Origin of the sequence: Streptomyces durocortorensis (assembly GCF_016901035.1) — a bacterium.
GTDB lineage: Bacteria > Actinomycetota > Actinomycetes > Streptomycetales > Streptomycetaceae > Streptomyces > Streptomyces durocortorensis.
Window position 1 is genome coordinate 1 of record NZ_JAFEUF010000001.1, and the last position, 44,345, is coordinate 44,345.

Genomic DNA, 44,345 nt, shown 5'->3' on the forward strand with positions numbered 1-44,345 from the left:
CCTCACGCGCCCCCAGGCCCCCCGCAGACGTGGCCACCGGCCCCACGACCGGCGAGGCTCGGGCGGGGCGTCCACGAACAGCACCCGCGCCCGCCGCACGCCCGGGTCACGCACCATCGCGAGCCACACCGCCGACCCGGCGCAGAGAGCCACCGCGTGGGCCCCGTACGCCGTCGTCACCCCCGTCACAACGCACCGCCGATCAGCGACCGCAGCCGCTCCCATCCCCGCTCCGGAACAAAGCCGCCGACGCCCCAGCTCAGGGCCGGTACCGTGAAGACGAGGCCCGCCGCGTCCCGCTCCAGGACGTGCACCTCGGCGACCCGTCGTTGCCCCGTGCGGTCCCGTACGAGATGGACGACCACCGAAAGCGCCGCCGCCAACTGACTGTGCAGAGCGACCCGGTCGAGGCCCGCAGCGGTGCCCAGCGCCTCCAGCCGGGCGGGGACATGCTCGGCGGCGTTCGCGTGGACTGTGCCGCACCCTCCTTCGTGACCGGTGTTCAAGGCGGCCAACAACTGGGTGACTTCAGCGCCCCGCACCTCGCCGACCACCAGTCGGTCGGGGCGCATGCGCAGCGCCTGCCGCACCAGATCGCGCAGCGTCACGCGGCGGCTGTTAGGAATAGTTTGGATGTCTCAGACGCATCCATGTATCAGTCGTTCCGAGACCACCCGGGAAAATCCACCTCAGTTCTTTGAGCACCAGCTGTCTCAGTCGCGAGGTTCAAACGTTACGCTTTCGTAACCCAAGCTAGGCCTCGCCCTCCGTGGCGAGTCGCTTGCACCGGCAGAGGGCGACGGCGAATCCGAGAGTGAGGCACTCGCGCGGCCGACTTCACCTCGTGAGCGCAGGTGTCCGGCAGGTGGCACCACAGGGTCGTTCTGTTTTCCCTCACGGAGCGTCATTTGCCCTTCCATAGACGCATATCGGCAGCACGCACTCAGAAACTCGACTACCTGGCCAGCTGATACGTGGTGTGCTGTTCCGTGTGGCATTCATTATGAAAAACACCCCCTCGGCGGGCGCGCAGTCGCCAATGGCCCTGTTCGAGCTCCTAGAGCGTGGTCCCGGGGCACCGAGCGAACTCCATCCGCGCCAACGAGGCGTCCTGAGCGCTTACATGGAGAAGCTCAAGAGCAAGGATCTGGCGTTCGAGATGCCCACCGGGTCGGGCAAGACGCTGGTGGGCTGCCTGATCGCGGAGTGGCGACGCCGCAACAAGAGCGAGCGTGTGGCCTACCTGGCACCGACTCGGCAGCTCGCCCAGCAAGCCGCACGTCTTGCAGACCTTTACGGTGTCCCCGCAGTGGACCTCACCGGCAAGCACAAAGACTGGGACCGGTCCGCAGCGCAGCGCTTCCTGCGTGGCCACGCCGTTGCCTTCGCGACCGTCAATGCGGTCTTCAACTCCAGTCCGAAGATGGCACCTCAGGCCCTCATCCTGGACGACGCGCACGCGGCAGAGAGCCCGGTCGCCTCCACCTGGAGTGTGCGTATCGAACGGGACCGGGAGGACACGACGTATGACCAAGTTGTCGAGGTGCTCACGGCCTGCGGAGCCTTTAGCACCGCCGTCGCCAGGCGTCTGCATCACCGCACAGCGGGCCGCGTCTACCTCGCTGGCGTCGCCGAGACCGCGAAGGCCGCCCCGAAGCTGGAACGCGTCCTAGAGCACGCGCTGACCTTCGAGCCGGAGTGGCGGTTCGCCTACGGGAAACTGAGGCACGGCGGCTTAGCTGCGTGCCTGGTCTATGTAAACAGCGACGAGGTCTTCATCCGACCGGTGATCGCCCCCACTCTGTCGCATAAGCAGTTCGAGGACGCTTCCCAGCGCATCTATATGTCGGCCACGCTGGGCAACGGCGGAGAACTGGAACGCACGTTCGGGCGCCGCCAGATCGAGCGGATCGAAGTGGATCCCTCCGCTTTCGCCCGCAACGACGCGGAGTCGGTCAGTGAAGGCGAGGCGGGCAGCGGCCGACGCTTCTTCTGCTTCCCTGGCCTCAGTTCCGGGCTCGGCGACGAAGGGCTTTCCGGTTTCGTGCGCGAGCAAATCGACGCCTTCGGTAAGGCCCTGGTGATCGCCCGCAGCGACGGAGAGCGCAAGAAGCTGGTTGACGCGGTGGCTCCAGCAGGCATGCCGCAGTGGACCACTGGTGAGGCGGACGACGCTCCCGATGCCTTCCGCGTGGCTGAACGCGGGCTGCTGGCCGCCGCTAACCGGTACGACGGCATCGACCTTCCCGGCGACGCCTGTCGGCTCGTGGTCATGCACGGCTGCCCCACCGGCGCTCACCTGCAAGAGCGGTTCTTTTACGAGAGCCTGGGTGCCGACGTGGTGCTCAACGAGCGAATCCGCACCCGGCTCATCCAGGGAACAGGAAGGGCGACGCGCGGCAGTGGTGACCGCGCGGCGATCATCATGCTCGGCCGCGACCTAGAGAACTTCTGCACGACCCAGCTGGACACCATGCCCCACGAGATCCGCGCGGAGATCAACTTCGGACTGGAGCAGGATGAACTTTCGGTGGTTGAGCTGCGAGAGGCCCTCGCCACTGTCTCCGCGGGCGGGGACGAGTGGGCCGCAGTTGACCGGTTCATCCGCAACCGTGAAGAGTCCGACGACCGGGCGAACCGCGTACTGGGGGGCGCGCCCCAGTTGCAGGCAGCAGCTCGATTCGAGGTCGAGGCCGCCAGCGCGGCGTGGCACCGTGATTGGGCGCGGGCCGTGGAGCGGGCGCGCAAAGCGATCGAGGCGCTCGCCGGCGGCGACAGCCACTACCGCGCCCTGTGGCAATACCTCGCCGGGGCTTGGGCAGTCCTGGCGGCAGAAGGTGCGGACGAGACGCACTGGACAGGGGTAGCGGAACGGCACTTCGCCGATGCGCGCGTTTCCGCGGAGGGGACGCAGTGGCTGAGCGAGCTGAATCTCGACGCCGCCGGCTTCCTCGCTCCGGGCAGCGAGACCGAGGATGTTGCGCCTGATGTCCTGGACGAGTGGGTGGTCGACCAGATCACCGGCCATCCGCTGCGGGCCAGCATGAAGCGGCTGCCGCAGGAGCAGCCGGTCAGGGAAGGGCTGTGGCAGACCGACAGCGCCAGGTTCGAACACGGCCTGGCCTCTCTGGGTGAGCTGCTGGGGGCCGCAGTCCTTCAACGCTCCTCCGCCCACTCCGAGCCCGACGCCGTGTGGATGTTCGGCGAGCACTTCTGGCTCGCGATCGAGGCCAAGTCCGAAGCCACAGGCCCCAAGGTCGCCGCTAAACGGGTACGCGAGGCACTGACACATCTGAACTACGCGGCCGGGGCAACCCATCGCGAGGTCCCGGAAGGGTCGGTGACCCTGCTCGTCACTCCACAGGAGGAGGTAACTTCGGACGCCGCGCTGGTCGCCACAGGCCGCCCGCTGTTCCTGGTGGGACCCGAGCCGCTCCAGCAGATGGCGGAGCGGCTACTGGCTGCGTGGGATGCGATCCGGGCCGAGACCAGCAGGCTGGCGCCCACGGAGGCCCGACCCGTCGTCGCGGACATCCTCAGTAAGCGGCAGGCGCTCCCCAGCCAGTGGCTTGGCCTGGTGACCACCCGCCCAGTCGCCGCGGCCTAGGCACTGTCCGGGCAATCAAGCCCACGCTCCCGGAACCGAGGGGCCAGCGAGCCAACCGCCGGCGCAAAGCAGTGCGGGCGGCGGGCCCGCCAGCTTCGCAAAGAATGAAGGCTACAGGTCTGGATACGTGATTTCCTTGGGATGATCTCTCAGGCTCTTCAGTGTCAACACACCCTGCTCCACCTTATCGACCAAAAAGAGTTCACGAGTATTGCAATCGGAACACACGTCCACCGACGCGAGCGGCCAAAGATCGAGGGGAGCTCTCGCGGGACCATTTCCCACGTAGATGCGTTTGGGTCTCAACGGGTACTGACTGGACTCCTCAAGAGGTTCCCAGGCTGGGTGACTCCCTCGGAGACGCTGCTTTACAAGATTATAGGAGGCCATGTCGAGATACTCACACCGCTCGACCCAGTCCCAATGCGTAGCAGCAAGCCAGGATACCGATCTCAAGGTCAGCAGAACGAGCTGTTCGAGCTCGTCTGCGGCATCGCCAATCTCATGCATTTCACGCACCCCGTGAGCATGAGCTGACCCACTATTTCGGAAATCCTTGATCCGCTTAAGTCGCGAGTATGCATCCGTGCGGACGTCAGGATCCAGAATCACCCATCCGGGTGCTGCCCGCCAGCCAAGAATTGTCGTCCACGTGCCGAAGGTGGCACCGAATTTAAATTGCTTCCTCAAAGTTTTGAGGAACTCTTCTCTGTTAGCCTGCGCCAGCTCTGCCAGGGCGATGATACCAAGAGTTCGCGCGATGCCTTCCCCAAGTTTCAGCAGCGAATCCATTCGTTCCGCAGGATGGGTGCTCGGCGTAATACTACTGATTCGGTACCGGCGGGCTAGCGCTGCCGCATGAAACGGATAGCTCCATTCTGCCCGTGATACAGGATCTTCGAGGGCCTGCGTCAGTCCGCCAATCAGTAGCGCCTCGGCATCAGTCGCCTGTATGGTCCTGCGCAGCTCTTGAATATTGGAGTCTGCTCCTGAGAACACGTTCGGCAGTAGGCCAGACGTCGCAACTCGGAGCCTGTGACGGGCGGACTGAACATTTTCAAGGAGATCGTCAAATTCCTCGACTCGGACGACGTCAGCAGGAACCGGCAGCATCATTAGGTCGTTCCTTGACGGCAACTGCTTCGTAGACGTGGCAGAATTTAGCCACTCACAGAGGGCTCTTCCCGTTCTTTGCTCATGAGGGTGTAGGACCACCAGGGATGTGACTGCTTGACCGAAGGCCTGAGGCAGAAGACGCCAGCTTCCCGGCCTCCCGACGATGTCACCGCCGGCACACGGTGTCAGCGCAACCCTGCCCTCTGATGGAGAGAGCAGCTCCAAAGCAGAATCAACTACGTGCAGATCCTGCGCTCGCAGATGCCGCAGCTTCTCCTTCAAGTACGAATTGCCGTCCTCGGGCGCTTCTTCCTCAGTTTCGCTGCTCTGGGGATCAATCCGCTCAGTCACAAGGCGACAAAACTCTTCGAGCGGTTCAAACGCGGCCTTGAGTCGGGCAACGAAAAACAGCTCCGGCCTGATTTGATATCCGGTCTTGACCTTGGCTGGATCAACCCATGCGTCCGGGGCCTTCGGCGTGATATCGCGTGCGAGATAGTCGTCAACCTCCTCTCCCAGAGGAATCCTCTTATACTCGCGCAACTTAGCGTCTGCCTCTGTCACTCCCCTAGCCCGCTGAACTTCACCCCTTGGATCCCGTACGCCAATTGTGTCACGCAGTGCCCTGTTAAACGGTCCTCCTGTGGGCCATATCAGGCCCGCCGCCGCCGTAGCCTTCTTCATTGCTGTCAGCGCCTGGGACTGTGTCCTCCAAGAGGAGCCCTGGAGTGTCCGCACAGCTGCCACAAACTGCCCATGCTTCTCGAGCCTCTGCACCGGCTTCGCTGCTGCCAGCGCAGCCAACGTTTCGTCATTGGCCTCAAAACGGAGCTTCAATGGCTGTTCCACTGTGACCTGCTGATATCCGAAGTACTCGTTGGGGAGCACCTTCACCTTGGCGTGCAACGGGTGATTGGGGTCTTGGCTGACCTCCAGCGCCTTCCCATAGAGCTCGGTGATCACGCGGATGTGCTCGTTGCCTACCTCCCGACGCTTATCCCCCAGGGACTTGCGCATTTTCTGCCACTCATCACGCGCATCCAGCAGGACCACTCTGCCCTTGCGGTGAGAGGCCTTACAGTTCGTAACGATCCAGACGTACGTGAAGATTCCAGTGTTGTAGAATAACTGCTCCGGGAGGGCGACGACTCCTTCCAGCCAGTCGTTTTCCAGGATCCAGCGCCTGATTTCTGATTCGCCCGATCCTGCTGCACCGGTTGACAGGGGAGAGCCATTGAAGACAATCGCGACACGTGAACCTCCCTCACCGCTCGCTTCGACCGGCTTCATCTTTGAGATCATGTGCTGAAGGAATAGAAGCGAGCCGTCGTTGATACGCGGCATTCCGGCTCCGAAGCGACCAGACTCTGCGAGCTCCCGATGCTCGCGCTCGACCTCTTCTTGCACTCTTTTCCATTCCACCCCGAACGGGGGGCTGGCAAGCAAGTAGTCGAACTTTCGCTCCGCATGCCCATCATCTGAAAGGGAATTACCGAACGCAATGTTCTCCGGATTCTTACCTTTGATCAAAAAATTCGATCGGCAGATCGCCCACGACTCGGGGTTAAGCTCCTGTCCATACACATCAACGGTCACGTCCGGATTCAATGCCTTAATGCGGTCCTCGACCGCACTGAGCATTCCGCCCGTGCCGCACGTCGGGTCCATGACGGTACGAATGGCACCTGGCACGGAGACGATATCCATATCCGGGGATACCAGCAGGTTGACGATCAGCCTGATGACATCGCGCGGTGTAAAGTGCTCGCCGGCCGTCTCATTTGAGTGCTCCACGAACCGACGAATGAGCTCTTCAAATACGAAGCTCATCCTGTTGTCGGGTACGAGATCGGGACGCAAATCTACGTCAGCAAATTTGTCCGTCACCTGTTGAAGCAGGCCAGCGCTGCCCAACCTTCGAATCTGCATGTCAAAATCGAAGCGATCCAGAATCCCGCGAATGTCGCCCGAGAACGCCCGCACATAAAACTGAAGGTTCTTCGTCGCGTTCTGTGGGTCCTCCGCGATCCCTCTCAGCGTCAGGTCACTCGTGTTGTAAAAGACATGACCCGAGGCACGTTGCAGGAGATCCCTCGGGACAATCTCACCGTTCTCATACTGGTTAGCCAGGGCCGCAACCTCATTGCGCGTCGGCTCGAGCACGCACTCCAGTCGACGCAGCACAGTGAACGGCAGGATCACCTTCCCGTAATCGGATTGCTTATAGTCTCCGCGCAGAAGGTCGGCCACAGACCACACCAAGCTGGTTAGGTGTTGCACGCCATCGTTCACTGGAATCCCCCAAAGAGATAGCCGACACTCAAGAGGATCGTCCCATGGGCGAGCGATGCGATGAGTGGTAACTGCCACTTTTGACCGGCAGTTGGTTCCGCCCCCAGGGTCACAAGACCGTCGCCCGGTTACACAGACGTTCGTCAGGCACTCTGGCAGCCCCGGCAGTCAGCAGGTCGCAAGGCCCCAGGGGGGGCTTCACATCCGTCGAGAAACCGTCAGGGTCAGCAGCTCTGCCGGAGCCGCACGCGCCCGGTCCTGCTCCCCATACCCCTGACGCCGCGGGCCCACATGCTGCATCGATCCCCAGCTCCGCAGACAAGGCTATTCCTCAGACCAGGCCGCGCGGCCATCAGGGCACTTCGACCCACTCACCGTGTTCATTTGAAACATCCGCAGAAGTTCTGCTACTCGAAGTCTTTGCGCGAAGGCCGGTGGTGATGCGTGCTGGGGGCTCTGGGACGGCAGCGGCGTGAGGAATCGCGGCGGCGCAGGCTTCGCAGGCGTCGGCAAGGTGCCAAGTTCGCCCCTGGTCCGCCCGGATGAGCAGGAGTCGAAGCGGTCCAGAGCACGGTCCTTGCCGGCGATGCCAAGCGCAGGACCGCTCGCGGCACTGACAGATTCGCAGGTGCGCGGGCAGTTGAGACTCAGTCAAGTGACGCGCAAAGTGCCGTCTAATCTCTGGCACCCCAGTAGCCCCCGTCACCACGGTGGGCACTGGGCAGGCGCTACATGTCGCCACAGGCCGCCCAGCCAGGCTACTGATCCGGACGCTCCACGCGCGTGAGGGCAGAGCTGTGGTCATCGATTCCCTCCGAGCCCGCGATTGGGTACTTTCCGGTCCGCCTGATGAGCGGCTCCGAGCGCGGCCACCGTAGTGCAGACCTGTGCCCTGATGTAGATACCTCTGTACCCGCACAAATAGGGCAGAGGTCTGCACTGTCAGGGCAGGGGTCTGCACCTTCGGATGGTCAGGTGACGATCATCCCGCCGCCAGACCCCGACCCGATGGCGCTGCGGCAGTCCCTGGCGCGACTGCGCGCGGATCGAGGCTGGAGTTATGACCAGCTCGCCGCCCATAGCGGCTTGTCCCGCCGAACCCTCATTGAGATCGAACAGGGTCGTACCGTCGGGACGCTCGGGACTTGGCACGCGCTCGCCCACGCGTTCAGCATCCCCTTGGGCCAGCTTCTCGACCCGCTATGCACCGGCCATGACTCCCCCGGACCGGAGCTCTGAGCTAGCCGTTCTCCGATCACCCTAACGGGATGCCGCGGGCGTACGTGTGCCCGATGACCGTACCCGTGTGGGTATCTCGACACCCAATCGAGGGGACCGGGCGGTGCGCTTACCGACAGTAGGCGTGTCGGCTGGCACCTTTCACTCCGGCATCTGCCGCAAGAGATAAGGCCTCGTTCCTCGCTCGCCCTGAGCGTGGTGGGGTCGCCACGGCTTCCGGAGAACTCCATTCATGCGCTTCAGCCCCACTGACGAACAGGCCGCTGCCCTGGAGGCATTCTGCGAGAGAGACCATCTCGTCATCCAGGCCGGTGCCGGTACCGGCAAGACCTCTACGCTCGCCTTCCTCGCCGAGCAAATGACCGCCCGCCGGGGCCGCTACCTCGCCTTCAACCGAGCCATCGCTCTGGACGCTGCCGCCCGCTTTCCCGTAACCGTCCAGTGCAAGACTGCTCACTCCCTGGCCTACGCCGCCCTCGGATACCGATTCCGCGATCGCCTCAACAGCCCCCGCAGGCCTGGCTGGAAAGTCGGCCAGGACCTGGGCCTGAACAGCCCCACCCGTATTCACGGGCGCGACCTCATGCCTGCCACCCTCTCGAATGCCGTGCTACGGACGGTGTCCCACTACTGCCAGTCTGCCGACACTGAACTCGCCCACCACCACGTCCCGCACCTGCGCGGCATAGACAGCGACGAGGGCCACGCGGAACTCGCCAACTTCTTGCTTCCATATGCCACAAAGGCCTGGGGCGATCTGCAGAGTCCCAACGCAGGCGCGGTGCGCTTCGAACACGACCATTACCTCAAGATGTGGGCCCTGACCGAGCCTGTTCTGCACAGCGACTTCCTGCTGCTGGACGAGGCTCAGGACACTAACCCGGTCCTCGAACAGGTCGTCCTGGCCCAAAAGGCCCGCACCCAGATCGTCATGGTCGGAGACTCTGCCCAGGCCATCTACGGCTGGAGAGGCGCCCGTGACGTGATGACTGGATTCACTGGACGCCACCTCACCCTGACCCAGTCTTTCCGCTTCGGCCCTGAACTCGCTACCGAAGCAAACCGCTGGCTCGCCCTCAGCGGAGCTCCCATCCAGCTCACCGGAACCCCGGCCATCTCCACCACCATCGGGGCACGCGCGGACAGCCCCGATGCGGTGCTGTGTCGCACCAACATCGGGGCCATCTCCGAAATTCTCACGCTCCTCAATGCCGGCACGGCGACGGCACTGGTGGGCGGGGGACACGCCCTGCGTACCCTGGCTCGGGCCGCCCGGGACCTTATCGGTGGGCGGCACACCCACCACCCCGAACTCCTGCTGTTCACCACTTGGGCCGAACTGCGCGACTACGCCGAACACGACCCCGCCGGAGCTGACCTGCAGCCCTTCGCCAATCTCGTAGATGAACACGGCCCAGACGCCATCCTCCACGCCGTCGACCGCCTCGTCCCCGAGGACCAGGCGGAGGTCACCGTTTCCACAGCCCACAAAGCCAAGGGCCGGGAATGGGCCCACGTACGCATCGCCACCGACTTCACCCCACCCCCCGACACCGACGAAGTCGACTCCTCAGGCCGCTCCGTTCCAGGCCCCGTCAAGGAATCGGAAGCCCGCTTGGCCTACGTTGCCGTCACTCGCGCCCGCCGCCACCTCGATCCTGAAGGCCTGGCGTGGATCGATCAGCACCCTGACAACCCCATGAGGCATCGCCCATGAGGACGCCGAACCCATGGCATGGCCCCGTCTCGGGCCGCGTAGGGAGTGCTCCCTTAGGGGACGACGGACAGGCTGCGCGCCGCGGTAGTCGTGGCGGGCTGACCCTTGCCTTCGAATGTCGTAAGGGTGAGCCCGAACATGAGTCGGTTCATCTCTTCACTGGTGAGCCCGAGCTCGGCCGCGACGGACCAGGGGCGAACATGCTTCGAACGCAGCGCGGTGAAGACCTTCGTCAACACCTGCGACGTTTCGCGCTGGCTCATGCCCTGCGGCTCGCCGGACCGGTACCCCAACCGGCTCAGCTCGGCACAGGTGGACCGGTACTGCCAGTCAGAGAGTAGATTCAGGTCGTGCATGCGGTAGGTCAGGGCCATAGCAGAGACGTTCCAGATCTGCTTGCCACGAAGGATCTGATCGACGTGTGCGCCTGTCGGCATGTGCCCCAGAACGCTCGCTCGAGGCATCAAGAACGCTGAAGCGAAGTCGTTCGCTTGCCGTTCGGCCTCGGGGCCCGAGCATGCGTGCTCGCTACCGTGCATGACGAGGTGACCCAGTTCGTGGGCGGCGTCGAAGCGCCCTCGCTCGGCCGACTTGAGCGTGTTGAGGAATACAAACGGAACGCCGTCGCGCCACACCGCGAAGGCGTCGACCTCGGCGTGGTCAGGATCGAGTGAGAAAACCCGAACTCCGTGCGCCTCCAGAAGGTGCACCATGTTGGGCGCTGGCGCTTCCCCCAGACCCCAGCGGGTGCGCACCATGCCAGCGGCTGTTTCCGGGTCAGGTTTGCCCAGTGAAGGCACATTCGCTGCTGGCAGGCGGAACCTCTCGTCGATCCACTCGTACAGCATCGCACCCAGCGTGCCAGCGGCTCGCGCGGCTTCGAGCACTCTGGCCGATGTCTTGCTGCGTGCCCGCCATGAGATGCCCCCGGCAGGAAGCTCGTCTAGCGCAGGGCCTTCGAAGAAGACGGTAGGAAAGTCGAGTGCTGAGGCGATCTTGGCGACAGTGTCGGGACGGGGTGCAGTGCGCCCTGTCTCGTAGTTCGACAGGCTCTGCAGTGACACCCCGGCTCGGTCCGACAGCTCAGCAAGGGTGAGGCCCCTGCGCTTGCGGGCCAGTGTGATGCGGGACGGGGTCACCATGTGGGGCTGCCTCAGTTATTGGTGGTGCACGGTGGGGCGAAAGGGTTCGCCGCCCCACCAACGGGCATCAGCGGAAATCGACAGGGATGTCGATCTCTTCGGGCCCATCATCGTTCGTAGGTTCGATTCCGTCCATCACCAGGGCGGGAAGCGGAATCCGCTTACCCCATTCGATCACGAAGCCATCCCGGAAGCTCTTCGGCTGCGATAGCTCGCAGTCGATCCGCACCGTGTCGCCGATCTTGGTGCGGCAGGACAGCAGGAACCATGTCTTCAGGGCGAAGGCCTCTTCTTCACTCAGCGCAACCCCGTCAGGACCGGCGCCGGCTACAAACAGAGCCGTCTGTAAAGACGAGGCGGCGTCGCCGGCGTTGGCGCGAGTGACCATTTCGGTGGCGGCTCCGCGTCGGCGTGCGTTCTTCGGGAATAGGCTTGCCTGCCCCGTGGCGGCGTCGCCGACCATCACGCCCATCGCGACCGATCGGTCTGGGCTGCAGACAAGTTCGAGCCGGCCGTGCACGAGCCGGGCCCACTTCTCCTTCTCGATGTGCAACTCTCGGATGGTCCGCACGTGCGCCTCATAGGCCCGTCGACCCGCCGTTCCCGTTGGATCGTTGCGGACAGCGGTGCGCCTTGCGGCTTCGCCCGCGCGCAGTACGTCATGCAGGAACTCCAGCCTGGTCCCCACGCCACCCAACTGGACCCGAACCTCATCGAGTTCAGGGGAGGACTTCACAAGGGACAGGGTCAAGGGAGCCTCCAGGAGTCGACGGCGAACTTATAAAGACTGTACCTCAAACGAGGGGCAAGTTTTATAAGGATTGCACCCGCACCGAACTCGGCGTCGCCGCCTGAGCACGTATCCCCCTACTTCCTCACCTCCTCGAGGGGGAAGTACGGGGAAACGTCCGTCGTCGCGTACGACTTCGTCGTGCACCACCGCGTACGGATCTGTGTGCTCAGCCGTCCGTTCGAACGGGCCCGGGCTCTGCGGAAGGAGCCGGGAGGGAGGCCAGGCGCCGGCTACTGCCGAGCTTCCTCTTCAGCGCGAAGTTCTCGTGGTAGAGGTTCGCGGTCACCGCTGCGAGGGCATCGAACTTGCCCTGAAGTTCTGTGACTTCGGCCTTGGACTCGCGAAGCTGTCGGCGGAGCTTTGCGATCGTCTCATCCCGTTCGACTTCGCCCGGGCTTCGCAGGACCGGGCGGGCGACCTTGGCGTCCCACTCGGCAAGGATGTCCTCGGCCCGGTGGATGGTGGCGTGGCTGACCTGGGCCTCGCGGGCGAGGTTCTCCTTCGTCAAGGCGCCGTTGGTATGCAGGGGCTCACCTGCCAGCAGCCGGGCCATGGCCTCGCGGATCTTGGTGGCGGTTGCTGCGGATACCGGCATCAGAGGTCACCTTCCAGGGTGGCGAATTGTGCGGTGACCGTCTGCACCTCGGCGAGACGGATCTCGATGGACTCGCGTCGCGGTGGGGAGAGCCGTTCGCGTCGCAGGGTGTCCCGCAGATCGCTCTCTTCAGCGATCCAGTACGGAGCATTTTTCAAGGTCAGCACGGAGTTGCGGCACTTGCCCGGCTGGCAGGCGCCCAGCAGGGGCTGCTTGCCCCGTTGCTCAGCCGGCAGCTGGTTCTGGCACTCGGCGGTCGATGCCTGCCACAGACAGTGGTTGACCGTGCCGAAGTGCAGCTGGGCGAACTCATCCCGCAGCAGGCTGACCTGCATCCGCTCGTCCGCGATCTGGACTTGGAGGTGCGGGTCGCTGTCCATCGTCGTGATGACCTTGTCCAGGCCAGCATGCAGCCGGGCGGCGCCGGGGCCGATGGCGACCGGCTCGCCCTGCCGGCGGGCTTTGAGGAGCTCGACAAGCTTGCGGGCCGCGGCCAGCTCGAGCTGGTTGTCGAACTCCTTTCGCCAGTTCTCGTCGATCCGGCCGTAGCCGGCGGTGACCTGGTTGGCCAGGGCCCGGCGGGCGGCGTGCTTGAGTTGGATTCCGAGCGCGATCTCCCCGTCGGGCTGCTGGGCGGTGATGATCGCCATGGTCTTGCGGAACATGTGCGGCCTCACCAGTCCCTCGGGGATGGCTTTCAGCCCGGTCCGGTCCAGCGTCCTGTTGATGTTCTCGATGAAGAAGTCGATGTCGCGGAACGCGTCGAACCCGGCCCGTCCGCGGGTGCCTTCCGGCAAGAACCCGCTGGGCGGGGCGAGGGTGGCGAAGATGTGGCTGTCATGCCAGGACAGGTGTTCGGCGACGGCCACGGCCTGTGCGACCGGCTCGATGATCCACCACTTGAGGCGGGGTCGGGATTCGTCGTGCTTGATCTTCCGCGAGGCCAGCGCCGGAGAGCCGAAGTGCTGGACCACGGAGTTGCGTTCGATCTCCTGCAGTTCGCTGTCACGCATGAGAGTCAGTGCGGCGATGAAGATGTAGCAGGCCGCCCGGACCATCCGTAGGGCGTGCTCGAGATCGCCGTCCTCGATGTAGTCGGTGCGGTCCTCGGTGATCGCCTCACGGACCCACTGCTGTCGCTGGCGGGTGCGGGCGGTGCCGCTCGTGAATACGTTCGCCCTGGTAACCGTGCCGAACACCCGGCCTTCCAGGGTAAGCCAGACCGGTTCGCCGACCGGCCCGTGGGGGCTGTTCTCCCTGCGGACCGGGATGCGGTTCGCAGGATCGGCCAGCCACTGCCGGACCTGGGCGTCGAGCTCGTCGGGCCGCCGGTTGCGGCTGCGTGCGGGGCGGGCGATGTCGCCGAGGGCCGCCCGGCCGTCCTTGGCCGTGACGGGTCGGACCCGACCAGCGTCGACCAGTCGTTGGACCATCTTGCGTCTCATCTGGTGGCGTTCGGAGTCCCGACTGGCCTTGAAAACGCCCTGACTGATGCCGTCTGTCAGCCACAGGCTCAGTGTCGACCACATCACGGTGCCCGCCGGGTATCCGCGGAAGTCCCTGGCGTGGACCGGCACCAAGGAGTCGGGGTCCTGCACCCAGGCGGCGAGCTTGGCGTCGGTGCCCCGGGCGTCATGGGTCTGGCGCCGCGTCCCGGTCGATGCGGCCACGGCCGCGACCTGCTGATCGCGGCGTTCAAGGATCTGCGGGGCCATCTCCTCGATGTAGAACCAGGCGGCCCGCAGCAGCGGCCACCAGATGGCCGGGGGGATGGAAGGAGTGGTCAGCTCTCCCAGGAATGTCCGGTCAGCCACCTCGGCAGCGGATTTGCCAGGCCAGGGATCCTCCAGCAGCCCCCCGCCGGTCAGGAGCGGAGCGAAGTCCAGGAGGCGGCGAATGGTGAGGACATCGTTGGCCAGAGTCGACGTTCCTGACGTCAGGGCGTGATGGTCGAGGTAGTTCTGCCAGTCGTCCGCCGCCCAGGCCGCCAGATCGTGCGGCATCTTCTGCTCGAGTGCCCATCTGGCGATGAGCCGCATCTTGTCGCACATCTGCCTGACCGAAGGCAGGCTCCAGTTCTCGGCCCGGAAGAACAGACCGGCATCCCGGAGGATCTTGTGGCTGGAGTTGAGCATCCCGAAGGCAACCTCGCGGGTCCGCAGGTTCCAGAGGGGGTCCTTGGGAAACGAGGCCCGCCAGGCGCTCTTCACCCGGTTCGCCGGCCGTCGCAGGCAGTCGCCGGGCCAGTACCCGGCCTGCCCGAAGAGCGGGACCTCCGCGCCGGGGATGAGGTTGCGGTGGCCGCCGAAGACGGGTGTGCCGTTGGGGATGGTCTGCGAGGGCAGCGACTGGAAGGCTGCGGCGGTCGTCATCGGTCGTACTCCGTTCGCATTCCGAGCGGCAGATCGAGACGGAATTTGCCCTCCTCGATCTGCTGGCGGGCATCAGGAAGCTGTTCCGCGCACTCGGTGAACACTTCCTTCAGCGCCGCTGCCTGAACGCCCCAGGTAGCCTGCCAGACCGGTGGGGCCAGCACCTGGCGCATGTGGGCGATGTGGTCGTCGAGCATCAGCAGCCGGGGCAGCTGCGAGGTGAAGACCACCGCGTTCGGGCAGATCATGCACATCGCCGGCGCGACATGACAGAGCCTGCCCTTGGGCGTGTGCGGGGAATCGTGGGGATCTCGGCAGTTGACGACACCCATGTCGAGCTCTCCATGCTGCAGGGCTTTGCCCTGCTCGGCCGAGATGCCCAGTTCAGCGGCCGTTTCCGGCTCGGCCAGCATGGCTTCGGCACCCTCGGTGACCAGCACGGGCTTGCCTGGTTTGATCTTGTTGAAGACTCCGCGCTGGGCCCGGTTGACGGCCCGGCCGGCCAGGACGTGTGCGGTCGTGCCGTGGGCGTAGTGGCCTCGGAAGACCTCGATGTGGTGATCGTCTCCGGCCAGGTCGCTCAGGGTGCCGCCCAGAGCGGCGACCCGCGTGGTCTTCGACGTCTTGCGCAGGCGCCGCACGTCGTGCGGCAGGGAGATCTTCGCCGGTTCACCCTCCATGTCCGGATGGCTGGTGATCCAGTCGGAGAAGCGGCGTCCGGGGGCTCGAAACAGTGCTCGCCCCGCGATCATGTGACGCCGGTAGTCGGTGGATTCGACGGCCGTGAACAGCCACGGCTCGGTCTCGAATGCCTCCCGTGTCATGGTGTTCACCGCGATCAGGCGCCGCAGCAAACCCGGGACGTCCCAGTTTCCGGTCCCCGGGTAGGCCGACTCACCAGGTGCCTCGTCCTCCTCGAGCGGGCGCTCGTTCACCCGCGGCCCGTCGTTGCCGTGCAGATGCGGCCGGATCCGCTGGGCTCGCAGTTTGGTCTGCACCACCCGCACTCCCTCGTCGCTGAACTCCAGGTCATCCAGGGTGAGATCGTGCACCTCCTCGGAGGTGGCGTCGCCCATGGCCAGCAGGAGCAGGACGCGGAAGGGCTGCAGGTCGAGTTCGCTGGGGAACAGCAGCCCGGTGACCGCGGTCATCACGCCGTACTTCCCGCCGAAGCGGGCCATGTAGAGCGGGTCGGCCACCACGTGCCGCAAGGGCTCTGGCCACCACTTGAAGTGCGACGGGAGATGAGACTGTAGGGCGGGCATGTCCAGAGCGCCGTGCCGGGCCGCCCAGAGAAGATTCGGCAGCGACCGCCAGCCCTCGCGTCGCGGGTCCTGCCCCTCGGCGAGCAGTGCCCGGCCAACGGCAAGCCGCTTCTCAAGGGCCCGGATATCGGCTTGGGCACTGTCCCGCAGGAGCAGACGCTCGTGATTGGCGAACTCGTCCAACGGCTCGCTCGAGCCGCCCCGGAACGTCGGGGGACCCTCTGCCCGCCGCCTCAGACGCTCGGGAACCTTCGCGTCTCGGACCGCCCGGTGGCCCACCAGGATGAGCAATGCCCCAGCCAGCACATTCGGCCGCTTCGAGCCCGGCTTGTATCGGTGCAGGAGGTTTTCCTCCCACTGGTAGATGACCTCGGTCAAGTCGATGGGTCCGCCGTCAAGGCGGGCTTCGCCCGGGGCGAGGCCCGCGGTCGCCAGATGCGTGTCGACGAACGGCAGAAAGCTACGGATCACCGAGACGTACTGCTGGCTGGAGGTCAGGCCCGCCTTGTAGTGATAGTCCAGCCAGGCGTCGGCCAGCTGGCCAGCCAGGACCGAGCACCGAAAATCCGCCGGATCGATCCTGTGGACCATCCGCTGGTGCCGGTAGACGTAGATCAGTTCCCGGACCGCGATCCGCCCCTGCGGAGCCGGCGGCTTCGCGGCAACCGTGGGACGCGGCCGGCTCTTGCGTTCACCCCGGCGCGGCATCAGGCAGCCCTTTCCGGCGCCAGACGGGCCGCGTAGTCGGCGTAGGTAGTGTCCTGGGCATTCCAGTCCGCGATGGCTCGAGCGACCAGCAGGTTCGTCTTGCGGATGTAACGCAGGTAGCGCATGGTCGACGTCGCCTGGCGATGGCCGAGCAAACGCTGAACCGTCAGCTGCGGCGACGTGCTGATGTGATCGGCCAGGTAGACGGTGTGCCCGCCCATCCGCCGCAGTTCTGCTTCCTGGCCCGCCACCAGCTCGGTCAGCAACTGGAGCATGAAGATCGCGAACGTGTGGCGCAGATCGTGGATCTTGAATGCCCTGGGCACCACCGTCTCGAGCTTGTGCTCCTTGCTGATCCGCAGGGCCCGCACGTGTGCGTCCTCGAAGACCTGGTGCCAGCGCTGGGGGGACAGCATGCGCCCGCCGCGACCGACGAACAGTGCCATCGGCTCCAGACCCCGGTCGCCCTCGATGACCGCGATCCGGCGTGTGGCCAGGTCCATGTCCTTGACCGAGAAGGTCCGCTGGCGCCCGTACAGGACTCCGCTGACCTTGCCCTGCCGGGAGTTGATGTCGTCGACGACGAACAGCTCCGCCCGGTGACGGTGCAGCGTTCGGGCCGCAGCGTGCACGATCTTCGCCCGCTCGGTGCGCCGGTAGAAGTCGATCTCCCTCAGCGTGGCGTGCTGGATCTCCACCGTGCGAGGCAGCTTGTACTTGGCCATCTGCCGCAGATCCACGAGGGCCGCCGAGCCGTCCCGGCGTGGCGGCCCGACCTCGATGTCGAGGAGAGTGCTGAACTCCCGCAAACGCATACCGGTCGTCACCGCCAACTCCGCCGCCGCGCTGTTGCGCAACGGCGCCGCCCCACGGAACGACCGGTCCACCCGCTCGTCGGGCAGCAGGCCGCGAAAGCCCACGTGCTTCAGGAACCGCCACTGCGAATAGGTCAGATGCCGGACGTCGAGATCGTTGACCACCGACACCGACAGAACGTCCTTGCCGTTCTTGCGCCGGTGATACGGGCGCCGGTCCAGCAGCTTCACCTCCTCGACGGCCCAGTCGTAGAAGTTGTGGATCGCCGCCCGCCGACGCATCCACGTCGCCGCCGACACCGGCTCGTCCCGGTACTCCATCAACTCGTCCCTGTACGCGACGAGGTCGTCCTCCGTGGCCGACAGTAGATCCGTCGGCGGATCCAGAGCCTCGAGGAAGCCCACCAGGTCCATCAGGTCGTAGGCGTAGTCCTCGAGCGAACCCGCATCCAGACGCTTGGCCAACTCGAAGAAGCACGAGGTCAACGGCTCCAGCGGGCGCATGTCCGGCCCCAGGAAGAACGGCGTGCCCTCCTTGAGCGCCCCCGCACGGGTCACGTACTCGACCCAGTCCAGATCCACACCCTCCACGGCACCCGCGTGCCGCCGCACCTTGCGGTGCGACACGAAGACGTACTCCATGAATCCCCAACTCTGAGACAGAAACGCACTCTTGAACCTAACAGCGACCCCTGGCGTACCGCTGAGACGCTGAGACATCCATGAGCTCTTGATCTAACCCGCGCCCTCCTGGTTGGCCGGCCGGGATTCCAGGCGGACCACATGAGGGTGATCCGGCCGCAGTTCGGCGGAGTCCTCGGCGAGCACGATCCGCTCGTTCGCGCCGACCGCGCCCAGCAGACTGGCGAGGAGTGTCGTCTTGCCTGCCCCCGTACCGCCGCTGATCACGTAGGAGATCCGCGCTTCCACGAGGGCCCGCAGGATCCGGTCTCCTCCCGGCGGAACCGTGCCCGCGTCCACCAGCTCCGCGAGCGAGAAGGCCCGGGGCCGCACCACGCGCAGGGAGAGGCAGGTCGAACCGACGGCCACCGGGGGTAGCACGGCGTGCATCCGTGTGCCGTCGGGCAGTCGCGCGTCGACCCAGGGCCGTGCGTCGTCGAGCCTCCTGCCGGCCACCGCGGCGAGCCGCTGGGCGAGCCTCCGGACCGCTGCCGCGTCCGGGAAGGTGACGCCCGTCAGTTGGAGCCCGCCGCCCCGGTCCACCCACACCCGGTCCGGTGCGGACACCAGTACGTCGGTCACGTCCGGATCGGCGAGCAACGGCTCCAGCACGCCCGTGCCGACGAGTTCGCCGCGCAGCTCCGCTGCTGCTCCGAGGACCTCGGCATCTCCCAACAGCCGCCCCTGGGCCCGCAGAGCGGCGGCCACTCCGGCCGGGGTGGGAGCGGCGCCGCTGCGTGCCAGCCGCTGGCGTACGGCGTCGAGCAGTTCGTCCGTCATGCCGTCCCTCCCCCGGGCGGGCCGGTCAGGGGGCTGGTGTCACCGGCCGCCGCCACCTGTTCCCAGAAGGCCGAACAGAACCGGGCCAGCGGGCCCCGGGCGCTTCCTCCGGGCGGCGTGCCATCGTCCTGGGAGTCCAGAAGGCCTGACTCCATAGGGAGTTCACCGACGAGCGGAAGACCGATGGCGCGGGCGACCCAGTGCCCGTCCAGTCCTGACGCATACGGCCCCCGGGGCACCACCCGCAGGTCGTCCAGCACCATTCCGGCCGTGGACGCGACGCGCTTGGCCGCCGCCACCGCGCGCAGTTCGCCCGGCACCACGAGCAGGCCGAGATCCAGTTGGGCCAGAGCTTCGGCGACTCCCTCGTCGACCCGGCGCGGAAGGTCCACGACCACCACGCCACCGAGTCGGCGCGCGGCGGCGAGCACCGCCCGCATGGCCTGCGGTGGGATCACCACCTCGTCGTCGCGGCCCCAGCTCAGCACCCGCAGCCCGTGGAGCGCGGGCAGCGAGTCCTCCAGGGCACCGCCGCCGAGGCGACCCTTCGATTGCGCGAAATCCGGCCACCGCATGCCTTCGGCACGTTCGCCGCCGAGGAGGACGTCGATGCCGCCTCCCAGCGGATCGGCGTCGATCAGCATCGTCCGCCGACCGGACCTCGCCGCACTCACGGCGAGGGCGCAGGCCAGCGTCGACGCGCCGGAGCCGCCCCGGCCGCCCATCACGCCGACGGTGAGCGCGGGCCGTCCCACGCCTTCGGCGGCGTTGGCGATCTGATCGACGAGCCAGCCCTCGGAATCGGGCAGTCGCAGCACGTATTCGGCCCCGATCTCCACCGCCCGCCGCCATACGTCCGGGTCGTCCTGGTCCCGGCCGACCAGCATCACCCCCTTCCTGCGAGCGGCGCCCCGGCACCGCGCGGCGGCGTCGTCGCCCACCAGCACCATCGGAGCCCGCTCCCAGCCGCCGCGACGTCCGGGCGGCCCGTGATGAACCTCCGGCTCGGCTCCGGCCGCAGCGCACAGCCGCAGCAGGTCGTCGAGCAGCTCCATGTCCTCCGTCACGATCAGCGGGCCTCCGCGCCGCCCGTCGGCGACCGCCGCCTCTTCTCCTGCGAGGGATCCAGCCACGATCTCGCCCCCTTCTCACTGCCCCTTCAGTGCGGTTCGCGGCGTTCTCGGAGCGTTTCCGAGATGCGCGATTCCGGCACCCGCGGACTTCGCGGGTGGAATCAACGTGCAGCACCGCGGAAAAACATGTGGATCTTGATGGAAAACTGTGGACAACCCCGGGCTTGTGAATAACTTCGTAACCCAAACCAGCGACTTCCGGAGTGCAGCCCCTTGGCTACACACTGTGACGAGACGAGTCGCACGAGGCCCGGCTCACACGACCAGGCCGATGCCGGCCAGATGGGAGGCTCAGGTGGTTTCCGCCCCTGAAATGCGTCCGGACATGCGACGACCCCCGCCGGGGGGGAGAGCGGGGGTCGTCCCCACGGCCGACTCGGGGGGGGAGGAGTCGGACCGGGTTAGCACGGTCGCGAACGATCCGTGACTTCCATGGTGTACCCGAGGGCCTTCTCAGGCAAACCCACGCGCCGGAGTTTACGCCGAATGGTGGGCCCCTATGCTCAGCGTTGTGGAAAACTGCTTCTCGCCGCGCACAGCAGCCTTCTTTGACCTGGACAAGACGGTCATTGCGAAGTCTTCGACGCTGACCTTCAGCAAGTCCTTCTACCAAGGCGGGCTGATCAACCGCCGCGCCGTACTGCGCACCGCGTACACCCAGTTCGTGTTCATGGCAGGGGGCGCCGATCACGAGCAGATGGAGAAGATGCGTGCCTACCTCTCCGCCCTCTGCAAGGGCTGGAACGTCCAGCAGGTCAAGGAGATCGTCGCCGAGACCCTCCATGACCTGATCGACCCGATCATCTACGACGAGGCCGCCACCCTCATCGAGGAACACCACACGGCGGGCCGCGACGTGGTCATCGTCTCGACCTCGGGCGCCGAAGTCGTCGAACCCATCGGCGAACTGCTCGGCGCCGACCGCGTCGTCGCCACACGCATGGTCGTCGGCGACGACGGCTGCTTCACAGGAGAGATCGAGTACTACGCCTACGGCCCCACCAAGGCCGAGGCCGTGAGGGCGCTCGCGGTCTCCGAGGGGTACGACCTCTCGCGCTGCTACGCCTACAGCGACTCGGCGACCGACGTACCGATGCTGGAGTCGGTCGGCCACCCGCACGCGGTCAACCCCGACCGCGCGCTGCGCCGCGAAGCGACCCTTCGCGAGTGGCCGATTCTCGTCTTCAACCGCCCGGTCCGACTCAAGCAGCGACTGCCCGCCTTCTCGATGCCGCCCCGCCCCGCTCTCGTAGCGGCGGCCGCGGTCGGCGCGGCGGCCGTCACCGCGGGGCTGGTCTGGTACGCCAGCCGTCGACGTACCGCCGGTGCCGTCCTGCCCGGGTGAGGTGGAGCGTGGCGCCGCACGGCCGGGGCAACCCTCGCCCGATTCGCCCTTGATTGAACCTAAAAGTAAAGAAGCGGGGCCAGGGGTTTCCGTTCCTCTGGTCCTGGAGTACAAAGGACATAACGGCCCGCGAGACCAAGGACATCCGCGAGGATGACCTGTTACGCAGGACGGCCCCACGGACCGCGCACGAAAGTCGAGCACCCACGCGACGTCGACCCGTCGAATACGGGCCAGCCGCACCAGGTGACGGGCAAAGTACCCGACCTGATGGGCAATTCACGAGGACGCTTGGTAACTGGGCGGACGTGCCAGCGGCGGTACCGCACATCGGTACCGCCGCACCCCTTGCCCGCAACCATCGCCCTTCGCCCTACCCGGGCCCCTCGCCCCTCGACCGCCCGGAAGCCCCGCCCCCGGCCGACCCCTTCCGAGGCTCCGACGCCTCCCGCTTCGGGCCCTCAGGTAGCGCCGCGCTGGAGCACCTCGGATCCTCGGACCCTCAGGCCGCGCCGCGCTGCAGCGCCTCGCACACCGCGGTCGACTCGCGCACACCCAGCTCGATCGAGCGCCCACAGTGGGTGATCCAGGCGGCCATGCCCTCCGGGGTTCCGGCCGTGTAGCCCTCGAACGCCGCGACATAGGCCGCCCGGCCCTGTTCCGCGTGCCCCACCTCGGCCGGGCAGATCGACTTCGGGTCCAGCCCGCTGCCGATCAGCACGATGCGCTCGGCCGTCCGCGCCACCAGACCGTTGTGCGAGCCGAACGGGCGCAGCGCCAGCAACTCGCCGTGCACCACGGCGGCAGTGACCAGGGCGGGGGCGCTGCCGCCCGCGATGATCAGCCGTGAGAGTCCTTCGAGCCGCCCGGCGACCTCCTCGGCCCCGGGAAGCGGTGCCTCGATCAGCGGCTCGTCGACGGTTTCGCCGGCCAGCCGAGGACGCCCCACGGCGTCGTCGGGAGTCGCCCCGCCGGCCGCCACCAGATGCAATCGGGCCAGCACCCGCAGCGGCGACTGCCGCCAGATGGAAAGGAGTTGCCCCGCTTCCGCGGTGAGTCGCAGCGCCGCACCGACCATGCGCGCCTCGTCCTCCCCGCTGAAGTCGGTACGCCGACGTACCTCTTCGAGGTTCCAGTCGGCGCCGGCCAGCGCGGCCGAGCCGCGAGAGCCTCGCAGTGCGGCTTCGGCCGTGACCTCGTTGCTGCGGCGCCGCATGACGCGGTGACCGTAGACCCGGTCGACGGCCTTGCGCACGGAGTCCACGGCATCGGGCACGCCGGGCAGGGATCCGAGCGCGGCAAGCGGGTCTGAGGCAGTCGTACTCATAAGTAGCGAGGCTACGCGCCCACCCCACCCGAGCCACCCTCAAGTGGCCATCTTCACGAACGATGACAACGCAGCGCAAGGGAAGCACTACCCTAGGTGAACATGAAGATCGCTTTCGTCGGGAAGGGCGGCAGCGGTAAGACCACGCTGTCCTCGCTCTTCATCCGCCACCTCGCCGCCAACGAAGCCCACGTCATCGCCGTGGACGCCGATATCAACCAGCACCTGGGGGCAGCCCTCGGGCTGGACGACGCGGAGGCCGCCGCGCTGCCCGCCATGGGCGCCCACCTCCCCCTCATCAAGGACTACCTGCGGGGCGCCAACCCCCGTATCTCCTCCGCCGAGACGATGATCAAGACGACTCCGCCCGGCGAGGGCTCCCGGCTGCTGCGGGTCCGCGAAGACAACCCGATCTTCGATGCCTGCGCGCGTACGGTTCGGCTCGACGACGGGGACATCCGGCTGATGGCGACGGGCCCCTTCACGGAGTCCGACCTCGGGGTCGCCTGCTACCACTCCAAGGTCGGGGCGGTGGAGCTCTGCCTGAACCACCTGGTCGACGGCCCCGACGAGTACGTCGTGGTCGACATGACGGCGGGCTCGGACTCATTCGCGTCGGGCATGTTCACCCGCTTCGACATGACGTTCCTGGTCGCGGAGCCGACCCGCAAGGGGGTGTCGGTCTATCGCCAGTACAAGGAGTACGCCCGCGACTTCGGCGTCGCCCTGAAGGTCGTCGGGAACAAGGTGCAGGGCCCGGACGACCTGGATTTCCTGCGTGCGGAGGTCGGCGACGACCTGCTGATCGGGATCGGCCACTCCGACTGGGTGCGGTCGATGGAGAAGGGGCGGCCGTCCAGGTTCGAGCTGTTGGAGGCCGACAACCGGATGGCCCTGCAGACGCTCCAGGACACCGCCGAGGACTCGTACGCGCTGCGCGACTGGGAGCGCTACACCCGCCAGATGGTGCACTTCCACCTGAAGAACGCCGAGAGCTGGGGCAACGAGAAGACCGGCGCCGACCTGGCTGCCCAGGTCGACCCGGCCTTCGTGCTCGACGAGCGACACGCCGGAGCGGGCGTCGCGGCCCCCGCCTGACGACATCACCCGGCCCTCCGTTCACCAACCGCCGTTCGCCGGCCACCTCTCCGGTGGTCGGCGAACGATGCGGCACGGCACGGCACGACGCGATGCAGTGCGATGCGGCGCGACACGATGCAGTGCGATGCCGTGCGGTGCGGCACTGCGCGATCCGGCGCGGTACGGCGCCGTCAGTCCGCGTTTCGGTCGGTCGTCGTTCCGTCTGGGTTCAGCCAGTTGCCCCGGCCGGAGCCGAACCGGCGTCTCCCTTGCCCGCACCCGAGTCGGCGGCCTTGTCCGCGCCGGCGGCCGCGGGCTTGTCCGCGGGCCGGGCGGCGTCCGGCCGGTTGCCCAGGTAGGAGGACCAGCCCGTCTTGGGCGCCTCGCCGACGCCGAGCGTGGTGAGCTTGGCCAGCGTCTGCGGGTCCTGCGCGTCCAGCCAGTCGACAAGCTGCCGGAAGGACACGCAGCGCACACCTTCCTTGGTGCACACCTTCGCGATGGTCTCCTCGATGGCGCGCATGTAGGTGCCACCGTTCCAGGACTCGAAGTGGTTGCCGATGATCAGGGGCGCCCGGTTGCCGCTGTACGAGCGGTCGAAGGCCTGGAGCAGGCCGTCCCGCATCTGGTTCCCCCAGAACTCGTGCTGGGAGGGGTCTCCCTGGGTGGCCGTGCCGGACTGGTTGACCATGAAGTTGTAGTCCATCGAGAGGGTCTCGAAGGCGCGGCCCGGCATCGGGACGAGCTGGAGCGGAATGTCCCAGACCCCGCCCTTCTTCTGGGGCCAGACCTGGTTGCCCACGCCGCTGGAGTCGTAGCGGAAGCCCATGGTCCGGGCGGCGGCGACCATGTTCTTCTGGCCTTCGAGGCAGGGGGTGCGGGCGCCGATCAGTTCCTTCTCGTAGTCGAAGGGGAGCGGCGCCTCACCCTTCAGCTCCGGGGTGTTGGTCTTCCAGCCCTTGACGAAACCTTTCGCCTGGCTGATCTCGCTCTTCCACTCATCGACGGACCAGGTCCCGACGCCGCCGTCCGCGCCGCAGAAGTGGCCGTTGAAGTGGGTGCCGATCTCGTTGCCGTCCTTCCAGGCGGCGCGGACCTCGGCGAGGGTGTCACGGATGCCCTCGGTGTCGTTGAAGCCGATGTCGGAACGGCCCGGAGCGTGCTGGGGCGGGCTGTAGAGGTCCTTCTTCTCCTCCGGCAGCAGGTACACACCACTCAGGAAGTACGTCATCTTGGCGTTGTACTTCTTGGCCACGCCACGGAAGTGCGAGAAGAGCTTCTGGCTGTCCTCCCCGGCGCCGTCCCAGGAGAACACCACGAACTGGGGCGGCTTCTCGCCGGGCGCGAGACGTTCGACGGCCGGCATGTTCGGCTGGACGCCGGTGAAGGCGGTGGACCCGTCCCCGATGAGCTTGACCGCGTTCTTCGGGGCGTTGGCGGGCGGGTTCTCCTTGGCACCGTGGGCGCCCTTCTCCGCGTCGGTCTCCGCACCCCCGGACGCAGACCCTCCGGATCCGGATCCGGAACAGCCCGCGAGAACGGCGACCAGGGCCGTGGTCATGACGCCCAAGGCGATCCTCTTCGTGGCGGCCATCATCCGCCCACCCTCTTCCTTGCAGGTTATTTGCGTTGAAGTGCCGACACGGCGCGGCCAAATTCGCACGCGGTCCCGGACAGGGAAGAGCGACATACCGAATGAAAAGCTTCTTATTCACCAATAAGAGTTATCGACTAGCCCGAACGACTCCGGCCTGAACCGGACGCGCCCCGCGCCCGTGCAACCAGATGACCCCGTTCCGCATCGCACCCCCGGCGCACCCCGCAGGGGGGCCGGAAATGCCGCGCGCCACGCGTCGTTCGGCGGCCCTCGACCGCGGAGCGGGATCATGGCTCCATACACGAAGAGACAGGTCTAAACCAATTCCCGGCAGACCCTTGTCACCCGGCCTCGCGCCTGATGAGCTATGCCCCGGGACACAACGGACACCCTGGGACTGGGAGAAGTCGTGAGCAACGAGAGCCTGGCCAACCTGCTTCGGGAAGAGCGGAAGTTCGCTCCGCCTGCCGAGCTGGCCGCCAACGCCAACGTCACCGCAGAGGCGTACGAGCAGGCCGAGGCGGACCGGCTGGGCTTCTGGGCCGAGCAGGCCCGCCGCCTGACGTGGGCCACCGAGCCGACCGAGACCCTCGACTGGAGCAACCCGCCCTTCGCCAAGTGGTTCGCGGACGGCAAGCTGAACGTCGCGTACAACTGCGTGGACCGCCACGTCGAGGCGGGCAACGGCGACCGGGTCGCCATCCACTTCGAGGGCGAGCCGGGCGACAGCCGGGCCATCACCTACGCGGAGCTGAAGGACGAGGTCTCCCGCGCCGCCAACGCGCTGACCGAACTGGGCGTCGGCAAGGGCGACCGGGTCGCCGTCTACCTGCCGATGATCCCCGAGGCCGCCGTCGCGATGCTGGCCTGCGCCCGCATCGGCGCCGCGCACTCCGTGGTCTTCGGCGGCTTCTCGGCCGACGCCATCGCCGCCCGTATCAAGGACGCGGACGCCAAGGTCGTCATCACGGCCGACGGCGGCTACCGCCGCGGCAAGCCGTCCGCGCTCAAGCCTGCCGTCGACGACGCGGTCTCCCGCTTCGAGAACGTCGAGCACGTCCTCGTCGTCCGCCGTACCGGTCAGGACACCGCCTGGACCGAGGGCCGCGACGTCTGGTGGCACGAGATCACCGCCCGGCAGTCCGCCGAGCACACCCCCGAGGCCTTCGAGGCGGAGCAGCCGCTCTTCATCCTCTACACCTCGGGCACCACGGGTAAGCCGAAGGGCATCCTGCACACCTCCGGCGGCTACCTCACGCAGGCCTCGTACACGCACAGCGCGGTCTTCGACCTCAAGCCGGAGTCCGACGTCTACTGGTGCACCGCCGACATCGGCTGGGTGACCGGCCACTCCTACATCGTCTACGGGCCGCTGGCCAACGGCGCGACGCAGGTCATGTACGAGGGCACGCCCGACACCCCGCACCAGGGCCGGTTCTGGGAGATCGTGCAGAAGTACGGCGTCACGATCCTCTACACGGCCCCGACGGCGATCCGTACGTTCATGAAGTGGGGCGACGACATCCCCGCGAAGTTCGACCTGAGCAGTCTCCGGGTCCTCGGTTCGGTCGGTGAGCCGATCAACCCCGAGGCGTGGATGTGGTACCGGAAGAACATCGGCGCCGACAAGTGCCCCATCGTGGACACCTGGTGGCAGACCGAGACCGGCGCCATGATGATCTCGCCGCTGCCCGGTGTGACGGAGACGAAGCCGGGAAGCGCCCAGCGCGCACTGCCGGGCATCTCCGCCACCGTGGTCGACGACGACGCCAACGAGGTGCCGAACGGCGGGGGCGGCTACCTCGTCCTCACCGAGCCGTGGCCCTCCATGCTCCGCACCATCTGGGGCGACGACCAGCGCTTCATCGACACCTACTGGTCGCGCTTCGAGGGCAAGTACTTCGCGGGCGACGGCGCGAAGAAGGACGAGGACGGCGACGTCTGGCTGCTCGGCCGGGTCGACGACGTCATGCTCGTCTCCGGGCACAACATCTCCACCACCGAGGTCGAGTCCGCCCTCGTCTCCCACCCCTCGGTCGCCGAGGCAGCCGTGGTCGGCGCCGCCGACGAGACGACCGGCCAGGCCATCGTGGCGTTCGTGATCCTGCGCGGTACGGCGACCGCCTCCGACGAGCTGGTCGCGGAGCTGCGCAACCACGTCGGCGCGACGCTCGGCCCGATCGCCAAGCCCAAGCGGGTGCTGCCGGTCGCCGAGCTGCCGAAGACCCGGTCCGGCAAGATCATGCGCCGGCTGCTGCGCGATGTCGCCGAGAACCGCGAGCTGGGCGACGTCACGACGCTGACCGACTCCTCGGTGATGGACCTGATCACCACCCAGCTGCCGTCCTCCTCGTCCGACGAGGACTGACCGCTCCGTCCAAACAGACACATACAGCGGTACGACTCCGATGGGCATCCGGCGACGCGCCGGGTGCCCATCAGGCATACGAACCGACGATCACCTCGTGCGATCACACCTCCGGACGCCCCAGGTAGGGTGGGCGCTTCACCGACACGTTCGGACAACTTCAGAGAAAATCTCCACAGGGGCGCCGGGAAGTCTGGTCGGCATGTGATCAGTCATGCCCGCACACCGCCCGACCTGGAGGTCTCTCTCGTGGCACCGCCCAACCCGCCCACACCCACGCCACCTCAGCGTTCGCTGCTCGGCAGGCTCTCGCTCCCCGAGCGGAACTACGTGGCGGAGGCCCTCCGTACCGAGACGGTCGGCGGCGTGCTGCTGCTGGTGGCGGCGGTCGCGGCACTCGTCTGGGCCAACGCCTTCGGCGGCTCGTACGAGGAGGTCAGCGACTTCCACTTCGGCCCCGGCGCCCTCGGCCTGGACCTCTCCGTGGCGCACTGGGCGGCGGACGGGCTGCTCGCCGTCTTCTTCTTCGTCGCCGGTGTGGAGCTGAAGCGCGAACTGGTCGCGGGCGAACTCCGCGACCCGAAGGCCGCGGCCCTCCCCGTGGTGGCGGCCCTGTGCGGCATGGCCGTGCCCGCCCTCGTCTACTTCCTCACCACCGTCATCGGCGGCGGCTCGACGGACGGCTGGGCGGTCCCCACGGCGACCGACATCGCCTTCGCCCTCGCCGTCCTCGCGGTGATCGGCACCTCGCTGCCGTCCGCACTGCGCGCATTCCTGCTCACCCTCGCCGTCGTCGACGACCTCTTCGCGATCCTGATCATCGCGGTGTTCTTCACCTCGGACCTGAACTTCCTGGCCCTCGGCGGGGCCGTCGTCGGCCTGGCCGTCTTCTACCTCCTGCTCCGCTTCGACGTACGCGGCTGGTACGTCTACGTCCCGCTCGCCCTGGTCATCTGGGGCCTGATGTACAACAGCGGCATCCACGCCACCATCGCCGGTGTAGCCATGGGCCTGATGCTGCGCTGCACCCGTCGCGAGGGCGAGAAGCACTCCCCCGGCGAGCACATCGAGCACCTGGTCCGCCCGCTGTCGGCCGGGATCGCCGTCCCGCTGTTCGCCCTGTTCTCGGCCGGGGTCGCGCTGAACGGCGAGGCGCTGGCGGGCGTCTTCACCCGGCCCGAAACGCTCGGCGTCGTCCTCGGTCTCGTCGTCGGCAAGACGGTCGGCATCTTCGGCGGCACCTACCTCGCCGCCCGCTTCACCAAGGCGGAGCTGAACAAGGACCTGGCCTGGGCGGATGTCCTGGCGCTCGCCTCGCTCGCCGGCATCGGGTTCACCGTCTCGCTACTCATCGGCGAGCTCGCCTTCGAGGGCGATCCGGAGATGATCAACGAGATCAAGGCCGCCGTCCTGCTCGGTTCACTGACCGCGGCCCTGCTCGCCTGTGTGCTGCTCAAACTCCGGGTACGCAAGTACCAGGAGCTGTACGAGGCCGAGGAGCTGGACGAGGACGAATCCGGGGTACCGGACGTGTACGAGCAGGATGATCCGGAATATCACCTGCGGATGGCCGCCATTCTGGAGCGCAAGGCGGCCGAACACCGCCGTCTCGCGGAAGAGCGGGCGGGGGCAGCGAGCGACAAGCCGAACAGTCCGGCATGATCTGACATCGGATGTGTCGAAGACGGAGAGGGAGTCAGGGATGAGCGACCCCGGCAACTACGCGGGCAGTGCGGACCGCAGCATCGGGCAGCTGGTCGCCTCGGCGACGGCCGAGATGTCCGCGCTGGTGCACGACGAGATCGCCCTGGCGAAGGCGGAGGTGCGGCAGGACGTCAAGCGCGGGGCGATCGGCAGCGGGGCGTTCATCGCCGCGGGTGTACTGCTGCTGTTCACGATGCCGATGCTGAGCTTCGCGGCCGCGTACGGGATCCACAACCTGGGCCTGGGCCTGGCGTGGTCCTTCCTGATCGTGGCCGGCGCGTTCATCCTCCTGGCCGCTCTGATCGCGTTCATCGGCCTGCGGAAGTTCAAGAAGATCAAGCCGCCGGAGAAGTCCATCGCCTCCGCCAAGCAGACCGCCGCCGTTCTGCAGAACGCCAAGCCGCACCCGCGTCCGTCGATCGAGGCCGCCGCGATCATCGAGCGCTCCGCCGTCTCCGGCAGTTCGCTGGCGAAGAAGGGCATCGAGAGCGGCACCGGTAAGGATCAGGCCGCCGCTGTGTCACGCTCGTCCACATGACCGTTCCCCATTCCAGCGCGTTCGGCCCGACGGGTCCGGTGCCCCCCGGGGGCCCGGCCGCCCCGGCCGACGAGGCGTCCCCGGCCGATCAGGCAGCTCCTGCGGGCCAGGCTTCTCCGGCCGGCCGGGCAGCCCCGGCCGACCAGGCCCCGGGCCCGATGGGCCGGACCGGGGCCGGGGGGCCGGTGCGGCTCGACGGCCCCTGGGCCCACCGCGACGTGGCGGCCAACGGTGCGCGCTTCCACATCGCGGAGCTGGGCGACGGGCCGCTGGTGCTCCTGCTGCACGGCTTCCCGCAGTTCTGGTGGACCTGGCGCCACCAGATGACCGCGCTCGCCGACGCGGGCTTCCGGGCGGTCGCGATGGACCTGCGCGGGGTGGGCGGCAGCGACCGCACCCCGCGCGGTTACGACCCGGCCAACCTGGCCCTCGACGTCACCGGCGTGATCCGCTCCCTCGGTGAGCCCGACGCGGCCCTGGTCGGCCACGACCTCGGCGGGTACCTCGCCTGGACGGCCGCCGTGATGCGGCCCAAGCTGGTCCGCCGGCTCGTCGTCTCCTCGATGCCGCATCCGCGCCGCTGGCGGTCCTCGATGCTGTCGGACTTCGCCCAGTCGCGGGCCGGTTCGTACGTCTGGGGCTTCCAGCGCCCGTGGCTGCCGGAGCGTCAACTCCTGGCGGACGACGCCGAGCTGGTGGGGAGCCTCATCCAGGACTGGGCGGGCCCCCGCACCCCGGAGTTCCCCGACGAGGAGACCCTGGACGTCTACCGGCGGGCCATGAGCATCCCCTCGACCGCCCACTGCTCGATCGAGCCGTACCGCTGGATGGTGCGGTCGATGGCGCGTCCGGACGGGGTCCAGTTCAACCGGCGGATGAAGCGCCCGGTCCGGGTGCCCACACTGCACCTGCACGGGTCGCTCGATCCGGCGGTCCGCACCCGCAGTTCGGCCGGGTCCGGCCAGTACGTCGAGGCGCCCTACCGGTGGCGACTTTTCGACGGTGTCGGGCACTTCCCGCACGAGGAGGACCCGATCGGCTTCTCCACCGAACTCATCAACTGGCTCAAGGACCCCGAGCCGGACCGGTAGCCTCCGGCCCCGCCTGGGCACAGGTGTCCGACGAACAGCCAATTGCCTGCCGCATAGGCCAATTGGCTGACTCGCGCACGATTACCGACCTTGGGTCACGGGCAGACGTCGGGGTATGGGCTGGACGCACGACTTCACTGACGAAGCACGCAACCGCCGCTCCACCGTCTCAGCCGGTGTGAGCACTCATGAGGGGGGCGGCCCTCGCGGCCGGGTGCACCAAGTGCATGACCTTCACCGTTCCCGTCTCGGGATTTCCCGCATCCTCCGCCGTCGGGCCCGCTGGGTCTCGGCACGGCTCCGCCACCCCCGTAACTGACCCTCGCCGAAGGCCCCCGGGCGCTCTTGAAGCTCCCTGGGGCCCCTAAGGCATGTCCGGGGCCCCTCAGGCGTTCAGAGGGCGCAGCCCTGGCTGTCGACCTGCTGGTTGGCGGCGCGGCCGATCTCGATGTCCTCGCGGATCTCGTCCGCCGTCAGCGCGTATCCGGTGTCCGGGTCATCGAGCGACTTCGCGAACACCACTCCGTACACCTTTCCGTCCGGAGTGAGCAGCGGGCCGCCCGAGTTGCCCTGGCGCACCGTCGCGAAGAGCGAGTACACATCGCGGCGCACCGTGCCCCGGTGGTAGATGTCCGGGCCGTCGGCGTCGATGCGGGCGCGGACGCGGGCCGAGCGCACGTCGTACGCGCCGTTCTCCGGGAAGCCCGCGACGATCGCGCTGTCGCCGGTCTCCGCGTCGTCGTCCGGGCCGGTGAACTGCAGCGGCCTGGCCTGGAGATCGGGGACGTCCAGGACCGCGATGTCGCGCTGCCAGTCGTAGAGGACGACCTTCGCGTCGTACAGCCGGCCCTCGCCGCCGATCTGGACGGTGGGCTCGTCCACGCCGCCGACCACGTGGGCGTTGGTCATCACCCGGCGCTCGGAGAAGACGAAGCCGGTCCCTTCGAGGACCTTGCCGCAGCTCGGGGCCGTCCCCACGACCTTGACGATCGACTGCTTGGCGCGGGCGGCGACCGGGCTGCCCACGAGGGCCGGGTCCGGGGCCTTGACCTCGGTGATCGGCTCGTTGGCGAACGGGCTGAAGACCTGCGGGAAGCCGTTCTGCGCGAGGACGGAGGAGAAGTCCTGGAACCAGCTGGGCGCCTGGTTCGGCATCACCCGGTCGACGCCGAGCAGCACCGAGGAGGTGCGGACCTCCTTGCCGAGGGTCGGGAGCGAGGTGCCCGCCAGCAGCAGGCCGATCATCCAGGCCACCAGCAGCATCGCCACCACGTTGACCAGGGCGCCGCCGGTGGCGTCCAGGGCGCGCGCGGGCGACCACGTGATGTACCGGCGGAGTTTGTTGCCCAGGTGGGTGGTGAAGGCCTGGCCGATAGAAGCACAGATGATCACGATGACGACCGCGCCGATGGCGACCGCCGTGGAGACCTCGGCGTCCTCGGTCACCCGGCCCCAGATCACCGGCAGCAGGTAGACAGCGACGAGGCCGCCCCCGAGGAAGCCGATCACCGACAGGATGCCGACGACGAAACCCTGGCGATAGCCGATGACCGCGAACCACACGGCAGCCAGCAGCAGCAGGATGTCCAGCACGTTCACCGTCTGTAGCCTCGCAGTTTCGTCACCTGGCCCGTCGGTGGTGACGGGGTCCGGGCCGGGCCCGGAACAGCGCAGCAGGACAGCCAGCGTGTCATGCGCGCCAGTCGAGCGGCACCTGTCTGGACCTGTCCCAGGGGCGTTCCCATCCCGCGTAGTGCACAATCCGGTCGATCACTCCGGCCGTGAAACCCCAGACCAGGGCTGATTCGACCAGGAATGCAGGGCCGCTGTGCCCGCTCGGGTGAACAGCCGTGGCCCGGTTCGCGGGATCCGTGAGATCCGCCACGGGAACGGTGAAGACCCGGGCCGTCTCGGCCGGATCGACCACACCGACCGGGCTGGGCGCCCGCCACCAGCCGAGCACGGGCGTCACGACGAAGCCGCTGACCGGGATGTAGAGCCGGGGCAGCACGCCGAAGAGCTGGACGCCCCGGGGGTCGAGCCCGGTCTCCTCCTCGGCCTCGCGCAGCGCCGCCCGCAGGGGGCCGGTGGTGGCCTGGTCGCCGTCCTCGGGGTCCAGCGCGCCGCCGGGGAAGGACGGCTGGCCGGCATGGGAGCGCAGCGTCCCGGAGCGCTCCATGAGCAGCAGCTCGGGCCCGCGCTCCCCCTCGCCGAACAGGACCAGGACGGCGGACTGCCGGCCCGCCCCGCTCTCGGGCGGCAGGAAGCGGCTGAGCTGCTGCGGCCGGACGGTGCGCGCGGCACCGACGACGGGGTCGAGCCAGGCAGGCAGGCCGTCGGTGGTGACGTCGACGGCCATGCCGGGGACACGGCTGACGGGGCCGTGGCCCTGCGGGCTCCCGGCGGGGCCGTTCCCGGCCTGCGCCGTGCTGTGTGTATGCGTGTGCGTCATAGGCACCCCCGTCGATTCACAACGCGTGTCGTCGGCCATTTCGTTCCGAGCCGCTCCGTCCTGGGGAAGGAATCCGCCCTGAGGGTGAACCTCAGGAATCAATCCGCCCGGGGGTTGAGCCGTTCCCGGGCCGGTCCGGGCCGATTCGGCCGAGGCCCCTCACACGCCTCACTCGGCCCCCAGCGCGGGCGCGGGCTTGCCCGGGTAGTCGGCGGGCGGGCTGAGCCGCTGGCCCGGATAGCCGCCCATCTCGTACTTCAGGAGCTTCCTGGCCTTCTCCGGGTCGGTCTCACCCTCCCCGTACGACGGGCAGAGCGGAGCGATCGGGCAGGCCCCGCAGGCGGGCTTGCGGGCGTGGCAGATCCGGCGGCCGTGGAAGACGACGCGGTGCGAGAGCATCGTCCACTCGCTCTTCGGGAAGATCCCGGCGACGACCGCCTCGACCTTCACCGGGTCCTCCTCGTCCGTCCACTTCCAGCGCCGCACCAGGCGCCCGAAGTGCGTGTCGACGGTGATTCCCGGGACTCCGAAAGCATTGCCGAGAACGACGTTGGCGGTCTTGCGGCCGACGCCCGGCAGCTTCACGAGGTCCTCCAGACGCCCCGGGACCTCGCCGCCGAACTCGTCCCTCAGGGCGGCCGAGAGGCCGAGCAGCGACTTGGTCTTGGCCCGGAAGAACCCGGTCGGGCGGAGGATCTCCTCCATCTTCTCCGGCACGGCCGCCGCCATGTCCTCGGGAGTGGGGTAGGCGGCGAAGAGCGCGGGAGTGGTCTGGTTGACCCTCAGGTCGGTGGTCTGGGCGGAGAGGACCGTGGCCACCAGGAGCTCGAAGGGGTTACGGAAGTCCAGCTCGGGGTGGGCGTACGGATAGACCTCGGCGAGCTCTCGGTTGATCCGGCGCGCCCGGCGAACCATCGCGAGGTGGGACTCTGCCTTCGGCGCCTTGCTCGCCGTGGCCGCCTTGACCGGCTTGGCCGCCTTGGCTGCTTTGCCGGGCTCGGCAGATTTACCGGATTTACCGGACGTTGACGATGACACTGCGGACCTCCTGGCCGACTTCCCAACCGGCTTCCCCGGCTCTCCGGGGGAGCAGCCGTGCGCGTCTCCGAGGGAGCCATTCGCGGCAATCTTCGGGCGCGGCCGGGGCTGTTCGCCCACAGCGGAATCGCTGCCCTTCAGTGCCCCGTCAGCCCCCTTGGCCTGCGCTCTCCCCTGCGTTCTGGACTCCCGGCCAGCCTAGGGCCAGGCACCGACAACCACCCCTGTGACGGCGTATCCGCCCCCGATCGGCCCCCTGCCGTAGGGTCCGGCACGCCCGTGCGTCAAACTGGTTTGTGATTGATCGCACTGTTTTACCGTCCGGCATGATGGGGACCACGGTTCCCTGGACAGGCCGACAAGGAGAGAACTCGTGGACGACGTTCTGCGGCGCGCCCCGCTTTTCGCGGCGCTCGATGACGAGCAGGCCGCGGAGCTCCGCGCCTCGATGAGTGAGGTGACCCTCGCGCGCGGAGACGCGCTGTTCCACGAGGGCGACCAGGGTGACCGCCTGTACGTGGTCACCGAGGGCAAGGTGAAGCTCCACCGCACCTCGCCCGACGGGCGCGAGAACATGCTGGCCGTGCTCGGCCCCGGCGAGCTGATCGGGGAGCTGTCGCTCTTCGACCCGGGCCCGCGTACGGCGACCGCCTCCGCACTGACCGAGGTCAAGCTCCTCGGCCTCGGCCACGGCGACCTGCAGCCCTGGCTGAACGCCCGGCCCGAGGTGGCCACCGCGCTGCTGCGCGCGGTCGCCCGGCGGCTGCGGAAGACCAACGACCAGATGTCCGACCTGGTCTTCTCCGATGTGCCGGGCCGTGTCGCCCGCGCCCTCCTGGACCTGTCGCGCCGCTTCGGCGTGCAGTCCGAGGAAGGCATCCACGTCGTGCACGACCTCACCCAGGAGGAGCTGGCCCAGTTGGTCGGCGCCTCCCGCGAGACGGTCAACAAGGCGCTCGCGGACTTCGCGGGCCGCGGCTGGCTGCGCCTGGAGGCCCGCGCGGTCATCCTGCTGGACGTCGAGCGGCTGGCGAAGCGCTCGCGCTGAGCCGCCCGACCCGCTCCCTCCCGGCGCTGATCCAGGGCTCCTCAGCCCTGGATCAGGCCGTGCTCCGTCAGGTATTCCAGCTGCGCCCGCACCGACAGCTCCGCGGCCGGCCACAAGGAGCGGTCCACCTCGGCGTACACCTTCGCCACCACCTCCGACGGCGTACGGTGCCCGGCCTCCACCGCCGTCTCCACCTGGGCGAGCCGGTTGGCGCGGTGGGCCAGGTAGAACTCCACCGCCCCCTGCGCGTCCTCCAGCACCGGCCCGTGGCCCGGCAGCACCGTGTGGACGCCGTCGTCGACCGTCAGCGACCGCAGCCGCCGCAGCGAGTCCAGGTAGTCGCCGAGCCGCCCGTCCGGGTGCGCGACCACCGTCGTACCGCGGCCCAGGATCGTGTCGCCCGTCAGCACCGCCCGGTCGGCGGGCAGATGGAACGAGAGCGAGTCCGCGGTGTGCCCCGGCGTCGGCACCACGCGCAGCTCCAGGCCGCCGGTGGTGATCACGTCACCCGCCGCGAGGCCCTCGTCGCCCAGCCGCAGCGCCACGTCCAGGGCCCGTACCTTCGTCCCCGTCAGCTCGGCGAACCGGCCCGCGCCCTCCGCGTGGTCGGGGTGCCCGTGGGTGAGCAGCGTGAGGCCCACGCGCCGCCCGGACCGCTCCACCGCCCCGATCACGGCCCGCAGGTGTACGTCGTCGAGCGGCCCGGGATCGATGACGACGGCGAGGTCCGAGTCCGGCTCGGCCACGATCCAGGTGTTCGTCCCGTCGAGCGTCATCGCGGACGGGTTGGGCGCGAGGACGTTGACCGTACGGGCGGTCGCGGGGCCGGAGACCACGGTTCCGCGCGGCTGTCCGGGCAGAGCGGCTGCGTCGGTCATGCGGCACCGCCTCCCCCGCCCGCCGTGGGCACGTGTTTGGTGAACTCGTCGTGTCCCGGCCAGGTCAGCACCAGTTCGTCGCCCTCCAGCCGGGCCTGCGCGAGGACCGGGGTCATGTCCTGCACGTCGGCGGCCTCCAGGGCCTCGGCGGCCGTCCTGTACGGCGCGAGGGCCCGCAGCGTGGTCACGGTGGGCGGCATCATCAGCAGCTCGCCCGCGTCGTAGCGGCGGGCGGCCTCCGCCGGGGCGATCCACACCGTACGGTCGGCCTCGGTGGAGACGTCCCGGGTGCGCTGCCCCTCGGGGAGGGCGGCGACGAAGAACCAGGTGTCGTAGCGGCGCGGTTCGAACTCCGGGGTGATCCAGCGCGCCCAGGCGCCCAGCAGGTCCGAGCGCAGCACCAGGCCGCGCCGGTCCAGGAACTCCGCGAAGGACAGGTCCCGGGCGACCAGCGCCTCCCGGTCGGCCTCCCAGTCGTCCCCGGTCGTGTCGCCGACCACGGTCGTCGCGGTCTCCCCGGCGAGCAGGACGCCCGCCTCCTCGAACGTCTCGCGCACCGCCGCGCAGACGACGGCCTGCGCCTCGGTGACCGTCGCCACGCCGAGCCGGTCGGCCCACTGCTCCAACGGGGGCCCGGCCCACCCGATCAGCCGGTCGTCGTCGCGCGGATCGACTCCGCCCCCCGGATAGGCGTACGCGCCGCCGGCGAACGCCATCGACGTACGGCGGCGCAGCATGTGCACGACGGGTCCTGGCGTCGGCGCCTGGGGCCCGCGGTCGCGGAGCAGCATCACCGTGGCCGCCCGCCGGGGCGTCACGGCCGTCAGCTCACCGGCGGCGAGGGCCCGGATCCGGTCGGGCCATTCCGGGGGGTACCACTGACCTTGGGACATGGCCGGAGGCTATCCGGAACCGCGCCGATGTTCGAGAGGCTCCCTGGCCGTCACAGCGACCCGACATGCCCCGTACACGCACGCCACGCCCCGTACACACGCGATCCGCCGTCGCGGCACCCGTACACACGTGATCCCGCCCGGTCACGAGGACCGGGCGGGATCGGATGCGTACGAGAAGTACGCGGAAACGTACGGAAAGGAGTCCTCAGCCCTCGACGAGCTCCACCTGGACCTCGACCTCGACCGGTGCGTCCAGCGGCAGCACGGCGACGCCCACGGCGCTGCGCGCGTGCACGCCCTTGTCGCCGAGGACCGCGCCCAGCAGCTCGCTGGCGCCGTTGATCACGGCGGGCTGGCCGGTGAAGTCGGAGGCCGAGGCGACGAAGCCCACGACCTTCACAACGCGCTTGATCCGGTCCAGGTCACCGGCGACCGACTTCACGGCGGCGAGCGCGTTGAGCGCGCAGGTCTTCGCGAGCTCCTTCGCCTCGTCCGGCGTGACCTCGGCACCGACCTTGCCGGTGACGGCGAGCTTGCCGTCCACCATCGGCAGCTGGCCCGAGGTGTACACGTACACCCCGGACTGCACGGCCGGCTGGTACGAGGCCAGCGGCGGCACGACGGCGGGCAGGGTCAGGCCGAGCTCGGCGAGCTGCGCCTCGACAGCGCCCGCCACTACGCCTTCTCCCGCTTCAGGTAGGCCACGAGCTGCTCGGGGTTGTTCGGGCCGGGAACGACCTGGACCAGCTCCCAGCCGTCCTCGCCCCAGGTGTCCAGAATCTGCTTGGTCGCGTGCACGAGAAGGGGCACGGTCGCGTATTCCCACTTGGTCATGGGCCCGACTGTAACGCCTGGCACGTACGGTCCCGTGCGTAGGCCGGGGCAGGACTGGTTAGGCTCGAATACGTGAGCAGGTTCCAGGTCGTCAGCGGCAAGGGCGGTACCGGTAAGACCACGGTGGCCGCCGCCCTCGCGCTCGCCCTCGCGACCGAGGGCAGGCGCACCCTTCTCGTCGAGGTCGAGGGCAGGCAGGGCATCGCCCAGCTCTTCGGTTCCGACGCGCTCCCCTACGAGGAGCGCAAGATCGCCGTCGCGCCGGGCGGCGGCGAGGTGTACGCGCTGGCGATCGACGCCGAACGCGCACTCCTCGACTACCTCCAGATGTTCTACAAGCTGGGCAGCGCCGGCCGCGCCCTGAAGAAGCTCGGCGCGATCGACTTCGCCACCACCATCGCGCCCGGTGTCCGGGACGTCCTGCTGACCGGCAAGGCGTGCGAAGCCGTACGCCGCAAGGACAAGCAGGGCCGGTTCGTCTACGACCACGTGATCATGGACGCCCCGCCGACCGGCCGGATCACCCGCTTCCTGAACGTCAACGACGAGGTGGCCGGGCTGGCGAAGATCGGCCCGATACACAACCAGGCCCAGGCCGTGATGCGGGTCCTGAAGTCCCCGCAGACCGCGGTCCACCTGGTGACCCTCCTGGAGGAGATGCCGGTCCAGGAGACCGCGGACGGCATCGCCGAGCTGCGTGCCGCCGAACTGCCGGTGGGCAGCGTCTTCGTGAACATGGTCCGCCCGCATCTGCTGGACGAGGACGCCCTGCGCACCGCTGCGGGCGGCCGCCGCAAGGAGATCGCCAAGACGCTGACCCGGGCCGGAGTGACCGGTTCCGCCGCTCTCGTACGTCCCCTGGTCGCGCAGGCGGCCGAGCACGCGGAGCGGGTCGGCCTGGAGCGGGAGCAGCGCGCGGTGCTGGCAGGTCTCGGCCTGCCGACGGCGGAGCTGCCGTTGATGGGCGACGGGGTGGACCTCGCCGCGCTGCACGACCTGGCCACGGAGCTCCGTAAGCAGGGCGCGGGGGAAGAGGGGGACGCATGAGCGCGGACACAGCCGGCACGGATTCGGCCACGGTGGCCGAGGGCGGGCCCGACCCGGACGCCGTCGCCGAAGGCGGGCTGGACACGGACGCGCTGCTGGACGACCCGGGCATCCGGATCGTCGTCTGCTGCGGCTCCGGTGGCGTCGGCAAGACCACGACCGCCGCGGCCCTCGGCGTACGGGCCGCCGAGCGCGGCCGGAAGGTCGTCGTCCTCACCATCGACCCGGCCCGCCGGCTCGCCCAGTCCATGGGCATCGACCAGCTGGACAACGTGCCCCGCCGGGTCGACGGCATCGCGGGCGACGGCGAACTGCACGCCATGATGCTCGACATGAAGCGGACCTTCGACGAGACCGTCGAGGCGCACGCCGACGCCGAACGCGCGAAGGCGATCCTGGAGAACCCCTTCTACCAGTCCCTGTCGGCCGGGTTCGCCGGTACGCAGGAGTACATGGCGATGGAGAAGCTCGGGCAGCTGCGGGCGCGCGACGAGTGGGACCTGATCATCGTCGACACCCCGCCCTCGCGCTCCGCGCTGGACTTCCTGGACGCGCCGAAGCGGCTCGGGTCGTTCCTCGACGGGAAGTTCATCCGGCTGCTGATGGCCCCGGCGAAGGTGGGCGGCCGGGCCGGGATGAAGTTCCTGAATGTCGGCATGTCGATGATGAGCGGCACGTTGGGCAAGCTGCTCGGGGGTCAGTTCCTGCGGGACGTCCAGACGTTCGTCGCCGCGATGGACACCATGTTCGGCGGCTTCCGCAGCCGCGCGGACGCCACGTACAAGCTGCTCCAGGCGCCCGGGACGGCCTTCCTCGTGGTCGCGACGCCGGAGCAGGACGCGCTGCGCGAGGCCGCCTACTTCGTGGAACGGCTGGCCGCCGAGGACATGCCTTTGGCCGGTCTGGTCCTCAACCGCGTGCACGACAGCGAGGCTTCGCGGCTCTCCGCCGAGCAGGCACTGACCGCCGCAGAAAATCTTGACGACGCCCGCATTGTGGATCAGAGGGCCGGGAAAGCTGGCCTTGGTGACCGGGTAGCCCCCGACCCGGCGGTCACCGCTTCCGGAACGACCGAGCCGCCCCTCTCCCCCGAGGCAGGGCAGTCGTCCGGTCCGCAGACCCCAGCCGAGCACCAGGACACGACGGAGAACGAGCAGCCCCACGAGAACATCGACGCAATCGACGGGATCGACGTCATCAGCATCGAGGAGCTGACGGCGGGTCTCCTGCGCCTGCACGCCGAGCGCATGCAGGTCGTCGCCCGCGAGCACCACACCCGTGACCGCTTCACCGCGCTCCACCCGGAGGTGCCGGTGACGGCCGTGTCGGCGCTGCCCGGCGACGTACACGACCTGAACGGCCTCCGGGCCATCGGCGACCGCCTTGCGGACGGCTCCGCCCCTGCCCCTGCCGGAGCGGCGTAGCCACTGCCGCTGACCGCTGAGCCACTAGCTCGCTGGCCCGCTAGCCCACGGCGGCGTACCTCTCGTGCAGTTCCTCGTCCTCCAGCCCGATGACTCCGGGCAGAATGCCGGTGGACCGCTCGTATTCGCTGCGCGCGGTCTCCAGCAATCGGCGCCAGGACGTGACAGTCGGCCGGCGGCGCAGCAGTGCGCGGCGCTCCCGCTCCGTCATTCCGCCCCACACGCCGAATTCGACGCGATTGTCCAGCGCATCGGCCAGGCACTCGGTCCGCACCGGACATCCGGTGCACACCGCCTTGGCCCTGTTCTGCGCTGCCCCTTGTACGAACAGTTCATCCGGATCGGTAGTGCGGCAGGCTGCCTGCGCACTCCAGTCGGTTACCCAGCCCATGCCGGCGCCGTCCTCTCCCGAATCGAGGCTCCCCCACGGCGGTAGCGGCATATTCACCGCTGCCAGTTGAGGACGTTACGGAAGGTGGGGACAGCACAACACCCCCTTCGGGCCCAATCTTGAATGGTCCGAACGGACTATGCGTATCCGGCAGATCACCCAGGGGAGTGAGCCGAGGACATACGCGACTATCGCCGTTAAAAGCGGACAGTGCACTCAAGTTGCAAAGGACTTCTCGCGACATACGGGGCGATTTCGGGAGCGCCTCGATGGGTGCGTGAAGGGCAATGCGGTCGCGCATCGACAGGGTGAAGAATGACCAGAAGATGCGCATGGGGCGGCAGGGGGCTTGATACGGAACCGGACTGCTGTGACAGTTGAGAGCAGCTTAGGCCAAGGCCTGCCCGTCTGTCCGGCGAATGGGAACGTAGGCGCCCCGCGTCCGCGCGCGCCCGCGCCGCACTGTCGTGGCCCTGATTCCGTGGTTGTGGTCGCACGCTGCGGGGCCGTGGTCGTGATCCCGCTGCGGCCCACCAGTGCGCGAGGTCGCACGCTGCGGGGCCGTGGTCGTGACTGCCGCCGGCCCGCCCGGATGTCACGGTCTGGTACGCGAACGCTCCGAGAGCCCCCTGCTCCTGCGACACGTTCATCACTACGGATTAGGCTGCCCCCTATGCCAAAGAAGCGCTCGGGCGGGGGTCTCACCACGACCCAGCAGGCCGCCAAGTTCCTCGGTGTCGCCGCGCTCTCCGGAGCTGTCCTGGCAGGCATCGCGCTGCCCGCAGCCGGAGCGCTGGGGCTAGCCGCCAAGGGGACGGTCGAAGGATTCGACGAGATCCCCTCCAACCTCAAGACTCCACCGCTCAGTCAGCGGACCACGATCCAGGACCGCGACGGCGGCACCATCGCCACGGTGTATTCGCGCGACCGCACGGTCGTCCCGCTCAAGGACATCTCGCCGTACATGCAGGACGCGATCATCGCGATCGAGGACTCCCGCTTCTACGAGCACGGCGCGGTCGACCTCAAGGGCATCCTCCGCGCGATGAACCGCAACGTACAGGCGGGCGGGGCCGCGCAGGGCGCGTCGACCCTCACCCAGCAGTACGTGAAGAACGTCTTCGTCGAGGAGGCGGGCGACGACCCGGAGAAGGTCGCCGAGGCCACGCAGCAGACACTCGGCCGCAAGGTCCGCGAGCTGAAGTACGCGATCCAGGTCGAGGAAGAGCTCGGCAAGAAGAAGATCCTGGAGAACTACCTCAACATCACGTTCTTCGGGCAGCAGGCTTACGGCATCGAGGCCGCGTCCCAGCGCTACTTCTCCAAGCGCGCCAAGGACCTCAAGGTGGAGGAGGCCGCGCTGCTCGCCGGCATCGTCCAGTCGCCGAGCCGCTACGACCCGGTCAACGACACGGAAGAAGCGACCAAGCGCCGCAACACCGTGCTGGCGCGGATGGCGGCGGTCAAGAGCATCACGCGGGCCGAGGCCGACAAGGCCATGGAGACGCCCATCAAGCTGAAGGTGTCCCGGCCGAAGAACGGCTGCATCACCGCCGTCAGCGGCTCCGGCTTCTTCTGCGACTACGTCCGCAAGACGATCCTCACCGACCCCGCCTTCGGCAAGACCGACGAGGACCGTGCCAAGCTCTGGAACCTCGGCGGTCTGACCATCCGGACCACCCTGGACCCGCGCGCCCAGAAGGCGGCCAACGAGGCCGCCACCGCGAAGGTCAACAAGGACGACAAGTTCGCGGCGTCCGTGGTGCAGGTCCAGCCGGGCAGCGGCAAGATCCTCTCCATGGGCCAGTCCCGCCCGTACGGCCTCGACCAGAAGCAGAACGAGACCGTGCTGAACCTCTCCGTCAGCAACAAGATGGGCGGCAGCACCTACGGCTTCCAGGTCGGCTCCACGTTCAAGCCGTTCACCGCGGCCGCGGCGCTGGAGAAGGGCATCAGCCCGGCGACGTCGTTCTCGACGGACTGGAAAATGACGCTGAAGGAGCGGGACTTCCGGAACTGCTCCGGCTCCCCGGCAGGTCTCGCCGACTGGACCCTGCAGAACGAGCTGGAGTCCGAGAAGGGCACCTGGGACATGACGAGCGCGCTCGGCAAGTCCATCAACACCTACTTCGCGCTGCTGGAGCAGAAGGCAGGACTCTGCGAGACCGTCGAGCTGGCAAAGAAGGTCGGCTACGAACGCGGTGACGGCAAGAAGATCGGGGAGTACCCCTCGATCACCCTCGGCGGCGAGGTGAGCACGCCGCTCTCCATGGCCGGCGCGTACGCCGCGTTCGCCAACCGGGGCACGTACTGCACGCCGATCGCCATCGAGTCCATCAAGGACCCGCAGGGCAAGCAGCTCCCCGTGCCGAAGTCGTCCTGCTCGCGGGCGATGAGCGAGAAGACCGCGGACACGATCAACCAGATGCTCAAGGGCGTCGTGGAGGACGGCACCGGTACGCAGGCCGGACTCAGCGACCGGGACAACGCCGGCAAGACCGGTACGACCAACGACCGCAAGGACGCCTGGTTCGTCGGGTACACGCCGAACCTCTCCACCGCGGTGTGGGTCGGTGACGACATCGGCGAGAAGAGCTCGATGTTCAACGTCACCATCGGCGGCCAGTATTACGACAAGGTCTGCGGCGGCTGCCTCCCCGGCCCGATCTGGCGCATCGCGATGACCGGAGCGCTGGACGCGTCCGAGACTCCCGGGTTCAACCCCGTCTCCGTGCCTCGCGGCAAGGAGAAGGAGGACAAGGAGAAGGGCGACCGCGACCGGGGCCGTGACCGCGACCGCGGTGACGAGGACGCCAAGCCCGGCGACGACGGCAACCGGTTCCCCGGCATCGAGCTCCCGGAGGGCGTGATCGGCGGACCGGGCGGCGGCCGGGGCGGCGGCAACGAAGGCCCCTGACCCCCACGGTCGGTGAGAACGTGAGAAGGGTGGGGGGGGCGCGCCGGGGGGGGGGGCGGGCGCGGCGCCCCCGGGTTTGTGGTGGTTAGAAGAGGCGCGGGGCGGGCCGCCGCGG

At 68.1% G+C, this 44,345-nt stretch carries 31 protein-coding genes and 3 pseudogenes; 14 read left to right on the forward strand and 20 right to left on the reverse strand.

Annotation, left to right across the window (positions count from 1 at the left end):
- Positions 1-185: 185 nt before the first annotated feature.
- A pseudogene (locus JS521_RS00005) lies at positions 186-608 on the reverse strand (ATPase, T2SS/T4P/T4SS family); the annotation flags it as partial.
- A gap of 431 nt (positions 609-1,039) precedes the next feature.
- Between JS521_RS00005 and JS521_RS00010 the strand changes: the two are divergent.
- Positions 1,040-3,607 carry a DEAD/DEAH box helicase gene (locus JS521_RS00010; RefSeq protein WP_275564152.1) on the forward strand — a complete coding sequence of 856 codons (2,568 nt, stop codon included), beginning with the start codon at positions 1,040-1,042 and terminating at the stop codon, positions 3,605-3,607.
- Between the two features lie 1,458 nt (positions 3,608-5,065).
- On the opposite strand, the pseudogene JS521_RS36275 reads toward JS521_RS00010, so the two are convergent.
- Positions 5,066-7,015 (reverse strand): annotated as a pseudogene (locus JS521_RS36275) (type I restriction-modification system subunit M); the annotation flags it as partial.
- A 1,008-nt stretch (positions 7,016-8,023) separates the two neighbouring features.
- On the opposite strand from JS521_RS36275, the gene JS521_RS00020 reads away from it, so the two are divergent.
- Positions 8,024-8,254: a helix-turn-helix transcriptional regulator gene (locus JS521_RS00020; protein ID WP_239486560.1), complete on the forward strand. Its 231-nt coding sequence runs from the start codon at positions 8,024-8,026 to the stop codon at positions 8,252-8,254.
- A 232-nt stretch (positions 8,255-8,486) separates the two neighbouring features.
- Complete coding sequence (locus tag JS521_RS00025; RefSeq protein ID WP_205080651.1) at positions 8,487-9,971, forward strand: UvrD-helicase domain-containing protein; 1,485 nt, start codon at positions 8,487-8,489, stop codon at positions 9,969-9,971.
- 53 nt (positions 9,972-10,024) lie between these two features.
- Here the strand turns inward: JS521_RS00025 and JS521_RS00030 are convergent, their stop codons facing one another.
- The 8 genes and pseudogenes from JS521_RS00030 to ssd all read right to left on the reverse strand — a co-directional run bounded on the left by JS521_RS00030 (position 10,025) and on the right by ssd (position 20,189).
- Complete coding sequence (locus tag JS521_RS00030; protein ID WP_205080652.1) at positions 10,025-11,113, reverse strand: helix-turn-helix domain-containing protein; 1,089 nt, start codon at positions 11,111-11,113, stop codon at positions 10,025-10,027.
- Between the two features lie 67 nt (positions 11,114-11,180).
- Positions 11,181-11,864 carry a hypothetical protein gene (locus tag JS521_RS00035; protein WP_239486551.1) on the reverse strand — a complete coding sequence of 228 codons (684 nt, stop codon included), beginning with the start codon at positions 11,862-11,864 and terminating at the stop codon, positions 11,181-11,183.
- 208 nt (positions 11,865-12,072) lie between these two features.
- Positions 12,073-12,501 carry a hypothetical protein gene (locus tag JS521_RS00040; protein WP_205080653.1) on the reverse strand — a complete coding sequence of 143 codons (429 nt, stop codon included), beginning with the start codon at positions 12,499-12,501 and terminating at the stop codon, positions 12,073-12,075.
- A complete protein-coding gene (locus JS521_RS00045) occupies positions 12,501-14,873 on the reverse strand; it encodes a hypothetical protein (protein ID WP_205080654.1) in 2,373 nt (790 codons plus the stop codon). Before JS521_RS00045 ends, JS521_RS00040 begins: the two co-directional genes overlap by 1 nt.
- The gene (locus JS521_RS00050; protein WP_205080655.1) at positions 14,870-16,846 is read right to left on the reverse strand and encodes a hypothetical protein; all 1,977 of its coding nucleotides are present in this window, start codon (positions 16,844-16,846) and stop codon (positions 14,870-14,872) included. The genes JS521_RS00045 and JS521_RS00050 overlap by 4 nt, the downstream gene beginning before the upstream one ends.
- Positions 16,846-18,303, reverse strand: a complete 1,458-nt coding sequence (locus JS521_RS00055; protein WP_205080656.1) for a tyrosine-type recombinase/integrase — start codon at positions 18,301-18,303, stop codon at positions 16,846-16,848. The genes JS521_RS00050 and JS521_RS00055 overlap by 1 nt, the downstream gene beginning before the upstream one ends.
- Positions 18,304-18,399: 96 nt before the next feature.
- Positions 18,400-19,122: pseudogene (locus JS521_RS00060) on the reverse strand (TadA family conjugal transfer-associated ATPase); the annotation flags it as partial.
- Complete coding sequence (gene ssd, locus JS521_RS00065) at positions 19,119-20,189, reverse strand: septum site-determining protein Ssd (RefSeq protein WP_372448541.1); 1,071 nt, start codon at positions 20,187-20,189, stop codon at positions 19,119-19,121. The gene ssd and the pseudogene JS521_RS00060, both read right to left, overlap by 4 nt.
- Positions 20,190-20,754: 565 nt before the next feature.
- On the opposite strand from ssd, the gene JS521_RS00070 reads away from it, so the two are divergent.
- A complete protein-coding gene (locus JS521_RS00070; protein ID WP_205080658.1) occupies positions 20,755-21,600 on the forward strand; it encodes an HAD family hydrolase in 846 nt (281 codons plus the stop codon).
- A 502-nt stretch (positions 21,601-22,102) separates the two neighbouring features.
- Here the strand turns inward: JS521_RS00070 and JS521_RS00075 are convergent.
- Positions 22,103-22,927, reverse strand: coding sequence for a Fic family protein (locus tag JS521_RS00075; RefSeq protein ID WP_205080659.1), 825 nt, complete (start codon positions 22,925-22,927; stop codon positions 22,103-22,105).
- A 102-nt stretch (positions 22,928-23,029) separates the two neighbouring features.
- On the opposite strand from JS521_RS00075, the gene JS521_RS00080 reads away from it, so the two are divergent.
- On the forward strand, positions 23,030-24,025 hold the full coding sequence (locus JS521_RS00080; RefSeq protein ID WP_205080660.1) for an ATP-binding protein: 996 nt from the start codon (positions 23,030-23,032) through the stop codon (positions 24,023-24,025).
- A gap of 211 nt (positions 24,026-24,236) precedes the next feature.
- Here JS521_RS00080 and JS521_RS00085 read toward each other — a convergent pair whose 3' ends face one another.
- A complete protein-coding gene (locus tag JS521_RS00085) occupies positions 24,237-25,604 on the reverse strand; it encodes a polysaccharide deacetylase family protein (protein WP_205080661.1) in 1,368 nt (455 codons plus the stop codon).
- 367 nt (positions 25,605-25,971) lie between these two features.
- Here JS521_RS00085 and acs point away from each other — a divergent pair, with 367 nt between their 5' ends.
- The 5 genes from acs (at position 25,972) to JS521_RS36280 (ending at position 31,624) form a co-directional block, all read left to right on the forward strand.
- Positions 25,972-27,972: an acetate--CoA ligase gene (gene acs / locus JS521_RS00090; protein WP_205080662.1), complete on the forward strand. Its 2,001-nt coding sequence runs from the start codon at positions 25,972-25,974 to the stop codon at positions 27,970-27,972.
- 249 nt (positions 27,973-28,221) lie between these two features.
- The gene (nhaA, locus tag JS521_RS00095; protein ID WP_205080663.1) at positions 28,222-29,634 is read left to right on the forward strand and encodes a Na+/H+ antiporter NhaA; all 1,413 of its coding nucleotides are present in this window, start codon (positions 28,222-28,224) and stop codon (positions 29,632-29,634) included.
- Positions 29,635-29,674: 40 nt separating this feature from the next.
- Entirely contained in the window at positions 29,675-30,214 is a 540-nt protein-coding gene (locus JS521_RS00100) for a phage holin family protein (RefSeq protein ID WP_205080664.1), read from the forward strand.
- A complete protein-coding gene (locus tag JS521_RS00105) occupies positions 30,211-31,305 on the forward strand; it encodes an alpha/beta fold hydrolase (RefSeq protein ID WP_205080665.1) in 1,095 nt (364 codons plus the stop codon). Before JS521_RS00100 ends, JS521_RS00105 begins: the two co-directional genes overlap by 4 nt.
- Positions 31,306-31,420: 115 nt before the next feature.
- Complete coding sequence (locus tag JS521_RS36280) at positions 31,421-31,624, forward strand: hypothetical protein (RefSeq protein WP_073775647.1); 204 nt, start codon at positions 31,421-31,423, stop codon at positions 31,622-31,624.
- 74 nt (positions 31,625-31,698) lie between these two features.
- Here JS521_RS36280 and JS521_RS00110 read toward each other — a convergent pair whose 3' ends face one another.
- From JS521_RS00110 to nth, 3 genes are all read right to left on the reverse strand, one after another.
- On the reverse strand, positions 31,699-32,904 hold the full coding sequence (locus JS521_RS00110; RefSeq protein WP_205080666.1) for a MarP family serine protease: 1,206 nt from the start codon (positions 32,902-32,904) through the stop codon (positions 31,699-31,701).
- Between the two features lie 91 nt (positions 32,905-32,995).
- On the reverse strand, positions 32,996-33,757 hold the full coding sequence (locus JS521_RS00115) for an NUDIX hydrolase (RefSeq protein ID WP_205080667.1): 762 nt from the start codon (positions 33,755-33,757) through the stop codon (positions 32,996-32,998).
- Positions 33,758-33,925: 168 nt separating this feature from the next.
- Positions 33,926-34,672 carry an endonuclease III gene (nth, locus tag JS521_RS00120; protein WP_205080732.1) on the reverse strand — a complete coding sequence of 249 codons (747 nt, stop codon included), beginning with the start codon at positions 34,670-34,672 and terminating at the stop codon, positions 33,926-33,928.
- Positions 34,673-35,168: 496 nt separating this feature from the next.
- Here nth and JS521_RS00125 point away from each other — a divergent pair, with 496 nt between their 5' ends.
- A complete protein-coding gene (locus JS521_RS00125) occupies positions 35,169-35,843 on the forward strand; it encodes a Crp/Fnr family transcriptional regulator (protein ID WP_003967450.1) in 675 nt (224 codons plus the stop codon).
- 41 nt (positions 35,844-35,884) lie between these two features.
- On the opposite strand, the gene JS521_RS00130 is transcribed toward JS521_RS00125, so the two are convergent.
- From JS521_RS00130 to sp36, 4 genes are all read right to left on the reverse strand, one after another.
- On the reverse strand, positions 35,885-36,721 hold the full coding sequence (locus JS521_RS00130; RefSeq protein ID WP_205080668.1) for an MBL fold metallo-hydrolase: 837 nt from the start codon (positions 36,719-36,721) through the stop codon (positions 35,885-35,887).
- On the reverse strand, positions 36,718-37,614 hold the full coding sequence (locus JS521_RS00135) for an NUDIX hydrolase (RefSeq protein ID WP_205080669.1): 897 nt from the start codon (positions 37,612-37,614) through the stop codon (positions 36,718-36,720). Before JS521_RS00135 ends, JS521_RS00130 begins: the two co-directional genes overlap by 4 nt.
- Positions 37,615-37,822: 208 nt before the next feature.
- A complete protein-coding gene (locus tag JS521_RS00140) occupies positions 37,823-38,293 on the reverse strand; it encodes a RidA family protein (RefSeq protein WP_205080670.1) in 471 nt (156 codons plus the stop codon).
- Entirely contained in the window at positions 38,293-38,451 is a 159-nt protein-coding gene (gene sp36, locus JS521_RS00145; protein WP_003967454.1) for a Sp36 family protein, read from the reverse strand. Before sp36 ends, JS521_RS00140 begins: the two co-directional genes overlap by 1 nt.
- Before the next feature lie 72 nt (positions 38,452-38,523).
- Here sp36 and bagA point away from each other — a divergent pair, with 72 nt between their 5' ends.
- Together bagA and bagB are read left to right on the forward strand one after the other, a co-directional pair.
- The gene (bagA, locus tag JS521_RS00150; RefSeq protein ID WP_205080671.1) at positions 38,524-39,498 is read left to right on the forward strand and encodes an ATPase BagA; all 975 of its coding nucleotides are present in this window, start codon (positions 38,524-38,526) and stop codon (positions 39,496-39,498) included.
- A complete protein-coding gene (bagB, locus tag JS521_RS00155; RefSeq protein WP_205080672.1) occupies positions 39,495-40,922 on the forward strand; it encodes an ATPase BagB in 1,428 nt (475 codons plus the stop codon). Before bagA ends, bagB begins: the two co-directional genes overlap by 4 nt.
- A gap of 40 nt (positions 40,923-40,962) precedes the next feature.
- On the opposite strand, the gene JS521_RS00160 is transcribed toward bagB, so the two are convergent.
- Positions 40,963-41,313, reverse strand: coding sequence for a WhiB family transcriptional regulator (locus tag JS521_RS00160; RefSeq protein WP_205080673.1), 351 nt, complete (start codon positions 41,311-41,313; stop codon positions 40,963-40,965).
- A gap of 673 nt (positions 41,314-41,986) precedes the next feature.
- On the opposite strand from JS521_RS00160, the gene JS521_RS00165 reads away from it, so the two are divergent.
- On the forward strand, positions 41,987-44,230 hold the full coding sequence (locus tag JS521_RS00165) for a transglycosylase domain-containing protein (protein WP_205080674.1): 2,244 nt from the start codon (positions 41,987-41,989) through the stop codon (positions 44,228-44,230).
- Positions 44,231-44,345 lie beyond the last annotated feature (115 nt).

Bases quoted from the DNA above. Each gene is read 5' to 3' on its own strand.
- JS521_RS00070 (WP_205080658.1), top strand. From the start codon at position 20,755: ATGCTCAGCGTTGTGGAAAACTGCTTCTCGCCGCGCACAGCAGCCTTC.
- JS521_RS00050 (WP_205080655.1), bottom strand. From the start codon at position 16,846: ATGCCGCGCCGGGGTGAACGCAAGAGCCGGCCGCGTCCCACGGTTGCC.
- JS521_RS00025 (WP_205080651.1), top strand. From the start codon at position 8,487: ATGCGCTTCAGCCCCACTGACGAACAGGCCGCTGCCCTGGAGGCATTC.
- JS521_RS00020 (WP_239486560.1), top strand. From the start codon at position 8,024: ATGGCGCTGCGGCAGTCCCTGGCGCGACTGCGCGCGGATCGAGGCTGG.
- bagB (WP_205080672.1), top strand. From the start codon at position 39,495: ATGAGCGCGGACACAGCCGGCACGGATTCGGCCACGGTGGCCGAGGGC.
- JS521_RS00085 (WP_205080661.1), bottom strand. From the start codon at position 25,604: ATGATGGCCGCCACGAAGAGGATCGCCTTGGGCGTCATGACCACGGCC.
- acs (WP_205080662.1), top strand. From the start codon at position 25,972: ATGCCCCGGGACACAACGGACACCCTGGGACTGGGAGAAGTCGTGAGC.
- JS521_RS00055 (WP_205080656.1), bottom strand. From the start codon at position 18,303: ATGGAGTACGTCTTCGTGTCGCACCGCAAGGTGCGGCGGCACGCGGGT.
- JS521_RS36280 (WP_073775647.1), top strand. From the start codon at position 31,421: ATGGGCTGGACGCACGACTTCACTGACGAAGCACGCAACCGCCGCTCC.
- JS521_RS00040 (WP_205080653.1), bottom strand. From the start codon at position 12,501: ATGCCGGTATCCGCAGCAACCGCCACCAAGATCCGCGAGGCCATGGCC.
- sp36 (WP_003967454.1), bottom strand. From the start codon at position 38,451: ATGACCAAGTGGGAATACGCGACCGTGCCCCTTCTCGTGCACGCGACC.
- JS521_RS00130 (WP_205080668.1), bottom strand. From the start codon at position 36,721: ATGACCGACGCAGCCGCTCTGCCCGGACAGCCGCGCGGAACCGTGGTC.
- nth (WP_205080732.1), bottom strand. From the start codon at position 34,672: ATGGTTCGCCGGGCGCGCCGGATCAACCGAGAGCTCGCCGAGGTCTAT.
- JS521_RS00045 (WP_205080654.1), bottom strand. From the start codon at position 14,873: ATGACGACCGCCGCAGCCTTCCAGTCGCTGCCCTCGCAGACCATCCCC.
- JS521_RS00165 (WP_205080674.1), top strand. From the start codon at position 41,987: ATGCCAAAGAAGCGCTCGGGCGGGGGTCTCACCACGACCCAGCAGGCC.
- JS521_RS00135 (WP_205080669.1), bottom strand. From the start codon at position 37,614: ATGTCCCAAGGTCAGTGGTACCCCCCGGAATGGCCCGACCGGATCCGG.
- JS521_RS00100 (WP_205080664.1), top strand. From the start codon at position 29,675: ATGAGCGACCCCGGCAACTACGCGGGCAGTGCGGACCGCAGCATCGGG.
- JS521_RS00075 (WP_205080659.1), bottom strand. From the start codon at position 22,927: ATGAGTACGACTGCCTCAGACCCGCTTGCCGCGCTCGGATCCCTGCCC.
- JS521_RS00160 (WP_205080673.1), bottom strand. From the start codon at position 41,313: ATGGGCTGGGTAACCGACTGGAGTGCGCAGGCAGCCTGCCGCACTACC.
- JS521_RS00010 (WP_275564152.1), top strand. From the start codon at position 1,040: ATGGCCCTGTTCGAGCTCCTAGAGCGTGGTCCCGGGGCACCGAGCGAA.
- JS521_RS00080 (WP_205080660.1), top strand. From the start codon at position 23,030: ATGAAGATCGCTTTCGTCGGGAAGGGCGGCAGCGGTAAGACCACGCTG.
- JS521_RS00115 (WP_205080667.1), bottom strand. From the start codon at position 33,757: ATGACGCACACGCATACACACAGCACGGCGCAGGCCGGGAACGGCCCC.
- JS521_RS00030 (WP_205080652.1), bottom strand. From the start codon at position 11,113: ATGGTGACCCCGTCCCGCATCACACTGGCCCGCAAGCGCAGGGGCCTC.
- JS521_RS00105 (WP_205080665.1), top strand. From the start codon at position 30,211: ATGACCGTTCCCCATTCCAGCGCGTTCGGCCCGACGGGTCCGGTGCCC.